This window comes from Novosphingobium sp. BL-S-21, assembly GCF_055521655.1.
On the sequence record NZ_JBVFVP010000003.1, the window covers coordinates 747,382 to 804,868 of the forward strand.

Here is a 57,487-nt window from a genome sequence, read left to right on the forward strand (position 1 = left end):
AGTGGTGGTTCCGAATTAGCCCATTTTTCGTTGATCAAGCGAATGAACGCGCGCATCATCAAATAGCCAAACATCGCGTCCTAAAAAAACCTTTTTAGCGCAGAGGGTTAGGTGGTGAAAAAGCTAATCTGACTTAAGTTTACACCTACCGGAATGGCTTTTGCGCGCACTATCGATAATCTTACAAAATATGGGTGAAGGTGTAGCCGGCTCGGCGGCGTGCCATGTCAGGGTTACATCCATAGACCACGACTAGTCTGACTTTTAAGCCGCTAAGAAAACGATGAGACGCCATCGTGCATTTGCAACATAATAGCGACGAGGGGGAGAGCGGCTTAATTCAGTCGCCGGCAGGTTTGCAAAATTGAACGAAGTTTGGAAACTTATAACTTAATATCGGAAGGAGAGTTACAGCCAGCTGAATTCTGTAATTATCCAACTGGCTTTCACGTGGGTGACGTCGATCCATAGGTACTCCCAGTCGTCTTCGATTGCGCGCTCGAGGAAGCACCGACGTTCTTGTCGAGTTCCTCGCACAGCTGACTGATCTGACCCTTCGAGATCCCATCCATACCCAGTGACTTTACCAAGTCATCTACCGAGCGGGTGGAGATGCCTTGAATATACGCTCACATGACGAGGACGTCGGTCAAGGTTTAATGTCGTGACAGCATTGGCCGTCTCCTTGGCAATCGGATCCAGGCTTTGCCCGTTGTATGACGCGGACCGACGAATCGACCCATATCCAGCTCACATGCGGTCGCCGTCCGGAACGGCTGCACCATTATCCCGCTTACGGCGGGACGGGCTGAGGTAAGCGAGACCAGTCTTCCTGGCGGCGGTGAACGCCAACTTATATCTCGGTTCGCTTCCTGGATCCGCGGAGCTGATCAGGCTCCAGGGATTGGTGTAGGGTGTTGCGTCAGGCGGCCTTCACTATGGCTCCCTCGATCACCACGCCCGCAGTCGCATATTTCCACAAGGCGACGAGGAGCTTGCGGGCGAGTGCTACAATCGTCGGCTTTTTGAGACGGCCGCCGTTGTGTTGCACGCGTTCATGGAACCAGCGCGCAAGCGCGGAGTCCGGCTGGTATCGCAGCCAGAGCCAAGACAACTCGACCATGGTCGATCGCAGCCGAGCATTCCCGGCCTTGGAGACGCCCTGCTCGCGTCGGATTGATCCGCTCTGCCATGGTGTGGGCGCCAAGCCAGCATAGGCAGCAAGCTGTCGTCGATTGTCAAAATGCCGGAATAGACCTTCCGAACACAGAACGGCGGCGAACTCCGGTCCGATGCCCTTGACGTGCATGAGCATCGTGACCGGAGTGTCGGTTGCTTCCTCTTTGATCAAAGCATCGCGTTCCACCTCGACGGCTTTGATCTGTTGCATGATCAGCTCGAGGCGATCGAGTTCGCGGTGAATCTGCCCTTCGACATGCCGAGCGAGGGGCCGGCCATCGCCCGTTTGCATATCCTTGAGCCGATCGCGTCGATCGCGACGCATCGGCTCGTAACCCGTGATGCCTTGCGTAAAGAGCAGACCTTTGATCCGATTGACGTGGCAGGTGCGCTCGTTGATCAGAACCTTGCGCTCACGACAGACGCGGCGCCGGTCCTCCTCTTCCACACTCGGCGGCCGAACCATCGCGCACACCCGTGGTTCGCCTCTCTTATACGCGAGCAAGGCGCGCACCAGCGCTTCGCCGTCGATCTTGTCGGTCTTCGCTCTCCGCCGTCGCCGTGACGTCGCGATTGATGCGGGATCGACGACATGGCTTTCGATGCCCTCCCGTTCGAGTACGCGGTGAATCCAGAATCCGTCGAGACCGGCCTCTTGGATGACGATTACGCCAAAATCCTGGCCAGTCCTCTGGGCCGCCTTCGTGCGAAGCTGCGTGAACCGGTCCATCAGGCCGGCGATGTCGCCAGCGCGCACGACATGTTTCGACATCCGCTCGCTAGCACCTGGTGACAGCGACGTGATTAGCCACGTCGATTTACTCAGTTCCATCGAAACGAAGATGGCGCCAAGATCAATACGGATAGCGGCCGGCGCATGGGGTCGATCAGTTGTAGCTGCAAGCATGGTTGCCTCCACGGAGTTAGGGTCAGCAACCGCACTCTGCCAGAGCGCCAGCCGCTATCCACCTCTCGCCATGGGATCTTCCTGGATCACCGCTCCTCGCCCGCTCAGCCATGCGGCGGGGTTCGAGGAAGCCCGGGGGAGTAGCTTCCCTTCCTGAGCTCGGGGATGCGCAGTTCGACCGTCGCCGCTCGCGTGTGCGAGTTGCGCTCGCGGTAGCCGTTGCGCTGGACCAGCCTTGCCGCGGATTTCTCGCCATGGGCGGCTCCGGTCAGGTTGCCGACTTCCATCTCCATCAACCGCTCGGTGGCAAACGAGATCATCTCGCGCAGAATGTCTGCACCCGAGGCCTTTTCTAACAGCGAGCGCAAGTGCATAATCGGATCGGTCATCGTGACTCCTTCCGTCAGGTTTGAGCTTCGCAACCCAAACCTACCCGAAAATCACGGTGACCACCTCAGCCTTCACCTACACCACGTCCTGGCACAAAATCCCGTAGGGAATCGCGCTGCTGGCTCCACCGCGATGGGACTGCACTATTGCCTCGAGGACACGGGGGGAACTATCTTCAATGAAAGATTGACACAGAAAAGTATCAATCCGGTATCGTCTTTGACCTCTACTCGCCAGTCACCGGCATCACCGAACCCTTCCGCCTTTTCCCTCAGTAGCTCACCCAGATACCGTACAGCCATCGTCTTCGCATCGCCAATGTTTTCGATGTCTATGCCTTTTAGGTCATGAATTTCTTCACCGTTGAAGGTGTCAAAATGATAAATGGGCAAATCGCTCTCCGCTTTTGATGGCTCAACGTATCCTGGTGAGGAATAAGCCGCTTCGATGGTAATGAGGACAAACCGCTGGTGGTTCCGGGGGGCCTAGGCCGTGTGATTTTTGTTAACTTGAAAGACAAGATTTTCGAGATCTCAGGCCAATTGTCGCTCCAGGAAGGGGCCTTGAAGCTATCTGCGGCAAAGTTCCGTCTTCAAGAAACACATCCAGCCACGCTTAAGCGATATGCTTGCTCGCAAGAAGCCGCGCGGTTGCCTCCCAGGGAGGTCCGCGCCGAACTTTGGCGAGTTGAGGAACGGCTGACGTGCAGGATTGTTTTCGTGAGTATGGAGACCGACGATGCCCGATGAAAGAAATGCTCTCGATTTTGAGCTGGATGGCTCCATTTTAGCGCGGACAAAAATATCAGCGAAAGCACCGGCGGCGTCCGAGGCGTGACGACGGCCAAAAGCGAGGATCTCGAGATAGTTTCTAAGACCGAGCAAGACGCACCCGATGCGGGAGGGATCGAATGGGGTGGTGGTTTCATCAAGAAGCCGCCGGTACCATCTGGCGAATGAGATATCTCGGGCGCCGCGATGATCTTCCCTGTCAGGTGAAAAGGACTTTTGTTTGCCGAGAAAGGTGATTGACCGGGAGCGACGTGCAACCACGGGGTCAGTGAATTCCAAAATCGTGCGGGTTCAAGATTAGTGGCAATAAGAATACGAGGATGGTTCAAGCGGAGGTGGTAATGGCGGTCGAATGCGTTGCTTATCGTGATTCCAAAGGTGCTCTTCACAGCAGCCTCGAGAAAGCGACGCTCGAAGATCTCGCTAATGTGCTTGGCAGGGTGGGCGAGGAAGGCGGGATGACAAGCGGGGTGGCCCGGATGATCTTCGACAAGAGGGCGGAAATCGAGCGCGTATTTGCCGAGCATGATGCTCTCCTTGCATCCGCGTCCCATCTGGCATCATTAGAAACCGCAGATCAGCCTCGGGCGAAGCTCGACAACGTCAGGGACGTTGGAATTGAGAAGGCATAAATTCGCTGTATAGTTCGCGAACAAGTGCCTCGACTGCAAAGCGCTCCTCTAAGTCGAACGGCTTATCGTTTTCACATTGAAAGAGCCAGCACACGGCTTTTTGATCCGACGAGGGCGTTCCGGCGGTGGATGACTCCACCTCGTGTGGAACGAAGCCGGCAGCAACCCGCATAGCAATGGCTCGTGCAAGTTTTAGAGGTAAAACGTTTCGGTTCAATAGCGGGCGGTGAACATGGCAGGATAGTATCCGGCGCATCCCGTTTGCTTAGGATCGAGCGCTTTCCTACATCTCCCCCTAATCCTGGCCGGCACCGTTCCAAACGGGCTATCGTGGCAAATTCCGATTGTTTGCCGCTCGCAAGGGGGCTTCCGTATCGGGGCAGCAAGGACGTTTTGATTGATGGGCGAATCGGCGCTGTTCTTCATCTTAAAAGCGGGCCGAGGGGGTGCTGCTGCGAGACAATGGGCTTGCAGCTGTGTCAGCTAGCCATCAAAATCATTCATAGCAGCGCGGCCAGCCATAAAAAAGGCCGCCGGGGCGGCCTTTAGTTTTGGCCCATCCGAGACGGGGGAGGGGGACGGAGGGCCTTCATACCACTCTCGTTATGGTGGCATGTTCTCAACGCGGTGGAGGCTCTGGCGTTCCTGCCGCTGCTTACAGCTCCATACCGGGACGGGCGCCGTTTTCGCAAATCAGCATAATAGCGTGGCGTTTCCTCTCCGGCGCAAGCGCATTTGTATTGCCGCTGCCAAGACCGTCCGCAGTCACGGCCGCTGGATACGTTCGCTCGATTCTTATTACCCTTCGGCCGTGCGGACCGGCTCGGCGTTCGGATTCCGGGGGCATCGCGCGCACCGTTCCGCGAATTACCCGCGCAGCATTCCGAGATGATCGCGCGCAGTTTGGGATGACGGAAGCCTGATCGTTGGGACCATTCCCTGGCTGAGCAGCTAGGAGGATTGGATGCCGACAAGGAGGGTAATGATGCGTCATGTGCGCGAGATACTGAGGCTGAGCCTGGATGCCAGGCTATCGACCCGCGCAATGTCGCAGCATGTTCGAACCGGGGCGACCACGGTTCGCGACACGCTCAGGCGGTTTACTCGATCCGGGCTATCTTGGCCGCTTCCACCCGAGATTGGCGACGCGGATCTGGAGGAGCGGCTGTACGGGGTTCCCGGCGCCAAACCGGGGCGGCGTAAGCTGCCCGACCGGACTGGCCGGTGGTAGCGCGCGAACTGAAGCGCAAACACGTGGCGCTGCAGGTGCTCTGGGAGGAGTATCGGGCCGAGCGTCCGGACGGGTATCGCTACTCGAGATTCTGCGATCTGTTCCGCCGCTGGGAAGGCCGCTTGCCGCTGGTCATGCGCCAGAGCCATGCCGGGGGCGAGAAGCTTTTCCTTGATTACGCTGGCGATACGGTGCCGGTCGTGGTGGACCGGCGGACCGGAGAAGTCCGCGGTGCCCACATCTTCGTCGCCGTGATGGGCGGATCGAGCCTGTCGTTTGCGCTGGCGACGTGGACCGAGCAGTTTCCTGACTGGATCGCGGGTAACAATGCCGCCTTCGCCTTCTTCCGCGGCGTTCCCCAGTTGCTGGTACCCGACAATGCCAAGGTAGCGGTGATCAAGGCCTGTCACTTCGATCCTCAGGTGAACCGCAGTTACACGGACATGGCCCGGCATTACGGCACGGCGATCCTGCCGACCCGGCCGCGCAGGCCGCGGGACAAGGCCAAGGTCGAGGCCTGCGTCGGTATCGTCGAGCGCTGGCTATTGGGCCGCTTACGTAATCGGATCTTCTACAGCCTCGCCGAGGTGAACGCAGCGATCGCCGAATGCCTTGCCGATCTCAATGATCGGCGGGTGCTGCGCCAGTTCGGCAAGACACGCCGCCAGCTGTTCAACGAAGTCGATGTTCCAAACCTCAAGCCGCTGCCGGCAGAGCCGTGGGTTCATGCCGAATGGCGCCGCTGCCGCGTCGGGCTCGATTATCATATCGCGATCGATCGGCATCATTACTCCGTCCCGCATCGCTTCGCCCGCCACGAGGTCGAAGCTCGGTTCACTGCCAGCACGGTAGAGATCTTCCTGGGAGGCGAGCGCATCGCTGTGCACATGCGCGGCAGCGGCAATGGCCGGCACACCACCGTCCCCGAGCACATGCCCTCCAGCCATCGGCGCTACGGCGAATGGACGCCGGCCAAGATCCGCGAAGAGGCAAGCCGGATCGGGCCAATGCTATCTCTCCTGGTCGAGAAGGTCATCGAGGCAAAACCCCATCCCGAACAGGGCTACCGATCCTGTCTGGGCATCATCGGGCTCGAGAAACGCTTCGGTGCCCAGCGGCTCGAAGCCGCGGCGCTGCGCGCGCTGGAGATCCAGGCGCGCAATTTTCCGTCGGTCAAATCGAACCTCGAAAAGGGCCTCGATCAGGTGCCCGTTCCCCAAACCCCCGAGCAAGAGCCGATCATCCACTCCAACATCCGCGGCTCAAGCTACTACAACTGAAGGAGCAAGAATGCTGAAGCATCCCACTCTGGACCTCATGGGCCAGCTCGGCCTGGCCGGCATGGCCAAGGCCTTCGCCGAGATGGAAGGCAACGATGACGCGGCGAGCCTCAGCCATGCCGAATGGCTGGCGCTGCTGCTCGACCATGACGCCACATACCGAAATGACAAACGCCTCGCTCTGCGCCTGCGACATGCCAAGCTGCGCCACCGCGCCGTGCCCGAGGACGTTGATTACCGAACGCGCCGCATTCTTGACCGCCGGCTCTTCGAGACGCTGCTGGCCGGCGAATGGATCTCCAGGCACGAAAACTTGGCCATCATCGAACCTACGGGCATCGGGAAAAGTTGGTTGGCCTGTGCGATCGGCCACAAGGCCTGCCGCGATAACCGTTCGGTTCTCTACACCCGGTTGCCGCGCCTGATCGACGAACTGACGCTGGCCGAAGGTGACGGCCGTATCGCTGCCCGCATGAAAAGCCTTGCCCGGGTCGATCTGCTGACCTTGATCTTGGACGATTGGGGGCGTCAGCCACTCGACGGCAACGCCCGGAACCATCTGCTCGAAATCCTCGAAGACCGCTACGGTCAGCGCTCAACGCTCGTCACCAGCCAGCTTCCCGTGGCCCGCTGGCATCAGACCATAAACGATCCAACCTACGCCGACGCCATCCTGGACCGCCTCGTGCACAACGCACACCGGCTCGAACTCGAGGGTGAATCCATGCGTCGACCCGCAGCTGCCGCCGCTTGACCAAGGCGCCAACATAGGTGACATCCACGACCAACGATCAGGCCTTCAACTGCGCGCGATCGTATCGGAACGCTGCGCGGCATCAAATCGGAATGCCTGCGCGCGATTGTCGCAATCCGCACTCGGCGGCCCATCATTTTGCTCAGCTGCGTCCTTCACGGATGACGATAGCCCTGGCCGGAATAATTTTGCTGTTTTGGACCTCGCTCAAAACTTAATCGACGCGGCGGTCGTCGGGCGGGCAGGGGGGATATGTTCCGTGTTTAAGTCGCCATCACGGACTTAGAGTGACGTGGACCTTTCATTGCTCCTATATCCGCGTCTTCATACATCCTCATCGGCGTCTGAAGCGAAATCAGTACGCTTCCAGTTCAGGCTACAAGGAGATGCGGCATGGATCAGAAGCCAGCTAAGCTTGGAAAAAAAAGTCGAACGACCCGACCGAAGAGACTGAAGGGCAGAAGGCTGGTCAGGTCGATAGCCAGACGGGGTGTGCTGGAGGCGAAGCCAATCTCTTTCGATTGGCATCCGGCAGGCAGCCTCATGATCACCGTCCTGGCTTATGGCCATTCCAAATCAATCGAAACAGACTGAACGCTCCGAGTACGGCGAGCAGACATCGCTGCTATTCATAAGAAGTTGGTGAATTCAAACTCGGTCAATGTAAATGAAAGGTGAAAGCCGATCGCGCCATAGCGTAAGCTTGGTTTCCCGGCTTACCCTCGCGAATGCTGAACTGGATGAAGGAAGATCGATCAGTTTGAGATGCTTTTGCCCATAAAGCTGCGCCCGCGCCCGGCGAGCCGCGGCACCGCCATTGAACGCAAAAGCTCTCAATTCGGGAAAACCATTCGAAAAACTCAGCAAGTCCCGGTGACGTGCATCGCGAATTGCGCTATCCAAGCTGCCGTGGCGGCTTGCGCTTTCGACGACGTCCCATAAGCCGACCCCTCTTCGCAAAATCTGCTCGACTCTTTCAGAATACGGGGTTGACGCAAAGGAAGGGATTCCGATCGTTTCGCCAATCAGCCACCAAAATGCGTTCGAAGGATGGGCATAATACTTTTGCTCGATCAACGACCGATCGCCCGGTAAGCTCCCTAGAATGACGACGCGCGTCCTCTCGTCGACCACAGCGGGAAAAGCGTTCTTTTGCATTGAATCTTGCCTATGGCCTTTGGACCCGGCACACATCAATAGCCGCTGCGTGAGGAAATGTTCCGTTAGCCGAACCAGCCCCGAAGCCCCAAATAAGGCCGATCGTTCAAGCTTTAGGCAATTAGGAAACCCCTAGCGGGCAGGTCGATTTGCTGGTACAACTGGTCTAACTGGACAGGAATTTAATAACTGCCCGGCGGATCGCTCGCCGGAAAGCTCTCATCAACTTGCTCGTCGACTTGATCCCAATCGGAATTTTTTATTCCGGACTGGCTCTCCGGGCCGGCGTTACGGACAATCCCTGAAGACCCTACCGGCCCATGGTCGTCTTCGGCGCTAGGCACTGGAACTGGTTTCAACCTGGAATACCAGAGGTAGCCCAGCCCTGCGATAATTCCTAGTTTAAGCAGCCTGCCCATTTCACGCTCCCATTCATTCTGAGTGATGCTGTGCTGACAAAAGTAGATTTATTTCACAACTTGATCTGCAAATACGCCTGAAAACGTCAGTGCGCCCGCTGGATCGTAGATTTCTTCCGAATCTGGCATCAGTTTTTTTGCGACGAAGTTGCGAAGCAGCGGGCCGCTGCTTGTGGCTGGTGGACGGCGCCTTGAGCAGATCTCGGAGTGGAATTTGGTTCAAATCCCATCTGCGACAAGAGGTCCATCAGCTTTTGTCCATCCGACCTTACCCGCGAAAGCCAATGGTCATGATCCAGATGTCCAAGCGCAGACCGTTGGAATTGACCAGCGGCGCGGACGGAATCGCAGAGCAGATGCACCTTGAGAGACTTTCCGGCTTGGTCACCGGAAACCCGGTCGCTGCGCTTTGTGCGGATATCCACTTGAATGCTCCAAAAGGACAAGAGTTCTAATCGGCCACGTCTTCCTCGCAGCTAGGGAGAAACGCTTCTCGGCTCGATTAGTTGCCAGTGAGGCCACGCTTTCGCACTCACTTGATGCGCCCGACCATTTCAAAAAATGTACCGAATGATGTTTAGTGGAGCTTGCTGGCGGAGAAATTTGAAATATAACCCAACAAGGTTGAATAAAAATCTTATAAAAAATAGTTGGCGGAGTGGTCCCGTATGTCGGATAAGATCAAATATTCCACTGCGGTTAAATCAGACAGAGCCTCTTTTGATTCTATTTTTCGCCGCCTGCTTTGCCATCTCCTCTGCGGCGGTTAGAGTTCGGATTATGGCAGGACGGGTTAAGGCCATAAGGCCTCGTGCCAAGGTCAGATCGACCATCTGCGACCATTCAACTCCTCTGATTGATAGCAATTTCAGCCAAAGTCCGTGGCTTTCCGATGCAGGGCGGTTCAGTTCGCGCGTCAATCCACTATTGTCGCCCAAATTCAGAGCTTCCTGCCGAGAAAGCGTTTGCCGCGCCGCGCCGCGTCGGGCTGTGTTTTGACCTCTCGTTCCGAGGTGCGCTGGCCATTGTTGCCTGTGTTGGAAAGGATTTTACGGCGCATATGGTCTGGGGGACCCGTTTGAGACGCAAATGACTCAAGTGATGGTTTTTTCATGACAGGTCCGTGCACCTCGCGCGGCGAAGCCAAGGAAAGCGGGATCAACCGTATGGAAAACCGCGGAAAAGTCTTTTTATTCAAAGCCCCTTTGAATGCCTTCGATGGGATCACTGCTCAACCAGCCGGCCGCCTCCACCTATGTTACAAGCCAAATTATACGCCGACGTTTTTGAAATGCGCTGCTGCAGGAGCAGAACCTTTAACCGCTTAGCTCGTTTAGGGCAAAATCCCGACTCGAACTGGAACATTCATGAGCGATATGATCGATATCAATACTGCCACAGCGCACGAACTGGATACTGTCGACTGTCTTAAAGGCCACGGATTCGAAATCATTCGTTACCGTGAGGAGCGAGGATCCTTTACAGATATACGCCAATTGAATGAGGTTCCCGGACTTTCTGGAAAAGTGGACAAGGCCGCACCGTTAACGGTGACCACGGACAGAGCAAGGAACAGTTAAGCCAACCGACCAGAAGATTTTGCATCTGCGTCGCAGCCCTTTTCTTCGGGCAAAGCGTCGGGTGCGCATTCGGGCAGGTCGAATCAAGACGTCATAGGCCCTGCAATCTGCCGTCTCGCGCACCGTCAGATAGACGGCGAGTGGTCGGCCGAGGGCGTCAGCCGGCTAGCGAAGCTTACTGCCGAACCCGCCCCGCGAGCGGCCAAGAGCACGTCGATGAGTTCCCCTTTTCCGCGCTCTGCCGAGAAATGGACGCGAACTGTGGTGCCACTGATGCTGCAGTAGGCGCTGTTTGCCATGACTTCGGCCAGCGTCACGGCAACGGACTCCCAGATCCCGGCTTCACTCCATCGCCGGAACCGACGATAGTTGAAGTTCCAATTGCCATATTTGGGTGGTGCGTCTCGCCACGGAGCTCCACAGCGGAGCCGCCACAGAATGCGGCTGATGATTGAGCGGTTTTGCTCGGGCAGCCTACCTCGGCCCCGGTTCTCAGGCTCGATTGGCAACAAGCCCTTCAAAACGCGCCATTCTGCTTCGGAGAGATCGCGCCTGCTCAAGCCCGCCTCCAAAGAGCAGCCTTGAATCAAGGAGAGGTCCCGACGTCGGTGCATGGATACTGGGATGACTGCTTCCGATGCTCCAACAGAGCGTTTTCACCTGCTTCCTTCGATGAAATGACGGAAGATGCTAGACAGTCATTGATAGCGCTCGGTTCGGTGATTCTGTGCATCGGGTTTTTCGTCGCAAGCCACCGTCTGCTCAAAAACATCGACATTTCCAGCTGAATTCTTCTGCTGGGCTTAGTGCGGATGATTATAGATTTTGGCTGGCGTTCCTTCAGGTGGATACGTGCGAAACGCGCGACCTCCGGGTAAACTCCGCTTAGGCAATTTGTTCACGCGGCATTGTATAAATCACTCAAAGGAGAAATTCAGTTCCGCGGTTTTAACTGCCAACATCTCTTGCGGTGAAAACTGAACGACAGAGGACTGTTCTGATATTTCCGTGATTGCATCTACGCCATTCCCCCCATCGCTCCACAGTTTGACGGATTTCAAAGGAACCCGCATGGAATCGTGGAAGACGACCTCGCAGACAATGACGCTGTTTGCCTCATGCGCTCGGTCGACAAAGCGTATGTCGATAATCACGCTATCGTCAGTAGGGGCGAAGCGGATGTCAGCAGATCGGCCCTCTTCGATTTCCTGATGGTGTGTACTGGGTGAAGTCACATCGAGAATAATTGACATCTGCTTGCTCCTGTTTCTTGAACAGCCCCCGTGACAAATCATTTCTGCATTTGACGGTTCGCCACCGTGACCTGCGATTCTGTTTCGTCGGCGCAAAGGTAACGAGAGCGGTTATTGTTTGAACGTCTGGCAAGAGGCTCGTATCCAGTTTCGCGCGGCTCAATCGAAAAAGCCTGGGGTGCGCTGCTAAAGAAGCGATGTTAAATTGGGCCTCGGCCGCAATCGAGGCACCGGGGAGCACTTTTTCCGTATCAGAAAGTTGTTACGTTTAGCGCCATGACCCGGGTTCCAGGTCAAGTCTCCCCTCGGGCCACCTATCACGAGAAAAAAAGACCCTGCAGAGCGGAGTCGGCTGCAGGGTCCAGGTTCAGCATAATGGTCTAGCCGACATAGACAGACCGCCCTTGTCGGGCGGTCCATTTGCTGCCCCGGACGCGCCTCTTCATTGAGACGTGGGTCGCGGATCGTCCAAGGTTGGAGGAAAGCGTCTGTCGCTGACCGGGGTTCCGGCATACCTCTAAAGATATGTTCATTTAGAATAGCATAATTTTCATGGTAGCCTTCATGACTATAAGCACGCATAAAAAACTATGCTGTTACAAATGGTTGAACATCGGCCGGGTTGCTGTCGAGTTCCTCCAGGCCCAGATAAGAACCCTCGAATTGGGCCATAGTCATAAGCTTTTGGAGGGAAGGAATGGTAAGGCGTTTGCCAGATTGCTCGATCAGATTGCTTCGCCTTAAATCCTGGATCACGCGGTTGGTGTGGACCTGTGTGAGACCGCACGCTTCGGCGACCTGCGTCTGCGTTAGGGGGAATGCGCAAATGCCATCGGGCATTGCGGAAATTTGCTGCTGTCGCAGGTAAAGTTCACAAAGCAGATGGGCAACCCGCTCTCTAGCACCGAGCAGTCCAATGACAGAAGTCCAGCGGCGTTGGATGGCCAAAGCTTGCATTTGGCTGCGCCAGAAAGCACGCGAGAGGCCCGCACTGCGCATCAACACCGCGCTAAACTCCAGCTTACCGATGATGGCAACTGTAAGAGACGTCAGTGCGGTAATTGATTGCCCGACTGTTGAGTGGCTCGTCAGGTCGCTGCAACAGACGTCACCCGCCATTCCAAATCCGACGATTTGGCGACGACCATCGGGAATATGGATCGCCTGTTCAGCCCAACCACCGACGATAATTACAATATGGGCGGTGCGATCTCCTTGACTCAAAACAGTCTGTCGAGGCAGGTAAGTGCGTTGCCTCAGTTGGGAAGCGAAACCCAATAAGCTCTTCCTCAGCGGCAGATAGGCTGGCGGAGAAGCGATATCGTTTTGCGGCTCGGACCACATGACAGGGTCTCCGGAGCCAGGACACCGAATCGTGTGCTGGATGTTAACAACCTTTCACTCTGGTGCTGGCGGCTCATTCACATGAGTTAGCGTTCCGAGTTCAGGATAACAGTCCGGCCAACGCTTGAGGCATCTTGCCGACGCAAGCTTCCAGAATGATTTGATCGAACTGCGCGACGCATAACTTTCAATCTGCTTCCACGCAGTTTCGTGGTGCTTGATTAAACGGGTTGTGGTTTCCGAATTTAGCCTAGCTCGCAGAGTAAGTTCGCTTGGCTCGCTGTGCAAACAAAGGGATGCAGAGGCCGTATCTCCTATCTATGTCAAAGGCCGCTTCAATGTCTAAGTGCCTGGCTCGGAAGTTTCTCAACCGTAGCAATGCCTTGCAGTTCTGCGGGTAAGCATGCGGATAGAGGCTATCGTCGCCCATGCCGTGGAGGATGCGATGGTGGTTTCCCAGTCCTTGGGCGGCGGCATCGGCCAAGCCACGCGAAGGTGCGTTCGACGACCCATCGCCGAGGGAGAACCTGAAAGCCCTTCGCCTTGTCCGAACGTTTGATGATTTCGATCGTCCAGGCACCTGATCCGGTCAGGGCGGCACGAAGCTTGTCGCCGGCATAGCCTCCATCTGCAAAGACGTGGCGCAGCCAAGGGAAGCGTTTGCGCACGGCCTTGAGGACATCCACGGCACCGTCGCGGTCCTGAATGTCGGCGCTGTGGACGAGGATGAAGATGAGAAAGCTGCAGGTGTCCGTCAGGATGTGGCGCTTGCGGCCTTTTGATCTTCTTTCCCGCGTCATAGCCGCAAGGGCCGCGGCTTTCCGTTGTTTTCACCGACTGACTGTCGATCACACCAGCGCTCGGAGAGGCTTCGCGTCCCTCGATCTCCCGCAGGTTCATCACCAGCACCGTGTTGATCGCCTCCATGAGGCCGGTGTTGCGCCAGGCATAGAAATAGCGCTGGACCGTAGAAACCGGAAGGAAAGCATTTGGGAAGGAGCCTCCAGGCGCAGCCGCTTGCCGCAATGTACAGCAACGCATTCACCACTTCGCGCATGTCCGTTGTGCGACGTCGACCTCCACGCTTGGCTGGCGGGATAAACGGCGCCGCCAATTCCCACTCCCTGTCCGTCATATCGCTGGAATAGCGCAACCCTTTCCGGCTATGCTCCTGCCGGGCAATACCAGTCCATGCCATTGATCACTCCATCTCTCGCAGGACGACGTGAATCACAACATGTTGGTATTGCTCAACAACTTTTGGGGCGGGCGCTAAGGAGCTGCCCGGCTCGAAGTTAAGGCTATAGGAAGCCTCGGCGAAGGAAGTTCTGCTAAGGCCGAAAAGGTACAATTGTCGGCCTATACCCGTTTTAACCCATGTAAATGGTGGACGGACGATGTCATCCGCATGGGTTCCGGATCTCCAGGCACGCAGAAAAAGTCGGGTCGCCGTATCGAGAAATTATCGTGGATCGGAGCGACATCGGCGATGAGCGCATGCCAGCATTCCTGCTGGATCTTCAAAAGCGATTAAAGGCGGCCGGATTGTAATTTCAACAGCTTCGAATTCTCCCTCGCTCGGCAACATATGGGCGATCTGCTCGGGCTATCGACCGTGCAATGGAACAGGACCATGAGCAGCTTGGATTAGACCGGGTTCATACGGAGTGCTCGCTGGCGTCTCGAGGATCAGGATTTGGCAGGGCTGCTCGAGTTGGCCGCTAATACCTCTCCGGAAATTCGCCGGCGAAGTTGCGTGGAAGCGCCTGGCGGGGATAAAAGGCCGCCGCGACGCCATCCGCTTTATGCAAGTAAGCAGAGACTTGTCACTGATTAATGGGCCATCGAGGTCCCGATGTCGCCGAACCGTCCCGCATTATCTTCGGCCGATATAGGGCCGAGATCGTTGAACTGGCAGGGCCCCTCAGTTCTTTGGGGCGTGCCGGTCTGCCCATTCGGTTCTTTCGTTTCCCAGGCATCTACCCTCTGAAGGAAGAACGAAAGCGCATGAGGCGGCGCGATGCCCTGAAAGCCGCCGACCGCTTATAACCCTGATCAAGCTTGCGGGCGGGAGAAAAGTTTTTAAGCGCAGTTCCGCTGATCAGTCAGTAAGATTTTCACCGATCCGACAAGTAAAAACAGCGCAATCCGATAGGCAATTTTATCCGGATCACTGCATTGCGGCATGCGATAGTACGGTGAACGATCAGAAATGCTTTTGAAATTTCCTTCATCTCCAGACCCCGGACCGAATTGGACGCCCGCTCGAGCCTCATGCATTCAGGTATTTGCCGTTTTGGCAAGGCTGAAAGCCGGCGAACCCCAACCGGAACTATCCCAAAGCAAGCGATGTTAGGTGTGCAATCCGCGCTTCGGGCTGCGGACCATGCCCGATGCATGCGGCGGGCAATATCAGTTGTAGCGGAGGACAACATGAACACCCCAATCGGCAAGGACATTGGCGCCCAATCCCACGCCGCCGGCTTCGAGACCGAAACCGGACCCGGCGGAGAACTCCACCAACTGGCTTCATCAGCAACGGGTACGCTAACATCGCAGCAGGGCGTTCCGATCGCGGACGACCAGAACAGTCTGAAGATCGGTGAGCGGGGCCCAACGCTCCTCGAGGATTTTCATTTTCGCGAGAAAATCTTTCATTTCGACCATGAGCGCATCCCGGAGCGTGTCGTACACGCACGAGGCTTCGGCGTGCATGGAACTTTCAGGCTCGATGAAAGTCTCGCCGATTATACCACTGCGAAAATGTTGACCGAAGTCGGCGAGCAGACCCCCATGTTCGTCCGTTTTTCGACTGTGGCGGGCAACAAGGGGTCTGCCGATCTTGCGCGCGACGTACGAGGCTTCGCGGTCAAGTTCTACACCAAAGAAGGTAATTGGGATGTGGTTGCAAACAATATCCCTGTCTTCTTCATTCAGGACGCGATAAAGTTTCCTGACCTCATACATGCCGCCAAGCAGGAACCCGATCGCGGATTTCCCCAGGCCCAGACGGCGCATGACAATTTTTGGGATTTCATAAGCCTCACCCCGGAATCCATGCACATGATCATGTGGGTGATGTCGGATCGGGCAATTCCTCGCTCCTTCCGCTTCATGGATGGTTTTGGCGTCCATACGTTCCGGCTTATCGACGAAACAGGCAAAGGCACATTCGTCAAATTCCACTTCAAGCCGACGATGGGGCTTCAGTCGGTCATGTGGAACGAGGCTGTAAAAATCAATGGCGCTGATCCCGACTTCCATAGGCGCGACTTGTGGGACGCGATCACGATGGGAACACCTCCCGAATGGGAGCTCGGTGTTCAATTGTTCGACGACGAATTTGCAGATGCGTTCGAATTCGACGTGCTCGATGCAACCAAGATCATTCCGGAGGAACAGATCCCAGTACGCCGCATCGGCAGTTTCGTTCTCGACCGGGTCGTCGACAACTTTTTTGCCGAGACCGAGCAAGTCGCGTTTTGTACGCAAAATGTCGTGCCGGGTATCGGCTTCAGCAACGACCCTTTGCTGCAGGGCCGCAACTTCTCGTATCTTGACACGCAGTTGAAAAGACTGGGTAGCCCTAATTTCACTCAGATACCGATAAATGCACCCAAGTGTCCTGTGAACAACTTCCAGCAGGATGGGCATATGGCGATGCGCAATCCAAGCGGCCGGGTAAATTATGAGCCTAACAGCTGGGGAGGGCCGCGCGAAGATCCGGTTCGCGGATATCGACACCACGCGGCGGAAGAGATGGGTCGCAAGGCTCAAATCAGATCGGGGTCGTTCTCCGATCATTACAGTCAGGCCCGCCAGTTCTTTGTCAGTCAACTCCCGATTGAACAGAAGCACATCGGAGATGCGCTTGTATTTGAACTGTCAAAATGCGAGCGTCTCGAAATTCGCGAACGTATGGTTGCACATCTTAGAAATATCGACGAGGGTCTGGCAGCCGTTGTAGCGGGCGGTCTGGGGTTACGGGAGTTGCCACCACCACATCCCGCCGCCGTTCCCACACGAACGGATTTGCCGCCGTCAGATGCGCTGAGTATTGTGAAGCGCGGACCCGTATCGTTTGCGGGACGCAAGCTCGGGATCCTGGTAACCGATGGTGCGCCGGGTAACGTGGTGGAAGCGCTCGTACATGCTCTCGGAGCCTTGCCGGCCATCTACGAGTTCGTCACTCCTCAAGTGGGCGGCGTCGTTCTTGACGATGGCACATTCGCGGAAGGCAAGCAAAAAATCGACGGCGGTCCCTCGGTGCTGTACGACGCGGTGGCGGTCGTAGTCTCGAAGGCGGGCGCTGCCATGTTGGCCGAAGACAAGACCGCCAAGGATTTCGTCAGCGATGCCTTCGGGCATGGGAAATTCATAGCCTACAATGCGGAAGCTTTACCGCTGTTTGAAAGATCGGGTCTTTTGGAAAGCGACCATGACGAGGGCGTGGTTCAAATCACGGAGCCAGCAAACATCGAGGCTTTCCTCGATGCCTGCGCGGCCGTGCGCGTCTGGAACCGCGAGCTTAAAATCGACCTTGATGCAGCCGCTTTTATTGAAGCAACGCGAGGCTGACTTTGGGTGGGCTTTAGCGAAGGTAGTTTGGTGGAAGCAGCTACATTCTGCTCCCGCTCTACCGTTCAGGATAGCCTGAGAACCTGCACAGGCCCTGTCCAAATGCAGGCGAATTCAAGCCGTTCGAATTCCTTACCGCCCGCTTGCAGCTTGACGGCCCGGGGTTCGACCAGAAACAGGCGGTGACAATTTGTGGGAAAGTTCAGGCGACAGCGCGCATCACAGCATCGCGAAGGCGAGAAGGTGAACACGGCTTGGAGTAGACATCCGCCTCCGGATAGCGTTCCTTCAATTGCCTTTCATCGGCGTGTCCTGAATGGAAAATGAGGGCTACGCCGGCGTTCCGCAGGCGATCTGCTGCCGGAAACACTTCTCCGTCGGGAAGACGAACGTCCAGTATGGCGCAGGTCGGCAGTTGATTTTCAATTGCTTCCATTGCGGCTGACAAGCTTCCGCAAGTAGCGGAAACTGTGCAACCCGCCGCCTTGACCGTATCTTCAAGATCGAGGGCAATGAAAAGCTCGTCTTCGACGATCATAACCGTGCCTGTCATCCGACATGCACTGAAGAGGGGAGCGTAATGCGTTGCTCCAGCCTGGTACCGAAGACCTGGCGGGTAATCTCGGCGCCAAGTTGCCGTGCCGCGGTGGCGACAAGCAATGTTCCAAATCCTGTACTATCGGTCACGTCTATCTCTTCGCTTCCGGTTTCGATCCATTCAAGCACGATGGCCTCGCCGCTAAACGACCATCGCAAAGAAAGGTTTCCAGCACGCGGACCCAGCACCCCGTACTTCGCTGCGTTTGTCGTCCATTCATGAAGGATCAGCGCCAGCGAAGAAAGGCAGCTGCGCTCGATCACTATCTCGGGACCCTTCAAGGTAATATTGGCTTGACCGATGTAAGGTGCAGCTGTCACCTCGATCAAATCGCGCAGCATGATCGCCTGAGGTTCTCCCGATGGGGCCGCCAGGGAATGCGCGCTTCCCAGCGCTGCTATTCGTTCCCTAAGATCGAAAGCGAGGCTGGATACATCATCATGCGAGCGGCCGGCAGCCGTTATCATGCCGCTCACTACCGCGAAGAGATTTTTGACCCGATGGTTCATTTCGCGCAGCATCAGGCCGCGGGCATCCGCGAGCGCATATTCGGCAGTCATGTCGATAGCTGCCCCGACCATTCGTTTGGGACTGGAGCCGTGGATGGTGCGCGCGAAGCTTTTCAAGTAGCGATCGGAGATCTGGCCTTTGACATCACTGTGCGGAACCCTGAACGTAATTGCAAAATCGTCCTGGCCCTTCGCCGCTCGGTTCAAAGCCCGCGCGACGGCGCCGCGATCGTCGGTATGAATGCACGCCAGAACATCCGAGACGGTGATCTCCCCTGCTGGCGGTAATCCCAACTGCTTGCGATTGATGCTGTCGGGCATCAATCGCCCGTTCGCCTCGCAATATTCCCAGACGCCGATTCCTCCAGCGGTGATGGCAAGATCCAGTCGCTCGCGCTCTGCTGCCAGATCATGTTCCATCACCAGCGCCGCCGTTATGTCGGTCAGGACCAGGGTAGCGCCGTCGACCAAGCCGTGCTGGGTGCGATAGGGGAGCACGCGCAGCGAGAATGTGCGTCCTCGTTCACGCGTATGAACGCGCCGCTGCAGTGGCTCTCCGGTTTCTGCAACCTGGCGGGCATCCGCGAGATAGGCATTATCCTCCAGTTGGGTCGCAACGTCGGCGAGAAGACGGCCGCGATCGCCTGTCTGCAATGGAAAGATCGTGGTTGCCGCTTCGGTGAAGCTACGGATGCGGAGACCGCCGTCGAGGACGATTACCGCCAGTTCGGTGGATTCGAAGAAGTTTCTGAGATCGGAATTGGCAACCGTGAGCTGATCGACCTTGCTTTTCAACTCGTCGTTGACCGTCGAGAGCTCTTCATTGGTCGACTGGAGCTCCTCATTCATCGACATCATTTCTTCGTTGGAACTCTTGAGTTCCTCATTAGCCGTTTCCAGCTCCTCGACAGCTGTTCTCAGTTTGTGTCGGGTCAGCCGCAGTTCTTCCTCCAGCAACTCCATATGATCGTTGCCGTCAGCGATTTCCGCAGCGTCGGGCTCGTCGAACGGCCGGAACGGTCCCCGGTCCCGGAACACGAGTAGCAGGGTCGCGTCGGGCAATGGCTCGCAGACGGCTTCAACCGGTTGCACCCCGTAATCGGACTTCACCTCGACTTCACGGGCAACCGTCCGCTTCTTGCCGTCGCGCGCTTGGCGAACGAGAGGACCAAGAACGTCCCGTAGACCAGGCTTGGCCAGCGAGATGGCGTTGGTCCCACCGGAGCGGCTTACCGGGAAGTCAAAATAGCGGCTCAATTTGCCGTAAGCGGTCAGTACAGCTCCATCCTGATTGATGATCATGGAAGGAGGCGCATAGATTTCGGTCAGGCGCTGTAAGGCGACGTCGCTCTCGCTTGGTCTTCGCCCGCGTTCAGATTTTTCCAAGTTCGATCGCGGCCGTTGTCCGCTTCGGTCGCTGGCAGGAAGGTCAATAGGGTAGGCGGGGGTTCCCGCTCCCCTCTCGAATATGCGAGCGTGGTGATCAACAGGGGGGAATAAGTGGTCGAAGCGGCCAATGCTTTCGGACGGTCCGAGGAAGAGGTATCCGCCTGGCCGGATTGCATAATGCAGGATCGGCATGACCGACTGTTGCAGCCGGTCATCAAAGTAGATCAGGAGGTTGCGGCAGGAAACCAGATCAATCCTGGAGAACGGTGGGTCCTTGACCACGCTGTGGTTCGAGAAACGGATGAGGTCGCGTATCTGGTTCGCAATCGTAAACCGTTCACCGTGAGGATTGGTCCAACGCTCTCGCAAGGGAGCCGGGATATCCGCCAGGGCGGAAGCCGGATAGCTTCCCTCGCGGGCGATCTGGAGCATTTGCTCATCGATATCGGTAGCGAAAATCTGGACAGGGTTTGCGACTCCGGTTTCACGTGCCGCTTCCTCGAAGAGCATCGCGATGGAATATGCTTCCTCTCCGCTGGAGCAACCCGGCACCCAGACGCGAATATCGTCATCGTTTTCGCGGTTTTCCAGCAGCGCAGAGATAACTTTGATGCGCAGCGCCTCGAACATATCCGGGTCGCGGAAAAAGCGGGTAACATTGATAAGCAAGTCGCGAAAAAGTGCCTCGCATTCCGCGGGATCGCTGCGTACGCGATTAAGGTAAGTTCGCGCAGAAGCGATACTGAGCACGTGCATTCGCCGCTCAACCCGGCGCACTAGCGTCGAGCGCTTGTACCCTGAAAAATCGTGTCCCACTGCGGTGCGCAATGTTCCGCACAAATCGTCGAGATGGTCGGCCACTACCTCAGCTTCGTCTTCGCGGGGACTGCCGGAACGACGATCGAAGAATGCGGCTAAACAGTCGATGATTTCGCCTGGATGCTTCACGTAATCGACAAGGCCGGTGTTCACCGCCGCCACTGGCATTCCGTCATAGCGCGCGCTCTGCGGCTGCTGGACGACGCAAACTCCGCCATGTTCCTTTATGGCGCGTAGCCCTGTAGATCCGTCCGCGCCCGTTCCGGACAGAATGACGCAAGCCGCGTTTGCTTGCTGATCGGCTGCCAGGGATATGAAAAAGTCGTCAATCGGCCGTCTGAGACCCCGAGGCTGCGCAAAATCGGTCAGTTGCAGTCTGCCATCTTGTAGAGCCAGGCCGCGCCCCGGAGGGATGATGTAAACACGTTCCGGGAGAAGCTCTTCCCCGCCTTCGCATTGCAGGACATCGAGAGGGCACGCTCTGTCGAGGAGCTGGGCAAGCATACTTTCGTAGTTCGGATCAAGATGCTGGACGATCACGAAAGCCATGTTCGTGGGCATGCGGGCTGCGGAAAGCATTTCTCGCAAAGCCTCAAGGCCGCCGGCCGAAGCTCCGATGCCGATGACGGGCATAGCGGCCGAGGAAAGTCCGGCAGCGTCCGTTTCGCCGGTCAAAGCATCGACCCTTCATCGAGATCGGCAAGCGTTAGTTTCGCTTGGGCGATCGTCGTTGCCGAATGTGCGATCGTGGTGAGCGTGCCTTCAACAATTATGCCGCTTTCGGCGGCAATGGGGGTAAGACGGGTCAAAGTTTGCCCAAGTGCCTGATCATAATCTTGTAGTCGTTCCGGCTGTGCCCGGCTCACGTCGTACTGTGAAGCGAAGATGAAACGCGTCGGCCCCGACAACGACCGCAGGCGGGACATGTAAAGAAGATTGACGAAAGGCGTGCCATCTTTCTTGAAATTGAGGATGGGGGTGCGCACGCTTGGCGCTGCGTCGTCTTCTAGGAAAGCCCGGAGCTTTGCCCGGGCATCACGGTCATCGGCATCGCGCTGGAGCAGTCGACAATTGCGCCCGACGAGTTCGGCATGAGAATAGCCTGTCAGTTCCGAAAAACGCGGGTTTACCAAGGCGAGCGGGTGGTCGCCGTCGGGAAGTGCCAACGCTAATGCCACTGGCGACCCTTCGATGAAGATCTTAAGGTCGTCTGGCACATTCAATTCCTGCACGTATTTTCTCCAGCGCATGAGACGTCGAAGATCCGCGCGCCATTTTACAACTTTACGAGTGTAGCAAGGACACTCTGATACGACCTGTTTGCCCGTGGGCTCGCTCAGATCGCTACCCTAGCTTTCGCTTTCGGGATTGCAAATACGCACCGATGCAAAAAAACGCGTTTAGCTTGCCGATACACCATCGCTCTCAAGCATCCCAAATTTGTTGAAAATGCTGCCTGACTGCGGCTTTCGCCATTATGAGCTGGACATTTGCGCGAGCCTTTACGCTTGATCCGGTCTGACCTCGGTAAGATATTCCGCGCCTCGGCAGGTCGCCAAGCGGCCCAACTGTTCAACAGCGAATTCCGGCACAGCGCCTTTTCCGCGATTGTTCGCTAGAGCGGGATAACCATCCGGCAAATAAGGCCGCCAGGTGCGAAATCTACAATTGCGCCGGTTCCAGCACCGCGGGCTAGGCTGCGGGTGATCAGCGTCTGGCCAAAACCTTTCCGGGTGGGCATCTCGACAGGCGGACCGCCGCTTTCGCTCCAGACTACTTCGTAGTTACCGGTCTCAAGGGTTCGCCCCTTCACCACGACCCGGCCGGTCTCGCATGAAAGCGCGCCGTATTTCACAGCGTTAGTGGCGAGTTCGTGTACGACGAGACCAAAGGCGATGGCAACGTCCGGTGTGACAGTATGGTCCAGATGGCTTACCTCAAGCTTGGGACCGGTTGGCGAGACATAGGGCGCTACCTCGGATTTGATCAGCGCGGCGAGGTCGACCCGGGTCCATGCCGCGTCAGCGAGCAGGTTATGGGTGGCGGCCAGCGCCTGGATCCGGCGCGTGAAACGGTCCCTAAAATCGGCAAGGCTTTCGGCACTGGAAAGCGTACGACCCGCGATGGATAGAACCATCGTAAGCGTATTCTTCACCCGGTGGTCGAGCTCGTGCATTAACAGGGTCTGGCGTTTCTCCACCGCCTTGCGTTCCGAAAGGTCCACCAGCGTGATGACGCAGCCACCAACCGTTTCGCCGGCGAGGCGAAGAGGCGCAACACTTACAAGCAGGTCCTTTGGTGGATCAGAGAACGCGGCGGATGCCTCAAGACCTTTGATTGCCGCTCCGTCGCAGGCCATCATTACTAGGTCTTCCGGGTAGAGCACGGCTCCGCCCATCGGGAAAGCGAGGGGGAAAGCGTCCTTGAACGCCAAGCACGCCGGATCCTTGCCGGCGATTGCGGCTGCAGCCGCGTTTGCATGAAGAACGACCCCGCAAGGATCGCACACCACCACAGCTTCGTTGGCCGAGGCGATGACCGCCTGGCCTATGCGCTCGGATTGCTCGACTGTTGCAGCTTCCACGCGCGCCGTGACGTCGGTAAAAGTCAGCGCACTGCCATTTCCAAACGCAAGCGGTAACGGCGCGGCGGTCACCATCAGGTGCCTGTCGGCACCGTTATGGATCTCTACGAATTGCGTCTGGTGCCGGCCGCGGCGGGCCTGATTAATGGTGCTGCGCACGATGTCGGCCGAGCCAGGCGTGAGCTTTGCAAACATGCCTTCACGTTGCAAGGTACCAGGCGTGCAGCCGAGCAAGGCACAGAACGCGGCATTGGCGTACAAGACCCGCTCCTGGTCATCAAGCGCCACGGCGCCGATGTCCAACGCCTCCATGATCGCACGATAGCTGTCCTGGCCGCCGGCCAGGGCAAAGATCGTTTCTTCGTCGGCCGCGCGTACAACGAGGGCGTCTGCCTCGCCTTCGCGGATGGCGCGAAGAATCTCTTCTGCCTCATACAGGCGGCGGCGCAATTCCTCCGAGGGAAGGGCAGATAGCGCCGCTTCGTCATTCACGCAGCATCACCGAGCTGGAGATGGACAAGAACCTTGTCGGTGTCTGAAAGATCGCCGATGATTTTCTGGATCGGCACGGGAAGCTGGCGGACCAATGTCGGTATCGCGACGATGTTATGCTCCCGGGCAAGCCGTGGGTTTTCCTTGAGGTCAACGACTTTCACCACGAAGTTCGCCTCGGCGTGCTCTTCGCAAATACGCTCTAGATTTCGTATCGCCGCCACCGATTTTGGCGTTTGTCCGGCCACGTATAGAGTAAGCTCGGTGGGCTTCGTCATGCACATGCCCCTTTAGCGCTTCGGCTCGCCGCAAGTTCCGCAAGATCGGCCGCAGCTTGGTCGCGGTACATACGTTCCGAACTTGCCAGCCGCGCAAGATCAGCCTCGTCCGCAGCCAGTTCAGATTGCAATATCGCAATTTCGGCCTCGGTCTTGCGGCGCCGCTGGACCAGTCTTGTCTCCAGCGCAGAAACTTCGGCGCGGCGGGCGACTTCTTCCCGGCGATCCCTTGCCTCGGCAAAGCGCCGCGCTGATCCGGTCAGAGCGCCGTCATCGCCAAGATACGGAGCAATCAGCCGGATGCCCTGGTCGCTCATGACAAATTCGCGCACCTGGTTGGAGTGGGCCATGCCGCGTGCCTTGAGCAGATAAAGCTCGCGGTTGAACTCGCCGTTGACTTCGCGGTTCAAGAGCAGCAGCCAGGCATCCATCAGTGACGAGAGCCCCGCGTCCGTCTTTGCTTTCGTCTGGTCGTGCGCAAGGTGCGTGAAGATGCCGGTGATTCCCTGCGATTTCAGGTAATCGACCATGCGCAGCAGCATCGACTGGACTTCGAGCTGCTCGCCGCTGTCAAGGAACGCCGAGATCGGGTCCAGGACAACGAGAGAGGGCTTGAAGCGGCTAATCTCGCGCACCATGATCGCCAAGTGCATCTCGAGACTGTAGAAGGTAGGGCGTGCCGATACGCAGCGCAGCAACCCGTTGTCCAACCACTGCGCCACGTCGAGGCCGATCGAGCGCATGTTCCTGACTATCTGATCGGAGGACTCCTCGAAGGAGAAACAAAGTGCTCTTTCGCCGCGGCGACAGGCGGCATCGACAAAGCTCATCGAGATCGAGCTTTTACCGGAACCTGCGATCCCGGAGAGAAGCACACTGCTCGCGCGGTGAAAGCCTCCACCGGAGAGCATTTCGTCAAGATCTGGAATGCCGCTCGACACGCACTCTTCGAAGACCTTGTGCGCAAGGCCAAGAGAACTGACGGGAAGCACGCTGAATCCATCCTCGCCGATGAGGAATGGGTATTCGTTGGTACCGTGAGCGGTGCCTCGATATTTCACAATCCGCATGCGGCGCGTCGAAATCTGATTATGGACGCGGTGGTCAAGAAGGATCACGCAATCGGAAACGTATTCCTCAAGCCCCTGCCGTGTCAAAGTGCCGTCACCGCGCTCGCCTGTGATCACGGCCGTGAGGCCCTTTTCCTTTAACCAGTCGAACAACCGCCTAATTTCCGCTCGCAGGATCGCCGGGTTCTGGAAGGCAGAAAACAGGCTTTCGATCGTGTCGAGTACTATCCGCTTCGCGCCGACCTCTTCGACCGCAAGCTCGAGCCGAAGGAACAATCCTTCCAGATCGTAATCACCAACTTCCGCCAGCTCGGATGGATCAATGGCAATGTGCTCGATGGCCACCTGACCTTTTTCGACAAGGGCATCGAGTTCGAAACCCAGGGAGGCGACATTGTCGATGATGTCCGCAGGTCTTTCCTCGAAGGTCACGAAAACGCCCGGTTCACCCGCACGAGCGCCGTTTACCAGAAATGTCGAGGCGAAAAGTGTTTTACCGCAGCCTGCCGAGCCGCAGACCAACGTGGGCCGGCCGCGCGGGAGTCCGCCCATTGTAACGTCGTCAAAGCCCTCTATTCCGGTCGCGGCCTTTTCGATTCCAGCAGTCATTTATCTTCCAGGTTGTAGCGCACGGCAGGCTCAATCGAGGCGGCATGGGCAGGCAATCGGCCGAAATGTTCCGGCCGATCGGAAGCAAACTCCTATCGGCAGTGCCGGTTCCCAAGATTTCGGCGAGGTTTGTGCGCTGCCAGCTCCCGCTACATTTGAACATGCAAAGGAACCCGGCGAACCGCGGCGTGACAGGTCGGAAAGAAGTTGACCGTGGCCCTTGATGCAGCATGCGCACCGTTGCCGAAAAACCAAAGCTGACTGTCAGGCATGGGCCTTGCCAACCGCGAAGTCCCACGAACGCAAGGCGTTTGCATCCAGTATATAGAAACCCACCAAGTGTGCGGCGTGGCAGACTATACGGCCGCCTTTAAAAGCGCGGGCTGGGCGCTAAGAGGTAACAACTCCTGCAGCCGATCGTAAATGCGCTGTGAGCTGAGGGGCTTTCTGATAAAGATGGCGCCGTCGGGAAGATCGCCGGGGGAGGGCTCTGCAACGCCCGAGGCTACGAGAATGCTGATGTGGGGCCAAGAGGCTGCGCATTCGCGGGCCAGTTCGAAGCCGGTACGGTCGTTGGGCGGCATCCGTACATCGGTAAGGAGCAAGGTCACGTCCTGACCGTTCGACTCCAGGATCTGAAGGGCCTGGTTCACATCGGCCGCTTCGAGAACATGAAAGCCAGCATTTTCGAGAATATCGGCCGAACTGATACGCGCAAGGGCATCATCGTCGGCAACGACGGCAAACGGAAATATCTCTTCGGGCATCGATTGCTCCAGCAGCTTGGCTGACTAACACCTCGGTGATCCGAATGATCCTGAAGAGGGCGGATCGAAGAGGCTTGAAGAGGAAGCCATTGGCGCATTCGCGAAAGAGGCGTTGTCAAAAACCGGCGCGAGGTTCTTTCCCAGACCTTGGCGGCAAATTCGGCTGCGTGGCTATCGCGAAGTGGCCGGCCTTAAGCCGACAATTTCCGCAGTGCCAGTATCGCGCCGAAAACCCCCGTCAAAGGCTCGGGAGCTTCCAGTTACAGAGGCAAGGAAAGCTGCGTTTGCGCGGCTGCAGGCGAGATCCGGTCGGACCAGGGTTGGTCAGTAGGGGTAACCATCAGAGAAGCCCTCCAGGTGCGACACAGCGCATGGGCTGCTGTAGGTGAGCCGTCGGTCCAGGTTCTCCAGTCTTCTTGGCGCAAGATTACAGGCATCCGGTCATTCAGAGCATCCATCTGGGCATGCCCCTCCACGGTGAGCATCGAAAAGACGTGTCCCCATTCTGGTGAATTGAGCCAGATCCCGGCGATGGCAAAGGCGCTTTGGTCAGGAAGGGAAAATCATGTTCGCGTCATGCGGCCTCTTTCACCGGCCGCTTCCGCCCAGGCTGAAACAGGAACCAGGCATCGCCTGCTTTTGAAGCTCTTGAGCCAGAACGGTGAGCCAATCCTGTCACTTCGGGTATTTGTCACTGCTTTGGGTTTCAAAGCCTCCCCGCTCATGTGACTGACGACGACGCGGGGGAAACCCCAATGCATAGCGCGGACTTCGTCTTTCACTACGACCAGACCGGAGCCGGTAGGAGATACGATTTCGGAGTGATTGGGCCGCCCCTTCGTCTTGACACCGAACAACGCGGCGACGGCGTCGAAAGGCGTAGTAAGCCGATAGAGATTGCAGATTGCGAAATTCCTTTCCGTATGACCCAAGATAGGCAGCCTTGAACAGCACTCCAAGAGTCAGCGCGCGTGCTCGCGTGCGCCGCCTCGAAATGAATTGCGCTCACTCTCAAAAAGGGTGTGACCCGAGAGGGCTTTAGCGTCGCCTCTAAGCGGATATCTGATCGCTCGAGCGGTTCTCGAACGCGCACGCAGGCTATCGAAAGTCACGGGAGCGAACAGCCAGGCCATGGGAATTGCTGTCAGGTGTGTAACCAACTTTGCCGCGAGGGTCCGGACCGCCGCCGTTTCGGGCCGCATCGGCCGGTGAAGGCAGCGAGGGAAACTCTCGCTCGCCGATTGAACGAAACAGGGGCATATAGTCGATAACTTTATCGATAATGATGTGCGTGACGATCCCCTCGCGCTGCAACCTTCCCTTGACCGACCATGGCCGCCGATAGCACGGAGCGACGCTGCGCTTCGAAGCGGCCGGGCCAGAGGACACCGTTCACAGTGCCGGTCTCATCGTCGATGGTGATGAACAGCACACCCTTGGGCGAGCCTGGCTTCTGCCGTACAAGAATGATTCCGGCCACCTCGACATGCCTTCCGTCCTTTGCTTGATCGAGCTCGACCGCCGACTTCATGCCGCGGCGCTGGAGATCGGCGCGCAGAAAACTGCAGTGGATGGGCACGTAGCGAAAGCTGGATGGTGCGGTAATCCTCCACCACCTCGCGCCCCTCGCTCAGCGGCTCCAAGGTAACCAGCGGTTCGGCAGCTTCCGAACTGGACTCTCCATCGCGCACATCCGCAGCGGCAAAAAGGGGCAGGGGGTTGTCGCCGAGACCCTTGACCCGCCAGATTGCCTGGCGGCGGTCTGGGCCAGACTGTGAAAAGCGTCCACATCGGCCAGCTTCTCGATCGCGGCCGGCGGGACGCCGGCACGCTGCCAGATGGCTTCGAGGCTCTCGTGAGGCGCCTCGCTGCGAGCCGCAACGATCATGGCGCCGTGCACATCGGACAGGCCGCGAGCAGACCTTACGGACTAGCGGGCGTTGGCGCTCAGGCGCGGACGTACCGCTCGCATGCGCTGACGGGGATCAGGGCCGGTTCACCGTATCCCGCATAGACCTCGCTCATAAGCCAAGCGGTCTCGCCTGTCCGATCCGCTTGCGCAATTTCGCGGGACCAGAACCGCATCGCCGCGTTCCAGCGATAGCCTCGTGCTTTCAGCAGGTCCTTTGCTTCGAAAGGGGCATCGATGGCGTTGACCTGGTAGCTGGGGCGCTGCGAGCACTCGAGGAGTTTTGCAAGCACTGTGACGCCGCCGGGGAGGCCATGTGCCAGCAGGTAGAGCAGCGCCAGAATATCATTCTCGGCGCGATGCCCTTCGTAGAACCAACCGCACTGATACACGAGGTGAGCAAGGGCGCGCCCGTCAAAACCCAGCTCGAGCCAGTCTGGCTCAGCCATCGAGCACGCCCAAGGCTTTCCGCGCACGGCGGGTAGCCTGCGGTCGACGAACGGACGATCGAACGCGGCGTTGTGGGCGATGATCAGATCCGCCGATGACAGGATATCAAATGCGAGACTTTCGTCGATCGCCTGATCCTCGAGCATTTCATTCGTAAGTCCAGTGAGCTTGACGATGCGCGGATCGAGCGGGGTGCCGGGATCTTCGCGCCAGACCCTTGGCTGCCCAACCTGCACAATCCGGCCAGCGTCGTCGAACCGGAAGCGCTGCACTGCAAGCTCGATGATGCGGTCGTTCTCCTGATCGAGGCCGGTCGTCTCTACGTCAAGCACGACGCCTATCCGGGTGTTTCCTATAGGTAACGGGGTTTGAAAACGCTCGACCGGCTCCAGGCGGCGTAGAACTCTGTAATCGGGATGACGCGCGAGCGAAAGCGCAGCAGCGGCATGATCATCGAGGCAGCAGTCGGTCATGCGTGACGTCTAGCCTTTGCCAAGAATTCGCGAAAGCAGATCGGGAAGGGTTATTTGACGCGAAAATCTCTTCCAGGAACGGGCGGCAGGCCCCATCGTTGAATAGCGGTTAGCCCGTTGCCGAACAACGAGGGAGATCCAGGATGACCGAGATCGCCAAATCGAAGCAGCGAGCGGCGCGCCATGAACGCTTAGGCCAAACACTGCCGGCCAGCGGGCAGGTCATTGCTCTCCAGTACGCTTTGAGCGTGAAAGCGGGCCGCAGCGTAAAGAGGTTCACATTCGGCGAGTTGACCGGAGAAATTCTTGCCGCCGAAGATTCGTTGTGGGTCTTGATCCGCCGACCGGGTGCGGGCGGCCTTGCCTGGCGAGCCGCATACCTTGCGGTGCCTTACGAATGCCGGCTTGAAGCTACCAAGAAGGGTCAGATCAAGCTGCGGCTCGACAGCGTGCTCGGCAAGCATGTAATTACGCTTGCAGCCGGAGGTGACGCGCTTGAGCATCTTCGATTGACGGTAAGGTTCGTACCCCTGTCTCCCATGCTTATCTCGTTCCTGCCCCGCGATATCTATCCACTCGATGCCAAGGACAACCCGCTTGGGGCTCGCGGCCATGTCGAGGCTGCGCAGCGGGGACTTAACAGCGGAGTACTCTATTTTCGAATAGATGACCCCATGTTCGGGAACGTCCTGTATTTCCAGAATCTGACGGCGATAAACGATTATTACCGGGCTACCAAAACCAGTCCGGACGGCGCGGTTGGTGGCTTGTGGCCAGAGCTTGGGTACTTGCCGCCCACGCCCGCGCAGTCGGGAACGCCGCCATCCCACCCGCTTCGCGCAGGGGAAGAAATAACCTTGTCAGATGGCATCCTCGTAGTGCGCCACCACGCTCCACCGCATGAGCGAGAGTCGGCGAGGCAGTTCCTGCAGATGCTGGGAGAAGCCTATAAGCTTCTCGATTTGCCCCGGACCGAGCATCGGGACTGGGTCGAGCGGGCCGATAGGACGCTGGCAGATCTTGAGAATGCTCCCGAGGCGAAGGTCCAGGCATACGGCCATCATTATGTGCATCCCTACACGGCCAGCGAATATCCGGATTCAATGGTCCAGATTTCGATACTGGCAGCCGTGTTCGACTGGGGACGCTGGAGAGGTCAGCCTCACTCACTGGAAGCAGCGCTCCGGGCGGGCCTGCGCCGATTTTATGACCCAAAGCTGAAGGCGCTCAGGCGTTATTTGCCGAACGTAGGCAAAGACAAGAATGCCAATGCGGTCGACAGCTGGTACTTGTACCATCCCATGCTAAACTTGGCACGAATGGCGCTGAAGGGAGACAATTTCTCCAAACAACTTTTCATGGAATGTATCGAATTCTGTATAGAAGCCGCTCATCATTTTTCATACAGATGGCCTATACAGTATGATATAACCGATTTTTCGGTAATAACTGCGACCGCAAATGACGAGAGAGGGCAGACCGACGTTGGCGGTCTTTATGCGCAGGTCATGCTCCAGGCCCACGAGTTGACCGATGATCCACGCTTTTTGAACGAAGCGCGTGCGGCCATCGACGCCGCGATGGGCATGCGCTTCAACCTCAATTATCAGGCCAATCTTACCGCCTGGGGCGCCGCCGCCTGCATGAGGCTTTATCGCATAACGAACGATATCGTCTATGCGGAGCAAAGCTACGTCTATCTTGCCAGCTTCTTCCACAACTGTGAGATTTGGGAGAGTGGGCTCGAGCACGCGGTTCACTACAAGAATTTCCTGGGAGCGACCTGCCTGCAGGATGCGCCGTATATGGCCATTTACGAATGCTTCGACGCCTTTACGGCCTTTGCTGCCTACCTCGACGACAGCGGACCCGATCTGGAGCCGGCGGTCAAAATGCTGGTAGCGGAATATTGCAAATATGCTCTTGATCGGGCCTGGTATTACTATCCGGACGCCTTGCCCAAAGAGATTCTGGCGACGCAGAACAGGAACGGGCACATTGATCGTTCTTTATCGTTCCCTCTTGAAGACTTGTATCCAGACGGCCAGGCGCCGGGCCAAGTAGGTCAGGAGGTCTACGGCGCCGGGGCCGCGCTTGTATTCGCGGCCCTCAGCTTTCATGTCGTAGAGGGTGCGCCCTTCAAAATTTTCTGCGACCATTTCATCCGGGGCTGGGAAAGGACCGGCGATCGCTCGCTCAGTATTGTCCTCGACGGCGGCGAAACGTGTATGGCCGCTCTCAACTTCGTGCGCGAGCAGCGTCGCAGACTCCCCCGGATCAAAGTCGCCACCGCAGGCGGCGATATGCCGCGGGGCCATTCCCATGACAACGCGCGCGTCGACTTCAATGTCCCTGCTCAGGGGCGGCTGATCATCACGTGGTCGGACGATGGTTCTTGAATTAACGTGGATTAATATTTTCTCTAAAGAGAGCTGTTCTATGTAGTAGATAAGTCGGTTTCGGAATATTGGACCCGATCGCCCGCAAGGGGCCGGCCGGGCGCGTTTAAATCTCGTTTCATCCAAGCGATTTTTGCCTTTGCACAATATGCCGGAACTAGCCGAACACCAGACGAGTTCGATCAGCATATTAGCAGGAGCGACAAGATGGCTACGGAAGTAGATCCGGATGGGCCGCAGCACGACGATGCACCGGTCACGACTTCAAAAAAATTCCGATCCGATCGGACCCTGGTAGCAGAGGCGGTCACGATCAATAGGCCTTCGCGCGAACTTTACGATTTTTGGCGCGACACGGCCAACCTTGCCGGTTTCATGGAAAATATCGCCAGCATTGAACCTATTGACGAGGTGCGTTCGCGCTGGACGGTCAAGGCACCTGCGGGTCGCGAAGTCAGCTGGGAAGCTGTGATCACCAATGAAGTGCCGGGCGAGCAGATCACCTGGCAATCTGCCGAAGGCGCGGATGTTGCAAACAGCGGCCGGATCGAATTCCGCGATGCCGGCGCGCGCGGAACGGTCGTGCGGGCGGTAATTGCCTATGACCCACCCGCAGGTCTGGTGGGTCAACTTATAGCAAAGCTGTTTCAACGCGAACCGCGCATTCAAACTCGCCGCGATTTGCGGCGTTTCAAACAGCTGATGGAAACCGGCGAAATAGCCACGGCCGCCCGGACAAAGGCTCAACTGGAAAAGGATAACGGCTGATGCGCGCGCTCACTTGGCATGGCAAGCACGACGTTCGGGTTGATACGGTCGACGATCCGGAGATCCTCAATCCGCGCGATGCGATCATCAAGATCACGGCAACGGCCATCTGCGGCTCCGATCTGCATCTGTATGACGGTTATATCCCGACTATGCAGAAAGGTGACATCCTCGGCCATGAATTTATGGGCGAAGTCGTGGAAACTGGCAGCCGGAGCACGCTCCAGCGAGGCCAGAAGGTGGTGGTGCCATTCACCATCGCGTGCGGCAGCTGCTATCACTGCGGCAAGCATCAATATTCGGCCTGCGACAACGGTAATCCCGCAGAAAATCAGGACATAGGACGAGAACTTTACGGTCAACCCATGTCGGGGCTATTCGGCTACAGCCACCTTACCGGGGGATATGCAGGCGGCCAGGCAGAATATGTCCGTGTGCCTTTCAGCGATGTCGGGCCAATTATCATACCGGAGCATATCGAGGACGAAAAGGTTCTGTTCCTGTCGGACATATTGCCGACCGGCTGGATGGCCGCGGAGAACGCGGAAATCGAGCCAGGCGATACGGTGGCTGTCTGGGGATGCGGTCCGGTAGGATTGTTCGCAGTGCAGTCAGCGTTCCTGTTGGGCGCTTCCCGTGTCATTGCTATTGATCATTTCCCTCGGCGGCTGGAACTGGCGAAACGGTTCGGTGCGGAGACGATCAATTTCGAAGAGTCGAAGACTTACGAAGCACTGATGGAGATGACAGGCGGCATAGGACCGGACGCGGTCATCGATGCAGTCGGTCTTGAGGCGCACGGTTTCTTTGTCGACAATGTGATCGACCAGATCAAGGCCTCGACCTTCATGGGAACCGACCGGACGCACTCCATCCGGCAAGCTATCGTAGCTTGCCGTAAAGGTGGACGGGTGTCGATGCCTGCGGTTTACGGCGGCGTTGTCGACAAGTTCCCACTCGGAGCTTTCATGGAAAAAGGCCTCACACTGAAGACAGGGCAGACCCATGTGCAGCACTACATGCCTGCGCTGCTCAATGCCATCGTGGAAGGCAAGATCGATACTACGTTCCTGATCTCGCATACCCTGCCGCTCGAGCAGGCGCCCGAAGGTTACAAGATGTTCCACGATAATCAGAACGAAGTGACGAAGGTCGTGCTGAAGCCCGATCTTGCCGTCGCGGCGCAATAGGAGGTAGCCCCATGGCTGAAAAATTCGCAGTGGTCACTGGCGCTTCGACAGGCATCGGTTTCGAATTGGCGACATTGGCCGCCCAATCTGGTTATGACGTGCTTGTCGTCGCCGATGAACCGCTGATAGAAGCCGCTGCTGCAGATCTCCTACAATTTGGTACAACGATCACCTTCCTCGATGCGGATCTTTCGACGCTGGAAGGTGTCGATCAGGTCTTGGCCAAGGCAAATGGCAGGACGATAGATCTGTTATGCGCGAACGCCGGACGCGGGCTTGGGCACGGGTTTCTCGACCAGGCGGTGACTGACTGGCGGCACGTGATCGATACCAACATCACAGGCACCCTTTATCTGCTTCAAAGGGTTCTGAAAGACATGGTCTCTCGCAATGACGGGAAAGTGCTTGTCACCGGCTCGATCGCCGGGTTCATACCTGGCAGCTTCCAGGCCGTGTACAACGGCACCAAAGCCTTCGTCGACAGCTTCACAGATGCGATCCGAAACGAGATAAAGGAAGTAAGCGGTGTTACCATCACGACTTTGATGCCTGGGCCGGTCGAGACTGAATTCTTCGCGCGGGCAGACATGCTCGATACTAGCGTGGGTACCTCGCAGCATAAAAGCGACCCTGCAGACGTTGCCCGTGACGGGTGGAAGGCGCTCATGGCAGGCGAGGCGCACGTCGTGTCGGGTTGGAAGAACAAGCTTCAGGCGACGCTTGCCCATGTCACGCCTGCCAGCATGCTTGCCGAACAGCACCGCAAAATGGCGGAGCCTGGCTCTGACAACTGAGTCTGTCCATTGGTGAATGTCTTTGGGGGCGGCCGTTAAGGCCGCCCCTTTTTTAGCATGAGACGCGCTCAGCCTTTGGCGCGCTGATCTTCCGGGTAGTCTTCGGGTGTAACTGTACTGACCATGGGCCGATCCTCAAGCTTTTCCGGCTTTTGACCGCTTTCGTTCTGCTTGTGCGGATCCGCCTTGTCCGGTCTCGCATCTCCCAAAGGTCCTGTCGGATTTTCCGGATCATTTTCTGCCATAGATACCTCCTAGGTGAAAAGCAGCGAGGCTCCGTTCGGCTGGATCACGTGGGCCAATGCCGCTGTCTATGAAAGGCTCAGGATGACTTTAACGTTCCCGTGAAGCGACGGAGCGCGGGCGCCGCGCGGTCACCCGGGCACTGCCCGGGCAGCTGCATGGCCATCGCTTTCATCTCGCAAAAGGAAATGCCCATTCAGGAAGATCCGCCAAGCGGGCAATGGCAGGATTTTGTTCAGTTCATGCAAAGGCTTCGCGAATCTGCGTGGCGGTCAGGCCATAATCAGTCAGGTCGTACCGATGCCGATGCAGCGCAAGGCGCGAGGACCTGCCGATGAAATCGGTCATGCGTCGTTGCACTTTGTCTGTAAGCGGGAGGCCGAAAAATCCATAGACGGCTTTCATGCCCGTGCGCCAATCGTCCTGCATCGTGCGATAATCTATCACAATGCAAGAGGAGCCCGCCTGTTGCCGAAAGCCGTCCATGATCCTTTGGCGAAGCAGGCTCTTACGCAGCCATTCCCGCCCAATCCAGGCGCGATCCGCAGCGCCGGATTGAAGCAACATCTGGTTGTAGACCAGCGAAGCGGATGAGCCGACAACCTCGGCTGGATCTCGATCGAGAATGATGACCTTGGCTCTGGGGAACACTGATAGAAGGGCGCCGAGATCTTGAGAAAACTGAGGCACCTTGAGCACCCAGGATTTTTCAGGAGCGGAACCGCGCAGCCAGAGGATCGTCTGCAAAAGTTGTTTGAATTCCCGATAGACGTCTTCATTGCCCGCATTTTCACAGTGGCGGGCAAATGCGGGTATGCGCCACTGCGCCTCCAGCGCCGAGCCGTAAAAGGAGTAATTGTGAAAACCGATCTCCTCGTCCGCGAGGCAAGCGCTTGCGGGATGGATAGCCTTGAACTCGGGATTAAGGAAATGGGCGACTTGGAGGGCTATCCAGCTCTTTAAAATACGCTCGTCCGGAAAGGAGTGTGGCTTGGCGGGAATTGGATTCCAGCTTTCGAAAAAACGAGTGTGTGCAAAGGCGGGATCGCAGGCGAGCAATCGCTGCATTCGAGTACTACCGGACCGCATCTGGCCAATTATCAAGATTGGCGGCGGGATTCGCAGAGACAGGATTTGCGGGTATCGCATCCAAAGGGCGTTGGCTCTCAGGCGATGCAGCAGAGCCGAAATAATTTGGCCATAGGCAAGGGTTATACCTAAAGGATTGAGCGACGCAGTATCGTGCAGTGCACGGCAAAGCTGCTCAAGACGTATTCTCCATCCCATCTCCGCGCCGAAGTCATCCAGCTGCGAGATTTCCCGGGCGGTTGCCACGAGGCTGCCAGGTTCGAGCTTCGGTTTGGAAAGGCGGCCATTCTTCCAGGCGCCGGCCAACGCCTTATTGATAAGAGCGCGTCGCCTAGCACCGGCGGGCGCGGGATGCGGGACTAAACTTTGATCAGCAAGACTTGCCATCCGGATTGAACAAATGAGGCGAAGTTAGGTGCCTTTTGCAAAAAATTCTTAAGGTCGTCTTGCGTAAGGCGACATATACAACAACGCATTTATAACATAGGTTTAAACGAATTATGGAGGGCAGGTATCAAGCATAACGCTCCAGCGCAAATGATCACGCTTTCGGCAGCTTTATTCCGGCATCAAGTGAAGAGACGGGAACCATGTGTCGCGGTGAGACGTCGATATTGGACAGTTTGGAGATCGGTATGGACGATGAACGTATCTGGAAGTTCGAAGCGCAGCTTTGGACGGGTTCGACGGAAACTTATGCTGAGCTCATAGATGATGAGGCAATTCTCGTCGTTCCCTCGCCCCCTTTCATCCATATAGGACGCCAGGCTGTTGAAGCCATGGCCCAGACGCCGCGCTGGTCTGCAGTCGAATTTTCAGAAAAGCATGTAGCGCGGCCCGAAGAAGGGCTCATCGTCATCGGCTACAAAGCCAAGGCAGTTCGATCGGATGGGGATGATTACGAGGCAAATTGCTCCTCGACGCTGCGGCGCCTTGGACACGAGCAATGGCGCGTGGTCCAGCACCAGCAAACTCCGCCGCTTATCGCCAGCGCATGACATCGGAGGAATAATCATGTCACAAACTATCGAGCAAATCTTCGCCACCCGGGAGGAAGCTGACCTCGCCATCGAACACCTGGTGCAGGAGCATGGCATCGAACGGACTGACATTTTTGTCGAGACAGAAGGCGAAACCAACAGTTCGGGGCGCGCGGCAAGCGGCGGCGACTATGCCACGAAGCTGGAAGCAGGACGTTCTGATACGAAGCTGGGCGGGGGTATTCGCGTATCGGTCGACATCAACGACGAGAACCGCGCGAATGACGTACGCCGCGCCCTGCGTATCGTATGAGGTCGGGGCGTTCGGCTTGGCAGATGCTTTCGCGCCACGCCGAACGCTCCAAAACGAGGAGTTTGAAGCAATAGGGCTTAGGGGCGATGGATTAATAACCCGAAAGTTCGCACTCATTTTTCTGTTGGTTCTTGGCGCGGGCTATTTCACGCATGCCGGCTACAAATGCCGCGATAATGGCGGGTCATCGAAGCGATAAAGTGATTTACATAGGTTAACGAACGAATTTGTTATGCAACTTGCCCTTCGGCTTCGAGTTGCACTTTCGATTCAATCGACAGGATAACCCATGGCCAAGACCCCCACGAAAGCTTCCGCGAAGCGTGCACCTGCCCAGAAGAGCCCGTCGAAGACGCCATCGAAGAAGGCCCCATCTGACGTCACCGCCGCCGATATCGGCGGCGAAACGCCCGCCAAAGCCGACCCGGTTCCGGCTGACGCCGCGATCTCCCATAGCTACGCCGAGACGCAAGGATCCGGCGGAGAAACCCGCCAGAGCGCCGGGGAGGGCGTTGCGGCGCTGACGACCCAGCAGGGCGTGCCGGTTTCGGACGACCAGAACAGCCTGAAGCAGGGCGCGCGCGGGCCGACGCTTCTGGAAGACTTCCATTTCCGCGAGAAGATCTTCCACTTCGACCATGAGCGCATCCCCGAGCGTGTCGTCCACGCGCGCGGCTACGGCGCTCACGGCTACTTCGAATTGACGGATAGCCTGGCCGATGTCAGCCGGGCCGACGTGTTCCAGCGCGTCGGCGAGCGCACGCCCGCCTTCGTCCGCTTTTCCACCGTGGCCGGATCGAAGGGTTCGTTCGACCTCGCGCGGGACGTGCGCGGCTTTGCGGTCAAGATCTACACCCAGGAGGGCAACTGGGACCTGGTAGGCAACAACATCCCGGTCTTCTTCATCCAGGACGCGATGAAGTTCCCCGATCTCGTCCATGCCGCCAAGCCCGAACCGGATCGCAATTTCCCGCAGGCCCAGACCGCGCACGACAATTTCTGGGACTTCGTCAGCCTGACGCCGGAAAGCTTCCACATGATCATGTGGACCATGTCGGACCGCGCCATTCCGCGCTCTTTCCGCACCATGGAAGGCTTCGGCGTGCACACCTTCCGGTTGCTGGACGCCGAGGGCAAGTCCACGTTCGTCAAGTTCCACTGGAAGCCGAAGCAGGGGCTGCAATCGGTGGTCTGGAACGAGGCGGTCAAGATCAACGGCGCCGATCCGGACTTCCATCGCCGCGACTTGTGGGACGCCATCAACGCGGGTGACTTCCCCGAATGGGAACTGGGCGTCCAGTTGTTCGACGATGCCTTTGCCGACAGCTTCGACTTCGACGTGCTCGACGCCACCAAGCTCATCCCCGAGGAACTCGTGCCGATCCGCGTCGTCGGCCGCCTGGTGCTCGACCGGGTGGTGGACAACTTCTTCGCCGAGACCGAGCAAGTGGCCTTCTGCACCCAGAATGTGCCCCCGGGGATCGATTTCTCGAACGACCCGCTGCTTCAGGGCCGCAATTTCTCCTACCTCGACACCCAGATCAAGCGGCTGGGCGGACCCAACTTCACGCATATTCCGATCAACGCGCCCAAGTGCCCCATGGCTCATTTCCAGCAGGACGGGCACATGGCCATGCGCAATCCCAAGGGTCGGGCGAATTACGAACCGAACAGCTGGGGCGCCGAGCAGGGCGGCCCGCGCGAGGATCCCGTGCGCGGTTTCACCAGCTATGCCGAGACGGCAGATGGCCCGAAGCAGCGGGTGCGGTCGGAAACCTTCGCCGATCACTATAGCCAGGCACGGCAGTTCTTCGTGAGCCAGACGCCCGTCGAGCAGAAGCACATTGCCGATGCCCTCGTGTTCGAGCTGTCGAAAGTGGAGCGCCCGGACATTCGCGCGCGTACCGTCTCCCACCTGATCCGCATCGATCCCGGGCTGGCGGGCACCGTGGCCGATGGGCTGGGCCTGCCGTTGCCCGATCCCGCGGTCGCGGCGCGCGAGCCGATCGCGAACCTTCCCGCTTCGGACAAGCTGAGCATCGTCAAGAACGGTCCAGCGGACTTCAAGGGCCGCAAGCTGGGCATCCTCGTGAGTGACGGCGCCGACGCGGCGGTGCTCTCTGCCCTGCTCGAAGCGGTGGAGGCCGAGGGCGCCGTCTATGAGGTGGTTGCACCCAAAGTCGGCGGCGTGACGCTGTCGGACGGGACCCGTCTGGCCGCCAAGCACAAGATAGACGGCGGCCCCTCGGTGCTGTTCGATGCCGTGGCTCTGGTGGTGTCCGGGGAGGGCGCGGGGCTGCTCGCGATGGATGCGGCGGCGAAGGATTTCGTCACTGACGCCTTCGCGCATTGCAAGTTCATCGGTTACACCGGCGCGGCGGAGGCGATCTTCGCCAAGGCCGGGATCGCCGGCGATCTCGACGAGGCCTGCCTGAAACTGGACGGTGCAAAGGATGCCGGCGCCTTCCTCAAGGCCTGCCGCGCGCTGCGTCACTGGCCGCGCGAAATGGAGGTCGACCTGGATGCACGGCCCGCAACCTGACGCCCTACTGGGGCCTTGCTTGGGACGACGTGCGGTCGCCGTGCCGATCGGTCTGGCAGGGGCGAACAACTCGCCCCTGCGGATCGGCATCATCGCCCATCTCAAGTATCCGATAGCAGAACCTTTCGCGGGCGGATTGGAGATGCACACACACCTTCTGGCGAGAACTTTGCGTGACCGCGGGCACGCGGTCACAGTATTTGCATCGGTTCGCTCGGAATTCGGTCTCGGACTGGAAGCAATCTGCACCGAGACGTCGCTGGACGATGTGGGTACCGCCGAGGCAACGGATGTTGCCTTTTTCAAGGAGCACCATGCCTATCTCAGCCTCATGAATGGGCTACGTGATCGCGATTTCGACATCATCCATAATAATTCACTGCATTATCTGCCCGTTACCTTGGCTGATACGCTGCCTATGCCGATGGTTACCACCTTGCACACGCCGCCGTTCTGTTGGCTGGAAAGCGGCATCCGGCTATGCAAGGCAAACGATCATGCATTCGTTGCCGTATCAAAGTCCGTTGGTCAGTTATGGGAACATGTCGCGAAAGCCGAAGAAGTTATTCTCAACGGTATCGATCTCGACAAATTCTCGTATCAACCTCAGCCTGACCCTAACGCCTATCTGGTCTGGTACGGCCGGATTGTGCCTGAAAAAGGTCTGCATTTTGCGATTGAGGCGGCCCGCCAGATCGGATTACCGCTGCGGATTGCAGGACCCATTCTTGACCGCGAATATTACCGGATGCACATTGCGCCCCAGCTTGACGCCAATATCATCCACGTCGGCCATCTTGACCATACCGAGCTTGCACGTCTGGTGGGCGGCGCGCGGGCGTTCCTCTGCACACCGTTGTGGGACGAGCCTTATGGCCTGGTAGTGGCCGAAGCCTTGGCCTGCGGTGTGCCTGTCGCCGCGTTCGCGCGCGGCGCCATCCCTGAAATCCTGGATGCAAGCTGCGGCGCCCTGGCCGAGCCTGACAATGTGGCATCGCTCGCCGAGGCTGGACTGGCAGCTCTTCGGCTGGAACGGAGCGCTTGTCGGCAGCGCGCGGAGCGAACATGCGACGCGGCCAGGATGGTCGATGGGTATGAGGCGCTTTATCGTCACCGCATTTCGCTGCGTCATCCGGGACCGGCTGAAGTTTTCGCCGCTTGCCAGCCGATCGCGCCTGCTGCTCGTCATGCCTGAATGGACCGGGATGGGGGAAGAGTCTCAAAACCTGGAACTGTGCGTCTGCGTACCGGCTCGCAATGAGGCGAAGCGACTTCCCATCCTGCTTTCTGCTTTGGCGGCACAAGACTGGCCCGTGCCGGTGCGGATAGTAATCGCCGTCAACAATTCGCAGGACGCAAGCCTTGAGGCGATTGCCCAGGCGCAGCGCCTTCATGAGGGCCGGATCGACGTTCATACGCTTGACGTCACATTTCCAGAAGAGCTGGCACACGCAGGCTCTGCGCGTCGATGCGCGATGGATGCCGGGCTTGCGCTGCTCGGGGACCCTTCACGCGGTGTCCTGGTCAGCACCGACGCGGACACCCGGCCGCCGCCGCGATGGCTCGCCAATATCGTAGCAGCCCTCCGGCGAGGTGCCGATATGGTTGGCGGAAAGATCATCATCGAGGACAATGAGGCCCTTCCAGGCCCCGTAAGCAGGCTTCGCAGCGCCTGGGATCGCTACTGGGAGACCGTGCGCAAGATAGAAGATGCCTTGGACCCGGTCGCCTGGGATGCACCTCCCCGCCACGGCGATCACACAGGAGCATCACTGGCTATTCGCGCGGATCTTTACGTCCGGTGCGGCGGTGTGCCTTTGCTGAAGACAGGCGAAGACCAGGCACTGGTCAATGCCGCCCTTTCCAAGGGCGCCAGGCTCGCGCACCCGTTGAATGTCTATACTTTCGTTTCGCCGCGGCGTGAGGGCAGGGCAAGCGGGGGAATGGCAGCTGCCATGAATGAGCTGTTCGAGCTGGCAGGCAAAGGAGAAAAGCCGCTCGCGCCGGCTTTCGAGCACTGGCGTGAACGGGCATTATGGCGCCGTCACCTGCGGGCTATGCCGGGCGGCGCTGAAAGGATCGCCGCCGAGGAGCCGTTCCTGGCGCCAATGCCTCACGACATGGTATTGGAGTTATCTCCATGAGGCTGCGCCCGATTGGCTATTATGTCCACCATCACGGCGCCGGCCACCGTGCCCGCGCTGATGCCATAGCCAGCGCCATCGACTGGCCGGTGGTTTTGCTGGGAACAGGGATCGGCGGTGCCGGGATCGACCTACCTGACGACCGGCCCCGCTCCAAGCAGTTCGACGGGGCCGACGACGCCGTATCCAGGCCGGATGCACTTCATTACGCACCCATCGATCATCGGGGAGTGCGCGAACGCGTAGCGAGGATGACTTCCTGGATTGCTGCGCAAAGGCCTGTCATGATGATCATCGATGTTTCGGCTGAAGTGGCGATGCTGGCGCGGCTCGCATCGGTCCCGACAATTTACGTGCGCTTGAACGGCAGGCGAAACGATGTTGCTCACCTGGATGCATTTCGCGGTGCCACGGGCTTGCTGACACCCTTTCACCAATCCTTGGAGCCGAGCGGGATACCAAGCTGGGTTCGCAACAAAAGCTTCTATTGCCCTGGGATCGCTGCGCCGCCGGTAACATCCCTCGGTCCCGCCAACAGCCAGGATGCTCGGCGGGTTTTGGTAATTTTCGGTAAGGGTGGGGCGCCCGGCGACGGGCAACTCCTCTCAGAAGCGGCGGCAGCTTGTCCGGACTGGGAATGGCGCGCCATTGGCCCCGTCACTGCACCGTTGCAATGCCCGCCCAATCTCGTTCTTGCAGGCTGGGTGCAAGCACCTGAACGCGAAATAGCGCAGTCGTCGATTGTCGTGGGCGCTGCCGGTGACGGTGTCGTGGGAGCGGTCATGGCTGCGGACAAACCTTTCATCTGCATACCGCAGACGAGGCCCTACGACGAGCAGCGGGTGACCGCTCAGGGCCTTTCCGCCCTTGGCGCTGCGCTTGTATTGCAGCAATGGCCTCACCCGGCCAGCTGGCCCGAGCTTTTGGAAGAGGGGGTGGCATTGAAGCCGGCCGCGCGCGCGCTGCTGAGCGACGTGGAAGGCGCCCGCAAGGCGGCAACGTGGCTTGCGCAATGTGCCGCCAACGTCATGCAGCAGCAGGAATGTAAAAAGTGATGGAGAGAATATTCTCACCGGCATCGGATGAAGGCCCCGCGCGGCGTGTAGCGGCTATCGCGGCGCGGCTTGAGCATCTTGGTGCCGGGTACGATGCAGAACCCATGTTTCCGTCGGAAAGCATGCAGGAACTTGCATCCGCCGGGCTTCACCAGGATTTCGCTCCGCAGGCGAGTGGCGGCATGATCTTTGCCAGCGAGGAGGAGCGGCACCGCGAGATGTTCGATGTCCTTCGCGCTGTTGGCCGGGCGGATTTGAGCGTCGGGCGGCTCTACGAGGGACATGTCAATGCCATGGCCTTGTTCGACTGGTATGGTACAGCTGGCCAGCATAGCTGGCTTTGCCAGGAGCTGCGAACCGGAGCCTTCTACGGCGTATGGGCCACCGAACCTTTGCCCGGCGTGCATCTGAATAGCGACGGGGAAGGTCGGCTTTGCCTTGAAGGCAGCAAGACTTTTGCCAGCGGGGCAGGGGGACTGGCTCACTGTGTCATCACTGTGCAGGGCCATGAAAGCGAGCGTAGAATGGTAGTGGTTCGAGCCAACGAAGCTGCGCGGGCTGACTTGTCACAGTGGCGCGTACGCGGGATGCGTGCGAGCGTAAGCGGCTGCTACGACGTGACCGGACTTGAACCTGATCCTGCCGCCCTGCTGGGCGGGCCTGGCGACTATGATCGGGACCCCCGGTTCACGACAGGGGCATGGCGCTTCACCGCGGTGCAGCTAGGCGGAATCGAAGCCCTGTTGACAGAGACCCGTACCGCCATGTCCCAAACCGCTCGCGAAGATCCGCTTCAGCGCGCCAAGTTCGCGCATAGCGTCGCGGCCACGCGCACGGCCTACCTTTGGGTTCGCGAATGCGCCTTGCGGGCTGCCAGAAACGACCCGGATGGTCCGGCTTTTGCACGCATGACCCGGGGTATCGTGGAACGCGCCGCGCTTGATGTGATGGAGCTAGCCGCCCGGATCGTGGGAACGCGCAGTGCGATGGACGGGCAGCGGATCGACAAAATCATACGCGATCTTTCGCTCTATCTACGCCAGGCGGGTCCGGACTACGCACGCGATCAGGCAGCGATAGCGTGGCTGGAGCGAGATGCGTGGGGTGATGGGGACGGTTTATGGTAAGCATGTTTCTAAACGCAGACCCGTGGCGGCGCCGACGATGGCTCGTACTGGCCCCTCATCCTGACGACGAGACGCTGGGGACAGGTGCGCTTATCGCGCAGGCCTGGGCGGCAGGAACTCTGGCAGGGATCGCTTACCTTACCGACGGATCGGGCTCTCACGAGGCGGACAGCATCACCCCTCTGCGTCTGGCCGCAAGAAGAAAGGCCGAGGCTGGGCATGCGCTGTTTCGCCTTACAGCTAGCCGCGCGCTGAACCGGTTTCACCTTGACTGGAAAGACGCTTCGCCCGCCGCTCCCGGTGAGCCCATTTTTGATCGATCGGCGAGCATTCTGTCCGCGCTCTGCCGTCGCTGCAGGGTTGATGCAATAGCAGTGACAGCGCTCGGTGAACCCCACTGCGACCACGCCGCAGCTGCGCGCCTTGCCTACGCTGTTCAATCAAAAGCGAGACGGCGTTTGATCGTTGCTGAATACGTTGTTTGGGCAGACGCGCCAGCGCGCAATAAAAACCAGGTCCTGCGGACAGCCAAACTGCCGGGGGGAAGACGGCGTCATGCGCTTCGCGCTCACCGCAGCCAGCTGACAGGTTCGCACGGCACCGGGTTTCGGTTGGCTAAAGAACGGCTGCGCATGCCAGCCTATGATACTCTTTATGTGCGGAGAAAACCATGAACCGCCGGTCGTCGAGTTTGGAGCCCGATTATTTCGAACGGATGTTCCAGGGCGACGAAGATCCCTGGGACCTCGAGACAAGCGCCTATGAACGTTCCAAGTTTGACCATACGGTCCGTGCTCTGGGGGGAAGGTCCTATCGCCGCGGCTTCGAGGTCGGCTGTGCCAAGGGCGTTCTTACAAGCAAGCTTGCAGCTGCGTGCGAAGCCTTGCTGGCGATTGATGTCAGTGCCACAGCTTTACGGGCTGCGCGGAAGCGCTGCGCCACGGCGCCGCAGGTATCCTTTGCGCAAATGGCCTTTCCCGGCAGTGCGCCGGAGGAGACATTCGATCTCGCCGTATTGTCCGAAGTGGCCTATTACTGGGACGACGGCGATCTTGTGCGCGCTGCTCGCTGGATCGATGGCCATTTGCTGCCGGGCGGAGACCTCCTGCTTGTTCACTGGACGGGTGAGACAGACTATCCCCAGACAGGGGACGAAGCGGTCGCCAAGCTTCAGGCCGCGCTTCGAGACAAAACCGAGATAGTCCTGGAGGAACGCTGCCCTCATTACCGTCTCGATTTATGGCGAGGAACGCTATGAGCCTCAGCGTCCTTACGTTGGTCAAGGACCGTCCGGATCATCTGGCGCAGCTGATCGAGGGTCTACGCCGCAGCGAGGCAGTGCCAGGCGAATTGATAATTGCCGACATGGGGAGCCAGCCCCCCGTCGTCCTCCCTGCGCTGCCGTTTCCCGCACGGGTCTTGCGGCTGGAAGCTGAGGGCCTGCCGCTCGCCGCTGCCCGCAACGCGGCAGCACGGGCCGCAAGAGAAGAGACATTGTTGTTCCTCGATGTCGACTGCATTCCCATGCGCAGGCTTTTGGGACTAACCGAAAAGCTCTTGGTTCAACGCGATGCGCTCATTTGCGCGGAGGTCTTCTACTTGAAACCGGAAGACGCAAGGGGGGAGTGGAGCGAGGCTGATCTCAAGAGAACAGCTTCTCCCCATCCGGTTCGCGATTTTCCGGCAGAAGGTCTCCGCGAGGAAGACAACGCTGGACTGTTCTGGTCTCTTGTCTTCGCAATTCGCCGCAAGCGCTTTTTCGGCCTGGGCGGCTTTGACGAGGCGTACACTGGATATGGCGCCGAGGATACGGATTTCGGCTTCCGCAGCAAAGCTGCAGGGATCTCGATGCTGTTCATGGGCGGCGCCGGGGTTGGGGCGTTCCATCAATACCACGACACTTTCGATCCTCCCCTGCAGCATTTTTCAGACATCTTGCGAAATGCCGAAGTCTTCTACAAGCGATGGGGACAGTGGCCCATGGACGGTTGGCTGTCTGCTTTCGAAGACCTGGGTCTGATCGAATGGCAGAATGGAAAGATCGCATTGAAGCGCAAACCGAATGTGCAGGAGCTTCGCGGCGCCTTTGTCAATCAGGACAGGGACAAGGCATTCAGCTGAACGCTACCCGCCGGGCCGGCGAGGATCTTCGGTTCGGCGTCGCGCTGAGAACTTGGGCCCTCGTACCGCGTGCGGTTCTATTTGGGGTCAAAACAAGCAGAACGGCGTTCCGCTAAATCCTGCTTTGGCAGAAGGAAGCGATTACCAGCTTATCTGGCTCTGCGCGCAACTGCCAAAAACGTTGGCTTGGATCAGCACTTCGGCTCACCATTCAACGCGTCTAAGCTACCACTATCTCAAGACGGGCTCGTCGGTAAGCTCAGACGCATTGCGTTTTCGAGAGCCTGCTTCGGACAGTGTGACCGAAAGACGAACTGTCGCTCTTAGGCTCTGAGACCAGCTATAGATCCTACCAGGCGGCGTTTCTGCCCAATCGACCGCGCGAGCGAGGCGGCGGATCTCCCCTGATCCAGCAAACAGTCGCTCAGTCACGGTGGCTTGGAGGGGCTGCTCCTGACAATGAAATGCTTTCAGAAGATGGATGATCGACGAAATCTTGCCGTGAAGTGCGAAAAAAAGCTCAATATATAGTGAGAAGGTGACGGGCCAAAAGCGAGAGCTTCGATACGTCATTTCTTGCCGAGGCGCAGGCAGGTCCAGCAAGATTACCCTCGCAGCTTGGTTCGCTTACGCGGCGCTGCTTAACTCGTTTTCGCGCTGGATATCAGAGCCTCCAGCTGGCGCTTAAAATCATACATCTTTGCGTACGAGGGGAGCTTCATAAGCAACGGTATCGGCGGCATAAGCGCCACGTTTCCCTAGCGGACGCTCATCCCCTGTCGTGGAATCGCGGGTTGTCTGTCGTTCCAGTTCGCAATTAAGCTCAGCGCCGAGCAGCAATGCGAATGCCGAGAGATAAAGCCATGTCAAAAGCACCATCGCTGCGCCGAGGGAACCATAAGTCGCATCGTAATTTCCAAAGTTTGCAACGTAAAGGCCGAATCCCAGCGTGATCACCATCCAGGAAACGGATGTGAAAATCGACCCTGGGCTTAGCCAAACCCATTTGGCGTGTGCGCGGTTGGGACCGAAGCGATAGACTGCAGCAGCAAGACCGGTTCCGGTGACGCCGACAACGAGATAGGTAAACACAGTAACCAGCGGCGCCAGATAGGCCGGTGCATAGGGCAAGAGCTTGCCCAGGCTCGCCATCGCGGCAATCGCCAAAATTGCCAATATTGCGACCAGGACGCTTCCGGCAGCTATGTTGAGCGCGGTCACGTTGATCTTGATGAAGGACCGCGTCTCCTCCTCGTCGTAAGCGATATTGAGCGCAGTTATCAGAGCGGTTGCACCCTTCATCACACCGTAGAGTGCAATCACCAGGGCAATGAGCAGGCCAAACCCCTTCTTGCCGTCCGAGGTCTTAACAACATTGGCGAGTTGCTCGCCAATGAGCCGGGCGGCGTCTTCGGGCATCATCGAAGTCAGGGAGGAGATGTTGGCGGCTACTGTTTCCGGAGAGGCTAGAAGACCATAGGTCAAAACGATCGCGCCGAGAGTGGGCACGAGGGCGAGGACGGCGCAAAATGCCACCCCCGATGCAATAAGCCCCAGATTGTCGGCGCTCGCTTCGCTCCAAGCCCGCAAGATAACTTGTTTCCAACCTTTGGCCGGAATTTCACTTGGGCGTGCAGCCCCTGCCCCAGCGCATCCGAAATCCGCTCGTCCATGCCAATGCTCCCTGTCTGCAAGCCTAACCTGCGGCTATCCCGCGCGTTCCCGCCAAAATCGATGCGGGAGGGAAACTCGAGCTTGTCGCTCATGTGCCATCCGGTTTTGTCCATGAACGCAGCAGCCTGGACGCCAGGCGCCGGTGAGAGTGATCCTTCGGACGCAGCGACATTGTTTCGACCGCGTTAACAGTGGATCGACCGGCCCCGACCCGGAGCCGTCGATCTGTAAGCACACACCGCTTTTCGTATGAATGGGCCAGGGTTGTAACATGTTCTCGTCGTTTGGCTGACAAAGCGCAGGATGAGACGACAAAGGCGCCGCCTGAGACCAGGTAGAAGCAAGGGTCGTTAAAGGGTTTCGGACGGCCGCTATCAGTCTGCTCACCGCGCAGATTAGAGTGCCTATATACTCTGCAGAGGCGGCCGCGCCGTGCAATTGTCTCGCCAAGCTTGTCAGGGAACTTTACCGGGTTCGCCGAACTGGCGGTGGGCGGCGGCAGATTTCAGCGCCCGGCGCTCAATTTTAAATCGTCGTAACTTACGCGATCACGCAACATTGGATATCAAACGAGGATCGAGCAGGGTCATGAGCTTGCCGGCCGCGACAGGCTTCCCGAAGTACCAACCTTGCATCCTGCTACATCCGGCTACTTTGGCAATTTGCGCTTGGCTTTCTGTCTCGACGCCTTCGGCAGTAACCTGAGCGTCGAAAGCATTGGCGAGCGCTACAATGGACAATATCATTTCGCAGGCCCGTTCTTCGTTGCCCAAAGGGGCAACGAAGGCCTTATCGATCTTGATACGATCCAGCTTAAGGCGCTGGAGGTAGCCGATGCTGGCGTAACCGGTCCCGAAGTCGTCCAAGGCAATCCGGATGCCTAAGCTCCGCAAGCCGCTGATAACTTTTGCAGCCTTATCAGGACGTCTCAAAAGAAGACTTTCCGTTATTTCCAGTTCGAGTCGCTCAGGCGGAAACCCTGTTTCTTGCAGGACATCGCGAACATCGTCCAGGAGATTACGGTCCCAAAACTGCACCGGTGAAATGTTAACGGCCAGTTCCAACGCCGTCTCTCGTACTGAGAGGCAGGCATGCCGAAGAACGTGCTTGCCGACCGCGTTAATCAAGCCGCTTAGCTCGGCTATCGGAATGAAAACGTCAGGTGGGACATCACCGTGCTCAGGATGACGCCAGCGCACAAGCGCTTCAACTCCCACCATAATGTTATGCGCGGCTGACACGATGGGTTGAAAATGAACATATAGTTCATCGCGCTCGATCGCGGCCCGAAGATCCGATTCCAGTTTCATCCTCAATAGATGACCTTCATCGAGTGCTGGTGCGTATGTGCGCTTACAATTTTTGCCATCGTTTTTAGCGCAATACATCGCTACGTCGGCGCGGCGGATCAGTTCATCCTGGCCCTCGGCGCCGAGCATTTCACCCCTTGCGCAACCGATGCTGATCCCAAGTGTCACCGTGTAGTGCCCGATGGCAAAGGGTAAGCGAACGGCGTCGATGATGCGTTCGCAGATGGTGTCTGCCTCGTGGGGCTTGTCGCCGCTAAGCAAGACAGCGAACTCATCGCCGCCGGCGCGTGCAACAAATGCGCCCTGGGTGCAAAGCAAGAGCCGTGCTGCTGCCTCTTTGAGCAGCAAGTCGCCTGCGGCATGGCCATAGACATCATTGGCATCCTTGAAGCCGTCCATGTCCATGAACAGCAATGTAGGGTCATCACCCAGCGCAAGCTGCGCGGAGATCCTGGATAGCAGCGCACGGCGATTGGGAAGGCCGGTCAGAGCATCGTGATCAGCGTGATGCCGTGCGCGAAGTTCGCTTTGTCGGACAGCTTCAACTGCTCGAAGCCCGTTCTGGAGAATGAGCAATGCCGCCAGAACCGAACAAATTGCAAGGCCGATGATGATCGGGGCGACCCGCCTCAAAAGGTCGGTTCCAGGCCGCCTCGGAGTCCATTGCAGCCAGCCTAACACGCTCCCGTCGGTGTCCGTCAGCGCGAGTGACCGCATGGCGGCATTGGGATGGCCAAGCGTTAAACGAAAGTCTGAAAGTCTGAGGTTTTCGTTAAGGTGTGCAAGCTTGCCATTGTCGACGGTGTCAGCCAAGATCAGGATGTGGGAAGGAAGATTAGCAGGAATAGTCACTTTTGACGTGAGTGGGACAACCGCCGCGACTGCATAATTTATCAATTTGCCGTTGACCCGGCTGAAGCCTGCTTCGATTGGACTTCCGGTTCGGGGCATATTGCGCACGCGTTTGGCGGACCGTAGCAATTCGGGGTCGGAGACAATTTTGGCTTCCGAAACTTCTGCTGGATTTCTCGCGAAGTCAAATATTGCACGATTTCGCGCGTCAAGAACTAAAATCTGCTCGTATCCCTGTTGGCGTCCCAAGTAAGCAACGACATTGTCATCGACCCAATCAGCATCGAGATTTTTGCTGATATGGCGGACTGCGTCATCCCACTTCGCATAGTCTTGCAGGTCATGACGGATGTTGTATTTCAGGGACTGAACGGCATTTTGGAGAGCTTGCGTTTCTTGCGCAGCTTGAAGGTCATCCTGAGCCCTGGTGGTGACGGCAAGGACAACAAGAACAGCGCCGAAGCATGCCAACAGCAGAACAACCACCGGCCAGAAATGCCTGGCGTTGACGGTCCTGCACAAGAGTCGGATAGCGGGAAAGAGCGATAGCGACATATCTCGGCGTTATGCGACATATCAATTAAATTTTGGTTTTAACTGCAGCTTGATCCAGCCATAAACAATTGTGTCCGATATGTTCAAAAGTAGCCAAATAAGGTGAACGGATTGTCCATCACTAGCCCCCCTTCGGGCTATCAGTAGAACAGATATCGAAAAAGGTAGATTTGCTGAGAAGGTGGGCCAGCCGAACGTACAAAGCGGGTGAGAGCTCATAAGCTAATTTTTTCACCGATTGGGCATTGAGGTTAGGCGGTGGTTTGCGGCCTCAATGCCGCCGATGACCTCTGCGCCTCGCCATTTCCTCGCTCCACGATCGCGATGAGGGTGTCTAAGTCCGGCCGGGTCTGTGCATTTTGGTCAAGGCTCAAAGGCGCCCGGACCAAGTCGGATAAGACCTTTGCCAATTTTTTGCACGGAACCAAGGCAGGACATTGGCCGTTTCGGATCCAGCAAAAGCATGCAGGGAAAAGCGTTGTCGCGATGAATGGGATTACCGCAGCCGATCGAGAAGCCGCAAAGGAACTACGCGTGACCCTTGCGGATACTAGCGGGTTTTGGCACCGTATCGATGACGATGGACCGCTTTGTCAGGCTTTAGCGCGGCATCGCATCGAGGCCGAGCAGCGTCTCTCCGCAAAGCTGGCCCAGTTTCTGATAGCGCCTACATCACCGACGCCTCCCGGAATTCGGCATGACAGAATGTCGATATTAACCCAAATTCATAAAGGTCAGGAAAAGCCTCTCGAAGCCTGAAATAACGTTGAGCGTCAGGCCGTCGACATAGCCAAGCAGCTAAAATGCTTCGCTGCGGGTTAGCGGCGCTCATTTGTACGCAGGGAGCGTATCGGCAGGTGCCGCCAGTAGGATCCGGCCACTTAATCCACTAACTCGATATTCATCGAGAACACCAAGCCATCTGCCCGAAAATCGAACTGCGCCTGATCGCCTTCGCCTCGTAGGGCTCGCTGGATCATTCGTGACCCAAAACCCTTTTCTTTAGGCGAAAAAACACGAGGGCCGCCCGCTTCTGACCATTCAAGCCGCAAAACCGTTTTTGCTTCGTTTTCAGTGATGTGCCATCTGATCGTAACGATGCCACTTTCGTTCGACCATGCTCCGTACTTAACAGCATTCGTTGCAAGCTCGTGAAGTATCATCGCCAACGTGAGCGCTTTTGCCGAAGGGACAGCGGCGGCCGGCCCAACAATTTCCACACGTTCACGATCCCTATCGAGGAAAGGACCGAGAGCCCGCGCGACGATATGGGCGACGCCGACTGCTTCGCAGTCCTTTTCAGTCAGGAGATCGTGGGCGGTCGAGAGCGCCAGCAGACGGGAAATGAACGCGCTCAGCTCTTCCTTCGGTGCTTGGCGAAATGTCTGAGAGGCGATAGCCTGGATCGTTGCAAGCGTATTCTTCACGCGGTGCTTCAGTTCATGGAGAAGCAATTCCTTAGCGCCTTCCGCCCGGCGTCGCTGCTCCACCTCTGCCTGCGCCGCTTTGTGCAGTCGCGCGTTATCCACGGCAACGGCAGTCTGAGACGCGATGGCCGAAATCAAAGCCTCGGTATCTTGAGAAAATTTCCCTGGCTCGTCATGGGCGAAAAACAGTCCGCCCAGCACATCGCCTGACGTCGATTTAACAGGCACAGCAAGATAGCTGACCACCGGAAGATGGCCCTGCGGCATGCCGCGGTGAGGCGAGTTACGGCCATAACGGGTATCGGACCGGATATCGTCCGAGCGTACTACGCCTTCTCCAGCAAAGGTCGGTGCGAAGACGGCTGTATTGCGCGGCATGCCAAAGCTCTCGAAAGCATCGCGTGGTGCTCCGGAGAGCGTGAAGAGCTGGTAGGACTCGCCGTCCGGGGCAGTGACGTTGTAGAAGAAAGCGCCAAACCTGGCGCCGGTCAATTCGGTGGCGATGTCAGTGACCGACTGGACGATCCTGTCAAGATCAAGATCGAGCGAGATGACGGCCGCGACCTGGTTCAGCGTTTCGAGCACTGCGGTCTGGCGGGCGAGCAGGTCGTCCTTGTTTTTGCGCTCGGTGATGTCACGGGCGATCTTCGATGCGCCTACAATGACGCCGTCGGCCCGGCGTATGGGTGAAACGGTAAGCGATACAGGAATACACTCGCCGTCCTTGCGCAGGCGCACGGTCTCGAAGTGCTGAAGCCGCTCGCCGTTCTTCAGGCGGCGAATGATTTCGTCTTCCTCGCTGTGGCGTTCGGGCGGAATGAGACTCAGGATCGACTTGCCAATAATTTCGCCAGCCGCATAACCAAAGATTCGCTCCGCGCCCGCGTTCCAACTGGTGATCGTTCCGTCGAGCGTCTTGCTGATGATAGCGTCGTCTGAAGATTCGACAATCGCGGCGAGGCGGTGAGCAGTGATATCGCTATTCTCGCCGTCAATAACGTCAAACAAGACGTTCACGCCTCCGACCACCGCACCCGTGCCGTCGAGGAGAGGCATTGCATGAGCGGTAAAGCTGAACCGGCTGCCGTCTCGGCGCTCGCCAATTGCCTTGATCCCGGTGTAGGGCTTGCCGTTCCTTACCGCGATCGCAACGGCACTTTGCTCGTGGGGAATGCAGCGTCCCTCAGGCGTGTAGAGGTGCAGCGACCCGCACCACCTGACCTTGTCCGCCGCGGCAGCTGGGCCCCAGAGCGTTGCGGCCGCGCGATTGCAGGCGGTGATCAGGCCCTCGCACGAAACGGTATAAACAGGAAGTGGAAGGTGTTCGATGATTTGTCCCAGGATCGCTGGATCACCTGCAAGCTGTGGAAAGCCGGCGACAAGCTGCCCCATCGCTCCGCCGTTGCCGTCTTCTGGCGGCATGTTCGCCCCTGATATGCCCTTCTCGTTTTTCATAGCTGAAAGCTAGGCGACTTCTAGAGGCAGGTCACGTTGCAAAATTGCTAGAAAGACAGTGCCAACGACGGCGGCTCTGGTTTAATCGATGGGTTTCGCGATCAATCGACCAAGGGCCTCGAGTATCCTCTCGATACGATACGGTTTGTCGATGACAATGTCGAAGAGATCACTTCGTTCGCGCGCGATCGAACCTTGGGCTCCGCTGACTAGCACGATCGGTATGTCGCGCAAACCGTCGTCAGCGCGCAGGGCTTCCGCGAGCTCGAGGCCAGTCATCAGCGGCATCATGAAGTCCGTTATGAGCAGATCCGGCCGTTCTTCCTGGATCAGCCTGAGTGCTCCGGCACCGTGGGGCGCATCGCGAACTCTGTGGCCCGCCTCTTCAAGACTAACCACCAGCATATCCGCGATCAGGAACTCGTCTTCAGCCACGACTATGTTCATGAGGCGCCCTTTAGGAGATCACGCTTCATGAGCTTCAGGCACCAAGAGGCCGGGCGAGGCCTGTCGATATACCGACAGCTTCTTCAAACGGGCCCGAAATGGCGAGCCCGTGACCGTCTATGATGACTTCCTGGGGCGCTGCGGCGTAGGATTGGTCCCTGACCTTGAGAACGGACAGCAGGCGTTTGTAGTGCGCACCGATCTCTACCTGACGCATCAGGATAAGATTATCGAGGGCGCCTGATATTTCAGGACCTGGGGCTGAAACCTGCGAGGAGAAGAGGTCCCGAAGTTCCCAGGTGGCAACCGTCGTGACCCCGCGTGCACGAAGTTCGTTCGTCAGCGCGGCAAAAAACTCAACCATGCGCGAGCCGTGGACCGCGGCGCGCTCGAATCCTCCCAACGAGTCGATAAAGAGCCGTTTGACACCTCGTGCGGCTACAGCGTCCAGCAGGCGGTATGCCAGCTTGTCGATAAGATTTTCCGTCAGAGGGTGCCACAAAATTTCGAGCTCTCCCTTATCGACAGCTCGCCGCAAATCGAGGCCAAGCGCCGAGGCCTTCGAAAGAAGACGGTCCGGCGATTCATAAAAGCCAAAGTGAAGACCGGGTTCCTTGTGGGAGCCGGCTGCCAGAAAGTTTATCCCGAATGACGTCTTGCCGCTGCCCGACGGCCCGACTACCAAAGTCGTGGATCCCCTTGGAAGGCCTCCGCCTGTGAGCACATCGAGACCTTCGATCCCCGAGGTCAGCGGTGTCAGATCGGGCTGGTCGCTCACGGAGGGAAGGCGAAGCGCTGCTTCTATGCGGGGAAAGACGCTGATACCCGGCTCGGCGATCTCATATTGATGAAAACCGCCAAGCGAGGCGCTTCCGCGGGATTTTCGCACGCGCAGGCGCCTGACCGTCCTGAGACCTACGAGCTCCTCATGCATTTCGATTACGCCGTCCACCATGGTATGTTCGGGGCTGTCGTCATGCGTGCGGGCGCTGGTTAGGAACATCACCGTGCATCCGACGAACGCCGCCTGGCTTTGCACTTCGGCAACGAAAGTCTTGACGTCGAGATCGGTCTCGGCGCGGTCTCTTGCGTTGAGGAGTCCATCAAATACGATCAGCGAGGCGCCCTGTCTTTTGGTCTCTTTTCGCAAGAGATCGACCACGGCGCCGAGGCCTTCCTTGTTGAGCGTTTGGAACACGCTGACGTAGGAAATACGGCTGCCCAGCTGAGCCTTGTCAAAAAACGAGAGGGTTGAAAGCGACTGAAACAGCCGATCGTGTGTCTCGGCCAAAAGCGTGACGTACAGAACCTTCCTGCCCGACGAGGCGGTCGCAAACGCCACCTGATTGCCCAGGATCGTCTTGCCGGCACCTGGCTGCCCTTGCACAATATACGACGCGCCCTCGACAAAGCCGCCGCCGAGGATGGGATCGAGGCCTGGCACCCCCGTCGATAGCCGAGGCAGCTGCTGCGTCACTGAAAATTCCTTCGAAAGAGCTGAACGACTTGAAGATATGAATCGCCGGCCTCTTAGCAGGGTCGCTGGCCGGCGTCTTCCCTTCGCGGCGGCTCCCATGCCGGTCAAATGCGTTCAGCCTCCCACGCTGCCCCCACTTCATATTGCCTCGAGTATCAAATGACGCGGCAGGCATGTACCAGATTATCTGGAAACGGAGTTAAAATCTCGAGCGCTCGAGACTTTGCTCGATCCTCAGGCGGACCGGTCAAGCAACAGAGGACCGCCGATTGTGTGGTGGGAGGATACGCAAGAGCGACGGAGGTGTGGCTTTGTTGCTTCTGGATTTCTATGGGGCCGATGGGTCCTTGGGCCTCGTCGGCTTCGTTTCGGCATGCCCTGCAGGCGAATGGGCCGCGCTGGCAAAAACACTCAAACCCTATGAGGCGGGCCAGGGTTCACCGGCCGCGCACCAAGCGGCTCGGGCTGATGGCAGGCCAACCAGAGCGGCGACTACGTGGCGCTAGCGGACGGACTTGGAGTTGAGGCCGTTTATGATCAGGTCACGGCTGGCCGTTTTCGGAATGGCGCGCGATTTCTGGGATGGCAGCCGGACAAGGACGCGATGCTGTGTCCTGCCGACAAACTGTCCGGAAGGTGAGCTGGCAGAATTCATTGAGCCGAGCGATATCATCCTTCGCGCTCCGCTGATGCGGGGAACCAAGCCGGCGATTCGATTGTTTCAGGAACGAACAGCGAACAAGGAGCAGGCGCATGTCCGAGGAAATGCACAATCCCAAGCTTGAGGATCATCCGGGATCGAACACCGAAAAAGATCCGTCCAACTGGGTCTCGGGCGATGATCCGATGACCGGCGCACAGGCGTCCTATCTCACGACGCTTTGCGAGGAAGCAGGCGAGGACTTGCCGCCCGAAAGCCTCAGTAAAGCTGAAGCCTCGCAGCGGATCGACGCGCTGAAGGCGGCGCTGGGTCGGGACTGAGCTGCGTGGAGCGGGTAAGCGGCGGATGTCTGTGCGGAGCCGTAAGGATCATGGCTCATGGCCAGCCCTATCGTGTGGGCGTCTGCCATTGCCTTGATTGCCGTAAGCATCACGGAGCCCTGTTCTTCGCGGCTGCCATCTTCCCTAGCAGCGCCGTCACCATAGAGGGTGCAACAAGCGAATATGCAGGCAGACACTTCTGCCCATGCTGCGGATCATCGGTTTTCGCGCGCCACGAGGATGAGGTTGAAGTACATCTGGGTTCGCTCGATGCGCCGGACCAGTTCATCCCGACATATGAGAACTGGATGGTCCGGCGGGAGCAATGGCTGCCGGCGTTTCCGCTCGTCAAACATTATGAGAAAGATCGAGAAAGTGATCTGCGATCTGAAACCTAGTGGTCGACATCGCACGCTTGGTACCCGACCAAAAAGCCGCAGAAACCGCCCCTTGCGGTCATTCGCGGACGTTCATAGGGTCCGGTTATGGCTACTTCGCTCTGGGACTACGCTGCTTTCTTGAATAGCCTCCTCGGTGTGATTGACGATGCGGAAATGTCAGCCTTCGACAAAGACGGTATTGCTCGATTGCGCGAAGCGTATAAGTTTTTAGCTCTGACCTTCGTATTCGGCGACAATCCGAAGATGAAGCACAGGTGCGAGAAGCCTTCGTGCGGTCTGGGGTTGTCGAAGAAAATACGGTGTGCGGACGGAACGACCACTTCCCAAAAAATCCCGGTTATAGGCGGCGCGCAGCCGACCTACCGAACTGGAATGGCCAATTCGCACGATTTTAATCCGAAGGCTGCTTGACCGGACCCGCCCCAGCAAATCGCTACTTCTGCAGCAAGTCTGGATCGAGTACTTGCTCGCCTATTACAGCCAATGACAATGCAGGATAGGGAGGGGCGCTAGCGGCGCCCCTCCCGAAATTAACAATTCAATGGATACTTTGCCGTCAACGGCATTTTACCCCGCCGCGATCGATCTCACGGCCAACCAGGGCGCCTCCGGCACCACCCGCCAGCGCGCCTAGGGTATTGCCGCCGACCAATTTGGCAAGAACCGCTCCGCCCAGCGCACCGACCACCAAGCCCGTCGT

The 57,487-nt window shown here is 57.9% G+C and carries 48 protein-coding genes and 6 pseudogenes (1 of these 54 cut by a window edge); 23 read left to right on the top strand and 31 right to left on the bottom strand.

Going from position 1 to position 57,487, the window contains the following annotated elements; translation table 11 throughout:
- Positions 1-444 precede the first annotated feature (444 nt).
- From ACZ1J6_RS25715 to ACZ1J6_RS25735, 5 genes and pseudogenes are all read right to left on the bottom strand, one after another.
- Positions 445-629: pseudogene (locus ACZ1J6_RS25715) on the bottom strand (transposase); the annotation flags it as partial.
- A gap of 293 nt (positions 630-922) precedes the next feature.
- The gene (locus tag ACZ1J6_RS25720) at positions 923-2,086 is read right to left on the bottom strand and encodes an IS110 family RNA-guided transposase (protein WP_465128530.1); all 1,164 of its coding nucleotides are present in this window, start codon (positions 2,084-2,086) and stop codon (positions 923-925) included.
- Positions 2,087-2,183: 97 nt separating this feature from the next.
- Positions 2,184-2,475 (bottom strand): annotated as a pseudogene (locus ACZ1J6_RS25725) (transposase); the annotation flags it as partial.
- Positions 2,476-2,619: 144 nt separating this feature from the next.
- Entirely contained in the window at positions 2,620-2,868 is a 249-nt protein-coding gene (locus tag ACZ1J6_RS25730; protein WP_465128531.1) for a DUF6894 family protein, read from the bottom strand.
- Positions 2,869-3,068: 200 nt separating this feature from the next.
- Positions 3,069-3,794, bottom strand: a complete 726-nt coding sequence (locus ACZ1J6_RS25735; RefSeq protein ID WP_465128532.1) for a hypothetical protein — start codon at positions 3,792-3,794, stop codon at positions 3,069-3,071.
- Between the two features lie 1,090 nt (positions 3,795-4,884).
- Here ACZ1J6_RS25735 and istA point away from each other — a divergent pair.
- Positions 4,885-6,410: pseudogene (gene istA / locus ACZ1J6_RS25740) on the top strand (IS21 family transposase).
- 10 nt (positions 6,411-6,420) lie between these two features.
- A complete protein-coding gene (gene istB / locus ACZ1J6_RS25745; RefSeq protein ID WP_465128533.1) occupies positions 6,421-7,164 on the top strand; it encodes an IS21-like element helper ATPase IstB in 744 nt (247 codons plus the stop codon).
- 648 nt (positions 7,165-7,812) lie between these two features.
- Here istB and ACZ1J6_RS25750 read toward each other — a convergent pair.
- Positions 7,813-8,322: a DNA-deoxyinosine glycosylase gene (locus ACZ1J6_RS25750; protein ID WP_465128534.1), complete on the bottom strand. Its 510-nt coding sequence runs from the start codon at positions 8,320-8,322 to the stop codon at positions 7,813-7,815.
- A 182-nt stretch (positions 8,323-8,504) separates the two neighbouring features.
- The gene (locus ACZ1J6_RS25755; protein ID WP_465128535.1) at positions 8,505-8,741 is read right to left on the bottom strand and encodes a hypothetical protein; all 237 of its coding nucleotides are present in this window, start codon (positions 8,739-8,741) and stop codon (positions 8,505-8,507) included.
- Positions 8,742-9,031: 290 nt separating this feature from the next.
- Between ACZ1J6_RS25755 and ACZ1J6_RS25760 the strand changes: the two genes are divergently transcribed.
- Positions 9,032-9,196: a hypothetical protein gene (locus ACZ1J6_RS25760; protein WP_465128536.1), complete on the top strand. Its 165-nt coding sequence runs from the start codon at positions 9,032-9,034 to the stop codon at positions 9,194-9,196.
- A gap of 485 nt (positions 9,197-9,681) precedes the next feature.
- Here the strand turns inward: ACZ1J6_RS25760 and ACZ1J6_RS25765 are convergent, their stop codons facing one another.
- Entirely contained in the window at positions 9,682-9,969 is a 288-nt protein-coding gene (locus ACZ1J6_RS25765; RefSeq protein WP_465128537.1) for a hypothetical protein, read from the bottom strand.
- 148 nt (positions 9,970-10,117) lie between these two features.
- Between ACZ1J6_RS25765 and ACZ1J6_RS25770 the strand changes: the two genes are divergently transcribed.
- Positions 10,118-10,321, top strand: coding sequence for a ComEA family DNA-binding protein (locus tag ACZ1J6_RS25770; protein ID WP_465128863.1), 204 nt, complete (start codon positions 10,118-10,120; stop codon positions 10,319-10,321).
- Positions 10,322-10,341: 20 nt separating this feature from the next.
- On the opposite strand, the pseudogene ACZ1J6_RS25775 reads toward ACZ1J6_RS25770, so the two are convergent.
- The 4 genes and pseudogenes from ACZ1J6_RS25775 to ACZ1J6_RS25790 form a co-directional block, all read right to left on the bottom strand.
- Positions 10,342-10,881 (bottom strand): annotated as a pseudogene (locus tag ACZ1J6_RS25775) (IS5 family transposase); the annotation flags it as partial.
- A 357-nt stretch (positions 10,882-11,238) separates the two neighbouring features.
- Positions 11,239-11,574, bottom strand: a complete 336-nt coding sequence (locus ACZ1J6_RS25780) for a hypothetical protein (RefSeq protein WP_465128538.1) — start codon at positions 11,572-11,574, stop codon at positions 11,239-11,241.
- 588 nt (positions 11,575-12,162) lie between these two features.
- Positions 12,163-12,918, bottom strand: a complete 756-nt coding sequence (locus tag ACZ1J6_RS25785; protein ID WP_465128539.1) for a Crp/Fnr family transcriptional regulator — start codon at positions 12,916-12,918, stop codon at positions 12,163-12,165.
- Between the two features lie 366 nt (positions 12,919-13,284).
- A pseudogene (locus ACZ1J6_RS25790) lies at positions 13,285-14,116 on the bottom strand (IS5 family transposase).
- Between the two features lie 1,235 nt (positions 14,117-15,351).
- Here ACZ1J6_RS25790 and ACZ1J6_RS25795 point away from each other — a divergent pair.
- The gene (locus ACZ1J6_RS25795) at positions 15,352-17,496 is read left to right on the top strand and encodes a catalase (protein WP_465128540.1); all 2,145 of its coding nucleotides are present in this window, start codon (positions 15,352-15,354) and stop codon (positions 17,494-17,496) included.
- A 202-nt stretch (positions 17,497-17,698) separates the two neighbouring features.
- Here the strand turns inward: ACZ1J6_RS25795 and ACZ1J6_RS25800 are convergent, their stop codons facing one another.
- The 11 genes and pseudogenes from ACZ1J6_RS25800 to ACZ1J6_RS25850 form a co-directional block, all read right to left on the bottom strand.
- The gene (locus tag ACZ1J6_RS25800; protein WP_465128541.1) at positions 17,699-18,034 is read right to left on the bottom strand and encodes a response regulator; all 336 of its coding nucleotides are present in this window, start codon (positions 18,032-18,034) and stop codon (positions 17,699-17,701) included.
- A gap of 11 nt (positions 18,035-18,045) precedes the next feature.
- Positions 18,046-21,444: a chemotaxis protein CheB gene (locus ACZ1J6_RS25805; protein WP_465128864.1), complete on the bottom strand. Its 3,399-nt coding sequence runs from the start codon at positions 21,442-21,444 to the stop codon at positions 18,046-18,048.
- 38 nt (positions 21,445-21,482) lie between these two features.
- Positions 21,483-22,043 (bottom strand): PAS domain-containing protein, encoded by a 561-nt coding sequence (locus ACZ1J6_RS25810; protein WP_243654509.1) that lies wholly within the window; start codon positions 22,041-22,043, stop codon positions 21,483-21,485.
- A gap of 383 nt (positions 22,044-22,426) precedes the next feature.
- A complete protein-coding gene (locus tag ACZ1J6_RS25815) occupies positions 22,427-23,887 on the bottom strand; it encodes a sensor histidine kinase (protein WP_465128542.1) in 1,461 nt (486 codons plus the stop codon).
- Complete coding sequence (locus tag ACZ1J6_RS25820) at positions 23,884-24,165, bottom strand: circadian clock KaiB family protein (protein WP_465128543.1); 282 nt, start codon at positions 24,163-24,165, stop codon at positions 23,884-23,886. Before ACZ1J6_RS25820 ends, ACZ1J6_RS25815 begins: the two co-directional genes overlap by 4 nt.
- Positions 24,162-25,844 carry a circadian clock protein KaiC gene (kaiC, locus tag ACZ1J6_RS25825; RefSeq protein WP_465128544.1) on the bottom strand — a complete coding sequence of 561 codons (1,683 nt, stop codon included), beginning with the start codon at positions 25,842-25,844 and terminating at the stop codon, positions 24,162-24,164. The genes ACZ1J6_RS25820 and kaiC overlap by 4 nt, the downstream gene beginning before the upstream one ends.
- Before the next feature lie 356 nt (positions 25,845-26,200).
- Positions 26,201-26,611: a response regulator gene (locus tag ACZ1J6_RS25830; protein WP_465128545.1), complete on the bottom strand. Its 411-nt coding sequence runs from the start codon at positions 26,609-26,611 to the stop codon at positions 26,201-26,203.
- A 260-nt stretch (positions 26,612-26,871) separates the two neighbouring features.
- Positions 26,872-27,570: pseudogene (locus ACZ1J6_RS25835) on the bottom strand (SOS response-associated peptidase).
- 314 nt (positions 27,571-27,884) lie between these two features.
- A complete protein-coding gene (locus tag ACZ1J6_RS25840) occupies positions 27,885-28,190 on the bottom strand; it encodes an OB-fold nucleic acid binding domain-containing protein (protein ID WP_465128546.1) in 306 nt (101 codons plus the stop codon).
- A 51-nt stretch (positions 28,191-28,241) separates the two neighbouring features.
- Positions 28,242-28,499 (bottom strand): hypothetical protein, encoded by a 258-nt coding sequence (locus tag ACZ1J6_RS25845; RefSeq protein ID WP_465128547.1) that lies wholly within the window; start codon positions 28,497-28,499, stop codon positions 28,242-28,244.
- Positions 28,500-28,558: 59 nt separating this feature from the next.
- Entirely contained in the window at positions 28,559-29,443 is an 885-nt protein-coding gene (locus ACZ1J6_RS25850; RefSeq protein WP_465128548.1) for a 3'-5' exonuclease, read from the bottom strand.
- A gap of 143 nt (positions 29,444-29,586) precedes the next feature.
- On the opposite strand from ACZ1J6_RS25850, the gene ACZ1J6_RS25855 reads away from it, so the two are divergent.
- The 4 genes from ACZ1J6_RS25855 to ACZ1J6_RS25870 all read left to right on the top strand — a co-directional run bounded on the left by ACZ1J6_RS25855 (position 29,587) and on the right by ACZ1J6_RS25870 (position 34,594).
- Entirely contained in the window at positions 29,587-31,842 is a 2,256-nt protein-coding gene (locus tag ACZ1J6_RS25855; RefSeq protein ID WP_465128549.1) for a hypothetical protein, read from the top strand.
- Positions 31,843-32,049: 207 nt separating this feature from the next.
- Positions 32,050-32,610, top strand: coding sequence for an SRPBCC family protein (locus tag ACZ1J6_RS25860; RefSeq protein WP_132270502.1), 561 nt, complete (start codon positions 32,050-32,052; stop codon positions 32,608-32,610).
- A complete protein-coding gene (locus ACZ1J6_RS25865) occupies positions 32,610-33,800 on the top strand; it encodes a zinc-dependent alcohol dehydrogenase (protein ID WP_465128550.1) in 1,191 nt (396 codons plus the stop codon). Before ACZ1J6_RS25860 ends, ACZ1J6_RS25865 begins: the two co-directional genes overlap by 1 nt.
- An 11-nt stretch (positions 33,801-33,811) precedes the next feature.
- Positions 33,812-34,594 (top strand): SDR family NAD(P)-dependent oxidoreductase, encoded by a 783-nt coding sequence (locus ACZ1J6_RS25870; RefSeq protein WP_465128551.1) that lies wholly within the window; start codon positions 33,812-33,814, stop codon positions 34,592-34,594.
- A 68-nt stretch (positions 34,595-34,662) separates the two neighbouring features.
- On the opposite strand, the gene ACZ1J6_RS25875 is transcribed toward ACZ1J6_RS25870, so the two are convergent.
- Positions 34,663-34,839, bottom strand: a complete 177-nt coding sequence (locus ACZ1J6_RS25875) for a hypothetical protein (RefSeq protein WP_165921592.1) — start codon at positions 34,837-34,839, stop codon at positions 34,663-34,665.
- A 238-nt stretch (positions 34,840-35,077) separates the two neighbouring features.
- The gene (locus ACZ1J6_RS25880) at positions 35,078-36,313 is read right to left on the bottom strand and encodes a sulfotransferase family protein (protein WP_465128552.1); all 1,236 of its coding nucleotides are present in this window, start codon (positions 36,311-36,313) and stop codon (positions 35,078-35,080) included.
- 248 nt (positions 36,314-36,561) lie between these two features.
- Between ACZ1J6_RS25880 and ACZ1J6_RS25885 the strand changes: the two genes are divergently transcribed.
- The 10 genes from ACZ1J6_RS25885 to ACZ1J6_RS25930 all read left to right on the top strand — a co-directional run bounded on the left by ACZ1J6_RS25885 (position 36,562) and on the right by ACZ1J6_RS25930 (position 46,208).
- A complete protein-coding gene (locus tag ACZ1J6_RS25885) occupies positions 36,562-36,924 on the top strand; it encodes a nuclear transport factor 2 family protein (RefSeq protein WP_132270509.1) in 363 nt (120 codons plus the stop codon).
- Between the two features lie 16 nt (positions 36,925-36,940).
- Positions 36,941-37,219 carry a hypothetical protein gene (locus ACZ1J6_RS25890; RefSeq protein ID WP_132270510.1) on the top strand — a complete coding sequence of 93 codons (279 nt, stop codon included), beginning with the start codon at positions 36,941-36,943 and terminating at the stop codon, positions 37,217-37,219.
- 289 nt (positions 37,220-37,508) lie between these two features.
- Positions 37,509-39,761, top strand: a complete 2,253-nt coding sequence (locus tag ACZ1J6_RS25895; protein ID WP_465128553.1) for a catalase — start codon at positions 37,509-37,511, stop codon at positions 39,759-39,761.
- 76 nt (positions 39,762-39,837) lie between these two features.
- Complete coding sequence (locus ACZ1J6_RS25900) at positions 39,838-40,956, top strand: glycosyltransferase family 4 protein (protein WP_132270394.1); 1,119 nt, start codon at positions 39,838-39,840, stop codon at positions 40,954-40,956.
- Complete coding sequence (locus ACZ1J6_RS25905; protein ID WP_465128554.1) at positions 40,949-41,905, top strand: glycosyltransferase family 2 protein; 957 nt, start codon at positions 40,949-40,951, stop codon at positions 41,903-41,905. The genes ACZ1J6_RS25900 and ACZ1J6_RS25905 overlap by 8 nt, the downstream gene beginning before the upstream one ends.
- Complete coding sequence (locus tag ACZ1J6_RS25910) at positions 41,902-42,960, top strand: glycosyltransferase (RefSeq protein ID WP_465128555.1); 1,059 nt, start codon at positions 41,902-41,904, stop codon at positions 42,958-42,960. Before ACZ1J6_RS25905 ends, ACZ1J6_RS25910 begins: the two co-directional genes overlap by 4 nt.
- The gene (locus ACZ1J6_RS25915; protein WP_465128556.1) at positions 42,960-44,087 is read left to right on the top strand and encodes an acyl-CoA dehydrogenase family protein; all 1,128 of its coding nucleotides are present in this window, start codon (positions 42,960-42,962) and stop codon (positions 44,085-44,087) included. The genes ACZ1J6_RS25910 and ACZ1J6_RS25915 overlap by 1 nt, the downstream gene beginning before the upstream one ends.
- Before the next feature lie 2 nt (positions 44,088-44,089).
- Entirely contained in the window at positions 44,090-44,761 is a 672-nt protein-coding gene (locus tag ACZ1J6_RS25920; RefSeq protein ID WP_465128557.1) for a PIG-L deacetylase family protein, read from the top strand.
- Positions 44,758-45,345, top strand: a complete 588-nt coding sequence (locus ACZ1J6_RS25925; protein ID WP_465128558.1) for an SAM-dependent methyltransferase — start codon at positions 44,758-44,760, stop codon at positions 45,343-45,345. The genes ACZ1J6_RS25920 and ACZ1J6_RS25925 overlap by 4 nt, the downstream gene beginning before the upstream one ends.
- The gene (locus ACZ1J6_RS25930) at positions 45,342-46,208 is read left to right on the top strand and encodes a glycosyltransferase family 2 protein (protein WP_465128559.1); all 867 of its coding nucleotides are present in this window, start codon (positions 45,342-45,344) and stop codon (positions 46,206-46,208) included. The genes ACZ1J6_RS25925 and ACZ1J6_RS25930 overlap by 4 nt, the downstream gene beginning before the upstream one ends.
- Before the next feature lie 690 nt (positions 46,209-46,898).
- Here the strand turns inward: ACZ1J6_RS25930 and ACZ1J6_RS25935 are convergent.
- Positions 46,899-47,828, bottom strand: coding sequence for a YihY/virulence factor BrkB family protein (locus ACZ1J6_RS25935; RefSeq protein ID WP_465128865.1), 930 nt, complete (start codon positions 47,826-47,828; stop codon positions 46,899-46,901).
- Positions 47,829-48,430: 602 nt separating this feature from the next.
- A complete protein-coding gene (locus ACZ1J6_RS25940; protein WP_465128560.1) occupies positions 48,431-50,566 on the bottom strand; it encodes a bifunctional diguanylate cyclase/phosphodiesterase in 2,136 nt (711 codons plus the stop codon).
- Between the two features lie 363 nt (positions 50,567-50,929).
- Here ACZ1J6_RS25940 and ACZ1J6_RS25945 point away from each other — a divergent pair, with 363 nt between their 5' ends.
- Complete coding sequence (locus ACZ1J6_RS25945; protein ID WP_465128561.1) at positions 50,930-51,358, top strand: hypothetical protein; 429 nt, start codon at positions 50,930-50,932, stop codon at positions 51,356-51,358.
- A gap of 122 nt (positions 51,359-51,480) precedes the next feature.
- Here ACZ1J6_RS25945 and ACZ1J6_RS25950 read toward each other — a convergent pair whose 3' ends face one another.
- The 3 genes from ACZ1J6_RS25950 to ACZ1J6_RS25960 all read right to left on the bottom strand — a co-directional run bounded on the left by ACZ1J6_RS25950 (position 51,481) and on the right by ACZ1J6_RS25960 (position 55,405).
- Positions 51,481-53,481 carry a PAS domain-containing sensor histidine kinase gene (locus ACZ1J6_RS25950; protein WP_465128562.1) on the bottom strand — a complete coding sequence of 667 codons (2,001 nt, stop codon included), beginning with the start codon at positions 53,479-53,481 and terminating at the stop codon, positions 51,481-51,483.
- Positions 53,482-53,562: 81 nt separating this feature from the next.
- Entirely contained in the window at positions 53,563-53,916 is a 354-nt protein-coding gene (locus ACZ1J6_RS25955; protein WP_465128563.1) for a response regulator, read from the bottom strand.
- Between the two features lie 46 nt (positions 53,917-53,962).
- Positions 53,963-55,405, bottom strand: a complete 1,443-nt coding sequence (locus ACZ1J6_RS25960) for a DUF7125 family protein (RefSeq protein ID WP_465128564.1) — start codon at positions 55,403-55,405, stop codon at positions 53,963-53,965.
- Between the two features lie 753 nt (positions 55,406-56,158).
- Between ACZ1J6_RS25960 and ACZ1J6_RS25965 the strand changes: the two genes are divergently transcribed.
- The 3 genes from ACZ1J6_RS25965 (at position 56,159) to ACZ1J6_RS25975 (ending at position 57,198) form a co-directional block, all read left to right on the top strand.
- Positions 56,159-56,386: a DUF3072 domain-containing protein gene (locus ACZ1J6_RS25965; protein WP_132270380.1), complete on the top strand. Its 228-nt coding sequence runs from the start codon at positions 56,159-56,161 to the stop codon at positions 56,384-56,386.
- A 5-nt stretch (positions 56,387-56,391) separates the two neighbouring features.
- Complete coding sequence (locus ACZ1J6_RS25970) at positions 56,392-56,784, top strand: GFA family protein (RefSeq protein ID WP_132270382.1); 393 nt, start codon at positions 56,392-56,394, stop codon at positions 56,782-56,784.
- A gap of 87 nt (positions 56,785-56,871) precedes the next feature.
- Positions 56,872-57,198, top strand: a complete 327-nt coding sequence (locus ACZ1J6_RS25975) for a hypothetical protein (RefSeq protein ID WP_465128565.1) — start codon at positions 56,872-56,874, stop codon at positions 57,196-57,198.
- A gap of 145 nt (positions 57,199-57,343) precedes the next feature.
- On the opposite strand, the gene ACZ1J6_RS25980 is transcribed toward ACZ1J6_RS25975, so the two are convergent.
- Positions 57,344-57,487, bottom strand: partial view of a hypothetical protein gene (locus tag ACZ1J6_RS25980; protein ID WP_465128566.1) — the final stretch only. It continues 279 nt past the right edge of the window; the window shows 144 of its 423 coding nt (coding positions 280-423); its start codon lies off the right edge, out of view; its stop codon occupies positions 57,344-57,346.

What these genes read in the sequence shown, in the direction of transcription:
- ACZ1J6_RS25720 (WP_465128530.1), bottom strand. Translation starts at nt 2,086, where the DNA reads ATGCTTGCAGCTACAACTGATCGACCCCATGCGCCGGCCGCTATCCGT.
- ACZ1J6_RS25735 (WP_465128532.1), bottom strand. Translation starts at nt 3,794, where the DNA reads ATGCTCGGCAAATACGCGCTCGATTTCCGCCCTCTTGTCGAAGATCAT.
- istB (WP_465128533.1), top strand. Translation starts at nt 6,421, where the DNA reads ATGCTGAAGCATCCCACTCTGGACCTCATGGGCCAGCTCGGCCTGGCC.
- ACZ1J6_RS25750 (WP_465128534.1), bottom strand. Translation starts at nt 8,322, where the DNA reads ATGCAAAAGAACGCTTTTCCCGCTGTGGTCGACGAGAGGACGCGCGTC.
- ACZ1J6_RS25755 (WP_465128535.1), bottom strand. Translation starts at nt 8,741, where the DNA reads ATGGGCAGGCTGCTTAAACTAGGAATTATCGCAGGGCTGGGCTACCTC.
- ACZ1J6_RS25760 (WP_465128536.1), top strand. Translation starts at nt 9,032, where the DNA reads ATGATCCAGATGTCCAAGCGCAGACCGTTGGAATTGACCAGCGGCGCG.
- ACZ1J6_RS25770 (WP_465128863.1), top strand. Translation starts at nt 10,118, where the DNA reads ATGATCGATATCAATACTGCCACAGCGCACGAACTGGATACTGTCGAC.
- ACZ1J6_RS25780 (WP_465128538.1), bottom strand. Translation starts at nt 11,574, where the DNA reads ATGTCAATTATTCTCGATGTGACTTCACCCAGTACACACCATCAGGAA.
- ACZ1J6_RS25785 (WP_465128539.1), bottom strand. Translation starts at nt 12,918, where the DNA reads ATGTGGTCCGAGCCGCAAAACGATATCGCTTCTCCGCCAGCCTATCTG.
- ACZ1J6_RS25795 (WP_465128540.1), top strand. Translation starts at nt 15,352, where the DNA reads ATGAACACCCCAATCGGCAAGGACATTGGCGCCCAATCCCACGCCGCC.
- ACZ1J6_RS25800 (WP_465128541.1), bottom strand. Translation starts at nt 18,034, where the DNA reads ATGATCGTCGAAGACGAGCTTTTCATTGCCCTCGATCTTGAAGATACG.
- ACZ1J6_RS25805 (WP_465128864.1), bottom strand. Translation starts at nt 21,444, where the DNA reads ATGCCCGTCATCGGCATCGGAGCTTCGGCCGGCGGCCTTGAGGCTTTG.
- ACZ1J6_RS25820 (WP_465128543.1), bottom strand. Translation starts at nt 24,165, where the DNA reads ATGACGAAGCCCACCGAGCTTACTCTATACGTGGCCGGACAAACGCCA.
- kaiC (WP_465128544.1), bottom strand. Translation starts at nt 25,844, where the DNA reads ATGACTGCTGGAATCGAAAAGGCCGCGACCGGAATAGAGGGCTTTGAC.
- ACZ1J6_RS25830 (WP_465128545.1), bottom strand. Translation starts at nt 26,611, where the DNA reads ATGCCCGAAGAGATATTTCCGTTTGCCGTCGTTGCCGACGATGATGCC.
- ACZ1J6_RS25845 (WP_465128547.1), bottom strand. Translation starts at nt 28,499, where the DNA reads ATGATCGTTGCGGCTCGCAGCGAGGCGCCTCACGAGAGCCTCGAAGCC.
- ACZ1J6_RS25850 (WP_465128548.1), bottom strand. Translation starts at nt 29,443, where the DNA reads ATGACCGACTGCTGCCTCGATGATCATGCCGCTGCTGCGCTTTCGCTC.
- ACZ1J6_RS25855 (WP_465128549.1), top strand. Translation starts at nt 29,587, where the DNA reads ATGACCGAGATCGCCAAATCGAAGCAGCGAGCGGCGCGCCATGAACGC.
- ACZ1J6_RS25860 (WP_132270502.1), top strand. Translation starts at nt 32,050, where the DNA reads ATGGCTACGGAAGTAGATCCGGATGGGCCGCAGCACGACGATGCACCG.
- ACZ1J6_RS25865 (WP_465128550.1), top strand. Translation starts at nt 32,610, where the DNA reads ATGCGCGCGCTCACTTGGCATGGCAAGCACGACGTTCGGGTTGATACG.
- ACZ1J6_RS25870 (WP_465128551.1), top strand. Translation starts at nt 33,812, where the DNA reads ATGGCTGAAAAATTCGCAGTGGTCACTGGCGCTTCGACAGGCATCGGT.
- ACZ1J6_RS25875 (WP_165921592.1), bottom strand. Translation starts at nt 34,839, where the DNA reads ATGGCAGAAAATGATCCGGAAAATCCGACAGGACCTTTGGGAGATGCG.
- ACZ1J6_RS25880 (WP_465128552.1), bottom strand. Translation starts at nt 36,313, where the DNA reads ATGGCAAGTCTTGCTGATCAAAGTTTAGTCCCGCATCCCGCGCCCGCC.
- ACZ1J6_RS25885 (WP_132270509.1), top strand. Translation starts at nt 36,562, where the DNA reads ATGGACGATGAACGTATCTGGAAGTTCGAAGCGCAGCTTTGGACGGGT.
- ACZ1J6_RS25890 (WP_132270510.1), top strand. Translation starts at nt 36,941, where the DNA reads ATGTCACAAACTATCGAGCAAATCTTCGCCACCCGGGAGGAAGCTGAC.
- ACZ1J6_RS25895 (WP_465128553.1), top strand. Translation starts at nt 37,509, where the DNA reads ATGGCCAAGACCCCCACGAAAGCTTCCGCGAAGCGTGCACCTGCCCAG.
- ACZ1J6_RS25905 (WP_465128554.1), top strand. Translation starts at nt 40,949, where the DNA reads ATGCCTGAATGGACCGGGATGGGGGAAGAGTCTCAAAACCTGGAACTG.
- ACZ1J6_RS25910 (WP_465128555.1), top strand. Translation starts at nt 41,902, where the DNA reads ATGAGGCTGCGCCCGATTGGCTATTATGTCCACCATCACGGCGCCGGC.
- ACZ1J6_RS25915 (WP_465128556.1), top strand. Translation starts at nt 42,960, where the DNA reads ATGGAGAGAATATTCTCACCGGCATCGGATGAAGGCCCCGCGCGGCGT.
- ACZ1J6_RS25920 (WP_465128557.1), top strand. Translation starts at nt 44,090, where the DNA reads ATGTTTCTAAACGCAGACCCGTGGCGGCGCCGACGATGGCTCGTACTG.
- ACZ1J6_RS25925 (WP_465128558.1), top strand. Translation starts at nt 44,758, where the DNA reads ATGAACCGCCGGTCGTCGAGTTTGGAGCCCGATTATTTCGAACGGATG.
- ACZ1J6_RS25930 (WP_465128559.1), top strand. Translation starts at nt 45,342, where the DNA reads ATGAGCCTCAGCGTCCTTACGTTGGTCAAGGACCGTCCGGATCATCTG.
- ACZ1J6_RS25950 (WP_465128562.1), bottom strand. Translation starts at nt 53,481, where the DNA reads ATGAAAAACGAGAAGGGCATATCAGGGGCGAACATGCCGCCAGAAGAC.
- ACZ1J6_RS25965 (WP_132270380.1), top strand. Translation starts at nt 56,159, where the DNA reads ATGTCCGAGGAAATGCACAATCCCAAGCTTGAGGATCATCCGGGATCG.
- ACZ1J6_RS25975 (WP_465128565.1), top strand. Translation starts at nt 56,872, where the DNA reads ATGGCTACTTCGCTCTGGGACTACGCTGCTTTCTTGAATAGCCTCCTC.